50 protein-coding genes (1 of these 50 running past the window's edge) are annotated in these 57,038 nt (G+C 62.5%); 30 read left to right on the top strand and 20 right to left on the bottom strand.

The genetic code is table 11. From position 1 onward, the window contains the following. A protein-coding gene (locus BMY68_RS18255; RefSeq protein WP_085530070.1) for a beta strand repeat-containing protein crosses the window boundary here: on the bottom strand, positions 1 to 4,265 show its 5' portion. 1,717 nt of this gene lie to the left of the window's left edge; the window shows 4,265 of its 5,982 coding nt (coding positions 1-4,265); its start codon is at positions 4,263 to 4,265; its stop codon lies beyond the left edge, outside the window. 783 nt (positions 4,266 to 5,048) lie between these two features. Between BMY68_RS18255 and BMY68_RS18250 the strand changes: the two genes are divergently transcribed. Next, a complete protein-coding gene (locus BMY68_RS18250; protein WP_085530071.1) occupies positions 5,049 to 5,537 on the top strand; it encodes an Hpt domain-containing protein in 489 nt (162 codons plus the stop codon). A 111-nt stretch (positions 5,538 to 5,648) separates the two neighbouring features. Here the strand turns inward: BMY68_RS18250 and BMY68_RS18245 are convergent, their stop codons facing one another. Beyond that, the gene (locus BMY68_RS18245) at positions 5,649 to 6,278 is read right to left on the bottom strand and encodes a response regulator transcription factor (protein WP_085530072.1); all 630 of its coding nucleotides are present in this window, start codon (positions 6,276 to 6,278) and stop codon (positions 5,649 to 5,651) included. 519 nt (positions 6,279 to 6,797) lie between these two features. Here BMY68_RS18245 and BMY68_RS18240 point away from each other — a divergent pair. The 9 genes from BMY68_RS18240 (at position 6,798) to BMY68_RS18200 (ending at position 19,380) form a co-directional block, all read left to right on the top strand. Then, entirely contained in the window at positions 6,798 to 7,361 is a 564-nt protein-coding gene (locus tag BMY68_RS18240) for a fimbrial protein (RefSeq protein WP_085530073.1), read from the top strand. A 24-nt stretch (positions 7,362 to 7,385) separates the two neighbouring features. Then, positions 7,386 to 8,153: a fimbrial biogenesis chaperone gene (locus tag BMY68_RS18235; protein ID WP_085530074.1), complete on the top strand. Its 768-nt coding sequence runs from the start codon at positions 7,386 to 7,388 to the stop codon at positions 8,151 to 8,153. 170 nt (positions 8,154 to 8,323) lie between these two features. Beyond that, entirely contained in the window at positions 8,324 to 10,894 is a 2,571-nt protein-coding gene (locus BMY68_RS18230) for a fimbria/pilus outer membrane usher protein (protein WP_085530075.1), read from the top strand. Continuing rightward, complete coding sequence (locus BMY68_RS18225) at positions 10,894 to 11,673, top strand: fimbrial biogenesis chaperone (RefSeq protein WP_085530076.1); 780 nt, start codon at positions 10,894 to 10,896, stop codon at positions 11,671 to 11,673. Before BMY68_RS18230 ends, BMY68_RS18225 begins: the two co-directional genes overlap by 1 nt. Positions 11,674 to 11,752: 79 nt before the next feature. Continuing rightward, positions 11,753 to 13,438: a ShlB/FhaC/HecB family hemolysin secretion/activation protein gene (locus BMY68_RS18220; RefSeq protein WP_085530077.1), complete on the top strand. Its 1,686-nt coding sequence runs from the start codon at positions 11,753 to 11,755 to the stop codon at positions 13,436 to 13,438. A gap of 74 nt (positions 13,439 to 13,512) precedes the next feature. Continuing rightward, on the top strand, positions 13,513 to 16,539 hold the full coding sequence (locus BMY68_RS18215; RefSeq protein WP_085530078.1) for a two-partner secretion domain-containing protein: 3,027 nt from the start codon (positions 13,513 to 13,515) through the stop codon (positions 16,537 to 16,539). A gap of 188 nt (positions 16,540 to 16,727) precedes the next feature. Beyond that, complete coding sequence (locus BMY68_RS18210) at positions 16,728 to 17,900, top strand: fimbrial protein (RefSeq protein ID WP_085530079.1); 1,173 nt, start codon at positions 16,728 to 16,730, stop codon at positions 17,898 to 17,900. A gap of 94 nt (positions 17,901 to 17,994) precedes the next feature. Further along, positions 17,995 to 18,924, top strand: a complete 930-nt coding sequence (locus BMY68_RS18205) for a LysR substrate-binding domain-containing protein (protein ID WP_007928849.1) — start codon at positions 17,995 to 17,997, stop codon at positions 18,922 to 18,924. Positions 18,925 to 19,017: 93 nt separating this feature from the next. Continuing rightward, positions 19,018 to 19,380 carry a 5-carboxymethyl-2-hydroxymuconate Delta-isomerase gene (locus BMY68_RS18200; protein ID WP_007928850.1) on the top strand — a complete coding sequence of 121 codons (363 nt, stop codon included), beginning with the start codon at positions 19,018 to 19,020 and terminating at the stop codon, positions 19,378 to 19,380. A 24-nt stretch (positions 19,381 to 19,404) separates the two neighbouring features. Here the strand turns inward: BMY68_RS18200 and BMY68_RS18195 are convergent, their stop codons facing one another. From BMY68_RS18195 to BMY68_RS18175, 5 genes are all read right to left on the bottom strand, one after another. Beyond that, positions 19,405 to 20,343, bottom strand: a complete 939-nt coding sequence (locus BMY68_RS18195) for a LysR family transcriptional regulator (protein ID WP_062823335.1) — start codon at positions 20,341 to 20,343, stop codon at positions 19,405 to 19,407. A gap of 184 nt (positions 20,344 to 20,527) precedes the next feature. Next, entirely contained in the window at positions 20,528 to 21,439 is a 912-nt protein-coding gene (locus tag BMY68_RS18190) for a DMT family transporter (RefSeq protein WP_085530080.1), read from the bottom strand. 16 nt (positions 21,440 to 21,455) lie between these two features. Beyond that, positions 21,456 to 22,640 (bottom strand): cyanate transporter, encoded by a 1,185-nt coding sequence (locus tag BMY68_RS18185; protein ID WP_085530081.1) that lies wholly within the window; start codon positions 22,638 to 22,640, stop codon positions 21,456 to 21,458. Positions 22,641 to 22,900: 260 nt separating this feature from the next. Continuing rightward, the gene (gene cynS, locus BMY68_RS18180; RefSeq protein WP_009042607.1) at positions 22,901 to 23,371 is read right to left on the bottom strand and encodes a cyanase; all 471 of its coding nucleotides are present in this window, start codon (positions 23,369 to 23,371) and stop codon (positions 22,901 to 22,903) included. A gap of 73 nt (positions 23,372 to 23,444) precedes the next feature. Next, complete coding sequence (locus tag BMY68_RS18175; protein ID WP_085530082.1) at positions 23,445 to 24,104, bottom strand: carbonic anhydrase; 660 nt, start codon at positions 24,102 to 24,104, stop codon at positions 23,445 to 23,447. Positions 24,105 to 24,227: 123 nt separating this feature from the next. Here BMY68_RS18175 and cynR point away from each other — a divergent pair, with 123 nt between their 5' ends. Continuing rightward, a complete protein-coding gene (cynR, locus tag BMY68_RS18170; RefSeq protein ID WP_085530083.1) occupies positions 24,228 to 25,142 on the top strand; it encodes a transcriptional regulator CynR in 915 nt (304 codons plus the stop codon). Here cynR and BMY68_RS18165 read toward each other — a convergent pair. Further along, a complete protein-coding gene (locus tag BMY68_RS18165) occupies positions 25,115 to 25,897 on the bottom strand; it encodes a transporter substrate-binding domain-containing protein (protein WP_085530084.1) in 783 nt (260 codons plus the stop codon). The genes cynR and BMY68_RS18165 overlap by 28 nt on opposite strands. A gap of 265 nt (positions 25,898 to 26,162) precedes the next feature. Between BMY68_RS18165 and BMY68_RS18160 the strand changes: the two genes are divergently transcribed. From BMY68_RS18160 to BMY68_RS18140, 5 genes are all read left to right on the top strand, one after another. Continuing rightward, positions 26,163 to 27,812 carry a phosphoethanolamine transferase gene (locus tag BMY68_RS18160; protein ID WP_085530085.1) on the top strand — a complete coding sequence of 550 codons (1,650 nt, stop codon included), beginning with the start codon at positions 26,163 to 26,165 and terminating at the stop codon, positions 27,810 to 27,812. 84 nt (positions 27,813 to 27,896) lie between these two features. Next, positions 27,897 to 28,580, top strand: coding sequence for a class I SAM-dependent methyltransferase (locus BMY68_RS18155; RefSeq protein ID WP_009042612.1), 684 nt, complete (start codon positions 27,897 to 27,899; stop codon positions 28,578 to 28,580). A 123-nt stretch (positions 28,581 to 28,703) separates the two neighbouring features. Next, positions 28,704 to 29,837 (top strand): ribonuclease D, encoded by a 1,134-nt coding sequence (rnd, locus tag BMY68_RS18150; protein ID WP_085530086.1) that lies wholly within the window; start codon positions 28,704 to 28,706, stop codon positions 29,835 to 29,837. Next, entirely contained in the window at positions 29,834 to 30,127 is a 294-nt protein-coding gene (locus BMY68_RS18145; protein ID WP_007926915.1) for a YcgL domain-containing protein, read from the top strand. Before rnd ends, BMY68_RS18145 begins: the two co-directional genes overlap by 4 nt. A gap of 127 nt (positions 30,128 to 30,254) precedes the next feature. After that, positions 30,255 to 31,187 carry a D-2-hydroxyacid dehydrogenase gene (locus tag BMY68_RS18140; RefSeq protein ID WP_085530087.1) on the top strand — a complete coding sequence of 311 codons (933 nt, stop codon included), beginning with the start codon at positions 30,255 to 30,257 and terminating at the stop codon, positions 31,185 to 31,187. 129 nt (positions 31,188 to 31,316) lie between these two features. Here BMY68_RS18140 and BMY68_RS18135 read toward each other — a convergent pair whose 3' ends face one another. Next, positions 31,317 to 31,910, bottom strand: a complete 594-nt coding sequence (locus BMY68_RS18135; RefSeq protein WP_007926913.1) for a nitroreductase family protein — start codon at positions 31,908 to 31,910, stop codon at positions 31,317 to 31,319. A 455-nt stretch (positions 31,911 to 32,365) separates the two neighbouring features. Between BMY68_RS18135 and BMY68_RS18130 the strand changes: the two genes are divergently transcribed. Both BMY68_RS18130 and BMY68_RS18125 read left to right on the top strand, forming a co-directional pair. Continuing rightward, on the top strand, positions 32,366 to 32,815 hold the full coding sequence (locus BMY68_RS18130; protein WP_007926912.1) for a YcgN family cysteine cluster protein: 450 nt from the start codon (positions 32,366 to 32,368) through the stop codon (positions 32,813 to 32,815). 46 nt (positions 32,816 to 32,861) lie between these two features. Continuing rightward, complete coding sequence (locus BMY68_RS18125) at positions 32,862 to 34,100, top strand: hypothetical protein (RefSeq protein ID WP_085530088.1); 1,239 nt, start codon at positions 32,862 to 32,864, stop codon at positions 34,098 to 34,100. 125 nt (positions 34,101 to 34,225) lie between these two features. Here the strand turns inward: BMY68_RS18125 and BMY68_RS18120 are convergent, their stop codons facing one another. From BMY68_RS18120 to BMY68_RS18105, 4 genes are all read right to left on the bottom strand, one after another. Next, complete coding sequence (locus BMY68_RS18120) at positions 34,226 to 34,603, bottom strand: YgaP family membrane protein (RefSeq protein WP_007926910.1); 378 nt, start codon at positions 34,601 to 34,603, stop codon at positions 34,226 to 34,228. 88 nt (positions 34,604 to 34,691) lie between these two features. Further along, a complete protein-coding gene (locus BMY68_RS18115; RefSeq protein WP_007926908.1) occupies positions 34,692 to 35,159 on the bottom strand; it encodes an RNA methyltransferase in 468 nt (155 codons plus the stop codon). 165 nt (positions 35,160 to 35,324) lie between these two features. Then, positions 35,325 to 35,690 carry a YajD family HNH nuclease gene (locus tag BMY68_RS18110; protein ID WP_009042617.1) on the bottom strand — a complete coding sequence of 122 codons (366 nt, stop codon included), beginning with the start codon at positions 35,688 to 35,690 and terminating at the stop codon, positions 35,325 to 35,327. 49 nt (positions 35,691 to 35,739) lie between these two features. Further along, entirely contained in the window at positions 35,740 to 36,426 is a 687-nt protein-coding gene (locus BMY68_RS18105) for a spermidine synthase (protein ID WP_085530089.1), read from the bottom strand. Between the two features lie 75 nt (positions 36,427 to 36,501). Here BMY68_RS18105 and BMY68_RS18100 point away from each other — a divergent pair, with 75 nt between their 5' ends. After that, positions 36,502 to 36,807, top strand: a complete 306-nt coding sequence (locus BMY68_RS18100; protein WP_009042619.1) for a hypothetical protein — start codon at positions 36,502 to 36,504, stop codon at positions 36,805 to 36,807. Here BMY68_RS18100 and BMY68_RS18095 read toward each other — a convergent pair. Together BMY68_RS18095 and BMY68_RS18090 are read right to left on the bottom strand one after the other, a co-directional pair. Beyond that, positions 36,804 to 37,277, bottom strand: a complete 474-nt coding sequence (locus BMY68_RS18095) for a cyclic nucleotide-binding domain-containing protein (protein ID WP_007926904.1) — start codon at positions 37,275 to 37,277, stop codon at positions 36,804 to 36,806. The genes BMY68_RS18100 and BMY68_RS18095 overlap by 4 nt on opposite strands. Before the next feature lie 103 nt (positions 37,278 to 37,380). After that, positions 37,381 to 39,435, bottom strand: coding sequence for a S9 family peptidase (locus BMY68_RS18090; protein ID WP_085530090.1), 2,055 nt, complete (start codon positions 39,433 to 39,435; stop codon positions 37,381 to 37,383). Positions 39,436 to 39,536: 101 nt separating this feature from the next. Here BMY68_RS18090 and BMY68_RS18085 point away from each other — a divergent pair, with 101 nt between their 5' ends. Genes BMY68_RS18085 through BMY68_RS18075 form a run of 3 tightly spaced genes read left to right on the top strand, consistent with a single transcriptional unit; the run spans position 39,537 to position 41,387 of the window. Further along, complete coding sequence (locus tag BMY68_RS18085) at positions 39,537 to 40,031, top strand: hypothetical protein (protein WP_007926901.1); 495 nt, start codon at positions 39,537 to 39,539, stop codon at positions 40,029 to 40,031. A gap of 25 nt (positions 40,032 to 40,056) precedes the next feature. Further along, positions 40,057 to 40,833, top strand: a complete 777-nt coding sequence (locus tag BMY68_RS18080; RefSeq protein WP_007926899.1) for a class II glutamine amidotransferase — start codon at positions 40,057 to 40,059, stop codon at positions 40,831 to 40,833. An 11-nt stretch (positions 40,834 to 40,844) separates the two neighbouring features. Next, positions 40,845 to 41,387, top strand: a complete 543-nt coding sequence (locus BMY68_RS18075; protein ID WP_009042623.1) for a DUF2937 family protein — start codon at positions 40,845 to 40,847, stop codon at positions 41,385 to 41,387. Positions 41,388 to 41,682: 295 nt separating this feature from the next. Here the strand turns inward: BMY68_RS18075 and BMY68_RS18070 are convergent, their stop codons facing one another. Next, entirely contained in the window at positions 41,683 to 42,597 is a 915-nt protein-coding gene (locus tag BMY68_RS18070) for a LysR family transcriptional regulator (protein ID WP_085530091.1), read from the bottom strand. A gap of 140 nt (positions 42,598 to 42,737) precedes the next feature. On the opposite strand from BMY68_RS18070, the gene BMY68_RS18065 reads away from it, so the two are divergent. From BMY68_RS18065 to BMY68_RS18050, 4 genes are all read left to right on the top strand, one after another. Further along, the gene (locus BMY68_RS18065; protein ID WP_009042625.1) at positions 42,738 to 44,024 is read left to right on the top strand and encodes an MFS transporter; all 1,287 of its coding nucleotides are present in this window, start codon (positions 42,738 to 42,740) and stop codon (positions 44,022 to 44,024) included. 68 nt (positions 44,025 to 44,092) lie between these two features. Next, entirely contained in the window at positions 44,093 to 44,842 is a 750-nt protein-coding gene (locus BMY68_RS18060) for a 5-oxoprolinase subunit PxpA (protein WP_085530092.1), read from the top strand. Next, positions 44,839 to 45,546, top strand: coding sequence for a 5-oxoprolinase subunit PxpB (gene pxpB, locus BMY68_RS18055; protein ID WP_085530093.1), 708 nt, complete (start codon positions 44,839 to 44,841; stop codon positions 45,544 to 45,546). The genes BMY68_RS18060 and pxpB overlap by 4 nt, the downstream gene beginning before the upstream one ends. Next, a complete protein-coding gene (locus BMY68_RS18050; protein ID WP_085530094.1) occupies positions 45,543 to 46,460 on the top strand; it encodes a 5-oxoprolinase subunit C family protein in 918 nt (305 codons plus the stop codon). The genes pxpB and BMY68_RS18050 overlap by 4 nt, the downstream gene beginning before the upstream one ends. Positions 46,461 to 46,588: 128 nt before the next feature. Here BMY68_RS18050 and BMY68_RS18045 read toward each other — a convergent pair whose 3' ends face one another. From BMY68_RS18045 to BMY68_RS18035, 3 genes are all read right to left on the bottom strand, one after another. Beyond that, on the bottom strand, positions 46,589 to 47,767 hold the full coding sequence (locus BMY68_RS18045) for a vWA domain-containing protein (protein WP_009042629.1): 1,179 nt from the start codon (positions 47,765 to 47,767) through the stop codon (positions 46,589 to 46,591). 12 nt (positions 47,768 to 47,779) lie between these two features. Then, a complete protein-coding gene (locus BMY68_RS18040) occupies positions 47,780 to 48,625 on the bottom strand; it encodes an AAA family ATPase (protein WP_007926885.1) in 846 nt (281 codons plus the stop codon). A gap of 143 nt (positions 48,626 to 48,768) precedes the next feature. Further along, positions 48,769 to 49,842 (bottom strand): DUF748 domain-containing protein, encoded by a 1,074-nt coding sequence (locus BMY68_RS18035; protein WP_037005128.1) that lies wholly within the window; start codon positions 49,840 to 49,842, stop codon positions 48,769 to 48,771. Between the two features lie 133 nt (positions 49,843 to 49,975). Here BMY68_RS18035 and cysK point away from each other — a divergent pair, with 133 nt between their 5' ends. From cysK to BMY68_RS18015, 4 genes are all read left to right on the top strand, one after another. Further along, positions 49,976 to 50,950: a cysteine synthase A gene (gene cysK, locus BMY68_RS18030; RefSeq protein ID WP_007926882.1), complete on the top strand. Its 975-nt coding sequence runs from the start codon at positions 49,976 to 49,978 to the stop codon at positions 50,948 to 50,950. Between the two features lie 275 nt (positions 50,951 to 51,225). Next, the gene (locus BMY68_RS18025) at positions 51,226 to 52,164 is read left to right on the top strand and encodes an aspartyl/asparaginyl beta-hydroxylase domain-containing protein (protein WP_085530095.1); all 939 of its coding nucleotides are present in this window, start codon (positions 51,226 to 51,228) and stop codon (positions 52,162 to 52,164) included. Positions 52,165 to 52,510: 346 nt separating this feature from the next. Beyond that, entirely contained in the window at positions 52,511 to 53,374 is an 864-nt protein-coding gene (locus BMY68_RS18020) for a DMT family transporter (RefSeq protein WP_085530096.1), read from the top strand. 233 nt (positions 53,375 to 53,607) lie between these two features. Continuing rightward, entirely contained in the window at positions 53,608 to 53,994 is a 387-nt protein-coding gene (locus BMY68_RS18015) for a hypothetical protein (RefSeq protein ID WP_085530097.1), read from the top strand. Positions 53,995 to 54,173: 179 nt separating this feature from the next. Here BMY68_RS18015 and BMY68_RS18010 read toward each other — a convergent pair. After that, positions 54,174 to 57,038, bottom strand: a 2,865-nt coding sequence (locus BMY68_RS18010; RefSeq protein WP_139214890.1) for an autotransporter outer membrane beta-barrel domain-containing protein, incomplete at its 5' end; no start/stop codon positions are given.

Here is a 57,038-nt window from a genome sequence, read left to right as displayed (position 1 = left end):
TCGGTTCCAGCATTGAGCACCCACCCCGCAGGAACTCCGCTGATGGCCACCGTTACGGGGCCGTTAATCTCGGCCAGTGGAATGTCGAGGGCCAGATTGATGGGCTCGCCGGCAACGCCTGCCGGAAGGTTTGCACTGCTCCCGGCAGCCCCGGGATTACCCGCCAGGTCGGTGTAGCTGTTCGCGGCAACGTCGACTTTTATGCTGCCGCCCAGCGTTCTGGTCAGCGTCGCGGTGTAGGTGTCGCCGTCAACCTGGGTAAAGTTGCTGAAGGTTCCGCGGGGCGTTCCGCTCGTCGTAGTCACCGAGACATCCGAGAGGTTGAAACCGCTCACTGTCTCACTGAACTGGAATGTGACCGTCGACGTCGAGCCAATCGAACTGCCTAAGGCCGTCCCTGTCACTGTCACCGTTGGCGGCACGCTATCGACAGGCGTCTCGACTACGTTCTGCACGTTTACCGTAATGGTCTGCGTGTCGGTTCCGCCATTGCCGTCGGCCACCTGAACGTCCACAACGTAGGCGTTGTCGCCGTCGGTGCCACCGACATCCTGGGCATTCTCGTAATCGGGCGCCGAATTGAATGTCAGCACTCCGCTCGAACTGATCGAGAATTTGCCGAAGTCCGTCCCGGCCGTATTCAGGATCGAGTAGCTCAGCGTCTGCGTTGGCAGATCAGCATCGGTCGCCATCACCGTCGTGACCGCTGTGGTGTTCTCCGCCACGTTGACCGAAGCCGTCGTACCACCGCCGTTGGAGGTGATCACCGGGCTGCTGTCGTTGATGCCCGTCACGGTTACGGCGATCGCCTGGTCGTCAAACAGCGTGCCGTCCGACGCCCGCACAATCACGTCATAGACATTGTTCGTTCCCGAATCCGCCGGTGCTTCAAAGTTGGGTGCAGAGATAAAGCTCAGCGCACCTGTGCCTGAAACGATCGAGAACTTCGCGGCATCCGCTCCGCCGACGATGCTGTAGCTCAGCGTTTGTGCGGGTAGATCAACATCGGTTGCCGCCACTGTCGTGACCGCTGCGGTGTTCTCCGCGACGCTGATCGAAGCCGTCGTACCACCGCCGTTGGAGGTGATAGTCGGCAAATCATTGCTGCCGGCGATATGCACCGTGACCGAAGTGAGGGTGCCGTCGGCACTGCTCACCGCGAAGGTATCGGTGTAGGTGGTGCCGGCTGCGAACTCGTTGTGGGCTGAGTCGGCGACGTAGGTCCAGGCACCGTTGGTGCCGATGGAGAATTGGCCGTAGCTGCCGGCGGTGTTGGTTTGCGCGACGAAGGTCGCGGCGCTGTCGACGTCGCTGATGGTCAGGGTGCCGGTGGTGGAGATATCGATGGCTGCATTGGTCTCGGTGAGGTTGGCGATGTCGGCGGACAGCACGGCCGCATCATTGGTGCCGAGGATATGCACGATGATCGAAGTGAGGGTGCCGTCGGCACTGCTCACCGAGAAGGTATCGGTGTAGGTCGTGCCGGCGGCGAACTCGTTGTGGGCGGAGTTGGCGACGTAGGTCCAGGCACCGTTGGTGCCGATGGAGAATTGGCCGTAGCTGCCGGCGGTGTTGGTTTGCGCGACGAAGGTCGCGGCGCTGTCGACGTCGCTGATGGTCAGGGTGCCGGTGGTGGAGATATCGATGGCTGCATTGGTCTCGGTGAGGTTGGCGATGTCGGCGGACAGCACGGCCGCATCATTGGTGCCGAGGATATGCACGATGACCGAAGTGAGGGTGCCGTCGGCACTGCTCACCGCGAAGGTATCGGTGTAGGTGGTGCCGGCAGCGAACTCGTTGTGGGCGGAGTTGGCGGTGTAGGTCCAGGCACCGTTGGTGCCGATGGAGAATTGGCCGTAGCTGCCGGCGGTGTCGATTTGCGCCTGGAAGCTTTCAGGGCTGTCGATATCGCTGACGGTCAGGCTGCCGCCGGTGGTCAGCGGAGCATTGGTTTCGCTCAGAGTGACGCTGGCCGAGGACAGCACGGCGGCGTCATTGGTACCGGTGACAGTGACAGTCACCAGTTGGGTATCCACACCGCCCAAGCCATCGCTGACCTGCACGCTGAACACTTCGTCATGACTCTCGCCCGCCTTCAGCGACTGCACGGCACTGGCAACGCCATCGGTGCCGTTGGCCAGGGTGTAGGTCCATTGGCCGGTGCTGTCCACGGCAATCGAGCCGTAGGCTCCAGTGTTTGCCCCAGCGATGCTCCAGGTGGCCGTGGCAGCGTGATCGATGTCGGTAGAGCTGAATTGGCCACTGACGCTGAGGGTGGTGTCTTCCTGCACGGCGCCGACATCGTTGCTGGTGGCGAAGCTGAGCACGGGCGCGTCGTTGCGGCCGGTGACAGTAACGGTCACCAGCTGGGTGTCGACGCCGCCCAAGCCATCGCTGACCTGTACGCTGAACACTTCGTCATGACTCTCGCCCGCCTTCAGCGATTGCACGGCACTGGCAACGCCATCACTACCGTTGGCCAGGGTGTAGGTCCACTGGCCGGTGCCATCCACGGCGATCGAGCCGAAGGCGCCGGTATTTGCCCCGACAATGCTCCAGGTGGCCGTGGCAGCATGATCGATATCGGTCGAGCTGAATTGGCCGCTGACGCTGAGGGTGGTGTCTTCCTGCACAGCACCGAGATCATTGCCCGTTGCGAAACTGAGTACCGGCGCGTCATTGCTGCCGGTAATGGTGATGCTGACCGTCTGCGTCGCCGAGGCCGCGTTTGCCGCGCCGCTGTCATCGGTGGCAACCACCGTGTACGAGAAGGTGATGGTTTCACCGGCGCCGAGGAAGTCGAGGTTCTGGCTGCTGCTGTAGTCCCAGCTGTTCTGATCGACCGAGAAGCCGGCGATCAGTGCCGAAGCCACGCCCGCATTGAGCGTGCCGCCACTCCAGGCGATGTCGCCGTTGGCAGTGTGCGACACGGTCACCGTGTCGGTCTTGTCCACATCAGCAAAGCTCAGGGCGCCGCTGTCGCTCAGTGTGGCAGTGCCGTTGCCTTCGTTCATCGCTCCGGTGGTGTCGGCAACCGTCAGGGTTGGTTGGTCGTTGGTACCGGTGATAGTAATGGTCACGGTCTGCACCGCGCCGTCGCCGATCGCCACGTCGTAGGTCTGGGTGACGGTCTGGCCTTCGCCCAGGAATTGCAGGGCGGCATTGTCTACCGCGAAGTGCCAGCCCTGCGAGCCGCTGCCCGTGCCAGTGCTGTCGCTCAGTGGGTCTGTAGTGAAGCTGCCCAGGTAGCCGGAAGCGCCCGGCGTGACGGTAACGTTGTGGGTGTCGATCAGATCGGCGTCGGTAAAGGTGATGCTGCCGCTGGCAGCGTAGTCGCCGCTGTCTTCCTTGGCATCTCCGGTCTGCATGCCGCTGGTGATCTGCACCTGGTCGTTGGTGCCCGTGATGGTGATGGTCACATTCTGCGTCGTCGATGAGCCATGCCCATCACTGATGGTGACCACATAAGTTTCGCTAGCCGTCTGGCCCTGGGCCAGGGACTGGGCTGCCGCGTTATCCAGGGTGTAGGTCCAGTTAACGGTGCCGTTGGCCGTATCGGCGGCTTCAGCCACAGAGGCGAGGACGAAGTTGCCCAGCGCTGTGGCATTACCTTGCGCCGCCACGAACGAGGCGGTATGCGTGTCGCTCAGATCGACATCGCTAAACGCAATGGTGCCTGTCGCGCTGTGCGAGTCGGCCGGGCTCGGCGTCGTGGCTGCATCTTCGGTTACCGTGCCGGCCTGTGCGCCGAGGCTCATCGTCACGCTGTCATTCGCACCTGCAAACTGCACCTGCGCGGTGGCCCAGCTGAGCGTGCCATTGCCGAGACGAATCGCATACGTAAAGCTGTCTGTCAGGGATGCTCCGGCAGCAAGCGCCTGAAGTTGCGCCTTGAAAGCAGTCGATAAAGTCGCGGCGTCGTAGCCGACTTTTCCATCCGACGTAATCCAGATTTTTGCACCATTGAAGCTGGTGTCGGAACTCGTCGCCTCAACTCTGCTCGTGTCCTGGATCAGGAGATCGGCCGGAGCGTAAACCTTGGTGGCAGTAGAAAGGCTGGTCGCGTTATCGAGTGACCAGAGTGTCTTTGCGTTGCCACCCAGGTCATTGGACATGACGTCCAGATACACGACCCCCAGCAGGTCTTCAGTGATGGTTGCGCTGCTCGTGCCAATGACGCCGGTAGTGAAAATGTCGTCCTGCGCCTGCGGCGTATTGGAAAACGAAGTTGCGGTGTCGCCGCTGGTCGTTGTGGTGGTAGCCATGTCTTTCTCCCGAGAATGTTTTTTTTAGAATCGTCAGGTCCTGCTGACAGGACGAAGTCCCGTGCTTGTACCGCTCAGGGTGTCAAGGAGCGGTACGAGGTGATCCCGGACATCGTCGGCCGTCTGGGCCTGCCGGAAGAGGGACGCAGGTGGCGCGCAGGTGAAGAAGTTCGCCGTACTTGAGGAGCGAATCGCAGGAGCGGTCGGGCGAACATGAGCCCAAGCCTGGAGCTGCGCTGCGCGTGGAGCGCAATAGCCTGAGAGCACCCATATGAACGGGACTCCTGAAGTAATGGCTGGATGAAACCGGGTCGTTCTGACTCAGGGATACGGCCTTTCCTGATATCAGTTGGATAGTTGTTTAGTTGTGGGGTCAGGCCTTGTAAAGGTGTTAACCGGGAGTAACAGCACGAAGTGCCAATATTCCGACGGATGGGTGTTTTGGTGTCAATATTATGTCGATATGTTTTTGGCGAAATGGTCGCTGGCACCCAGCCCTGGTGCGGCTCAATGAGCTGAAACCCTTACCCGGCAAGGGCTGGCTACGTGATTCCAGTGCTGGACCGCCGAAAATTGCCGCGTCAGCTGTTAAACAAGTCCGCCAGAGCATTTTTTTGTCGGGCTTTTTTTCATGCTGCCCTGTCTGGGGAGTGGTGCCCCTGAACAACGTTGCCTGTCCAGCGGTTTGAGAAATGTCTGATATTCGCCTCAAGGAGTTTTGCCTAGCCTGACCTGTATTCAGTGAACGGGCCGCGGCATATCAGGTGAGGCAGGGAGGCAGATATGAATAGGCAGGACGTACAGGCCGGTGCAACGCCGGAGGCAGCAGGCTTCAGCACAGGCATAAGCGCGGGTGAGGAGGTGTTTCACGCTATCCGGGTAGGTTCCGCGGTGTCGTTGCTAGAGGTGCTTGGCAGGCTCATGGACCTTGCTGGCGACAATGAGCAAGTCGCGCGACGGCTCATCGATGAGGTAAGGACCTACCAGATCAAAGATCTCGAGCTGTTGCGGGCGTACTGCGAACAAAACGATCGGCAAGCCATTGCCAGGCTGTGCCACAAGATGGCGGGTGCAGCTTGTGTGTTGAAGTACCAGCCGCTGATTTCCAGCTGCCAGCAGTTGAGGGACGTCAGTGTCGCAGGGACCTGGCCGGTGCTGTTGGAAAGGGCGCAGCTGGTCGAGCAGGCGTTGCTCAACCTCAAGGACATCTGTCTTGTAGCCATACAGGATGATGGGCCAATCAATCTGAGAGAACTGCCTCGTGAGCGCTGATTCCTCTGCTGCTCAAAAAGGGAGTCGTGCTCGATGTCCCGTCGTAAAACCGATAAGACGCTGATTCTGGAGAGGACAGATGTCCATGTGCTGCTGGGTTTCGCAAGAGGCCTATATGATTCCTTTCTGCCTGGCTATTTCAATCAGGGCCAGAAGGTTGGTGGTATTGAATTTCTTCAAGAGTCTTACTTTGTAAGTACTGACCGTTTTGTGACTGATAAGCAGAGTCGCTGCAATCTCCCTGTTGTTAAGGCCCTGCGCCAATAATCTTAATGTGGTGATTTCCCTATTGGTCAGCTGAGAGGCGGCAATGCTTTGCATCTGGTTGGTATGAATGCTTTCCTGCAACAGGAGCAGAGAGCTTTCAGGAAAATAGGTATGCCCTGATAACAGTGCCTTTACTGCATCTCCCACCTCATCCAGCGCTTCGTCCTTGCAGATGAAGCCTGCTGCGCCCCCATGCAAACAACGTACGGCAAAATTTTTTGAGTCGCTGGAAGTCAATATCAGCGTTTTTACCAGGAAGTTATTTGCCTTGAAGTGACTGAGTACCGATAACCCGTCCAGTTGCGGTAGATCGAGGTCAAGTATCACCAGGTCCGGTTTATGTGTGCGAACAACTTGAATGGCATCGACGCCATTGTCTGCCTCGGCGGCGATATGGTGGCCGTTACGCTCAAGTATGACTTTCAATGCGACTCTGACCAAGGGGTGGTCGTCGACTATTACTATGGATCCCATAGTGTGCTCTCTCTATATTGATTATGTGTGCAGGTTTTATATTTTTACTCTCTATATTCAATTCTGCTCATTGAGGTTGGGCCTTTTGTCGGCGCTCACCGCGCAGGCCGGCGGGGTGGACTCCTTTCATTTTTATCGAGTGGCTAGTTAGTCTGGCTCAGGATACTTCTGATGCGAGTACTTGGCAGAGTTCAGCCGAACGCAACGCGTTGAAGAAGTACACACTCTTGCCCCATAAGTAAAGATGAAATCAATGGGTGGCTTGTTAGGATATTTCTGATGGGTTAATCGGCCGTCTCTCAGTTCAAATTCGAAGGTTGATCGGTAAGCTATGACTTCCTTTGGGTGTCCCCCCGTGGGGCAGCAAGGGGGCTGCTATTAGTTGTCGATCAATCAACTTAGAATTTGAATGAGAGGCTTGGGCTGCCATGGCAGGCGTGATTTGCTCATGGCTGAGCCGGGAGGGCGATCAAAATAGATTGCACTTCTTTTGCCGATCAACGTGAACAAGGAAATCACATGAAACGAACATCTTTACTATCCCTGGCAACTTCCAGCTTGATGCTTGCCGCACTTGTTCCTTCGTTATCTCATGCCACTGATGGCGTGGTTAACTTCTCTGGCAGCATCACTGACGTGACTTGCAATATCAATGGTAAGGCACCGGGTGAAAACAACATCACCAACGTGGAGCTGGGGCGCATTTCTCCTTCGATCTTCAAGGCCATTGGCGATGCTTCTCCGTTCGAGAAGTTTGCGTTGGTGCTGTCCGGCGCGCAATGTGCCGATGGAACCAAGGTTGTCGTTGATTTTGACCAGGTGGGCAACGTCGACTCGGTGACCGGGAACCTCAAGCTGATCGGTACCGCGCCTGCTACCGGCGTGCAGATCCAAGTGTACAACGATAATGTCGCAGCTGGTACGAAAGTCCCATTCGGTCAGCCGGAAGCCACGCCACAGGTCGCCACCGTTGCAGGCAACACGGCAACCCTGAAGTTCAAGGCGAACTATGTTGCGACCGCGGCTAGCGTTGGCGCGGGTTCGGGTAACTCCTTCGTTCGATATACCCTGTCGTATAAGTAAAGACTAGCGTCCGAGGAGCACGTCATGACGCCGAAAACGCGTATTTTTTCTTCTTTCGTTCTCGGCGTCATGTTCTTGGGCGTATGTTCTGGAATCGTGCAGGCGTCGGTAGTCATTCAGGGTACTCGGCTGGTTTATCCGTCGGATGCTCGTGAAGTTACTATAAAAATGAACAATACCGGCAACTCTGCTTCATTAGCCCAAAGCTGGATTGATGATGGTGACTCAACTAAAGGCCCCGAGGAGATAAAGGTTCCATTTTTGCTGTCCCCCGCGGTAATTCGTCTGGATCCGGATAGTTCAGCTTCCCTGCGTGTTTCCTATACGGGTGAAAAACTTGCGGAAGACCGGGAGTCCTTGTTCTGGCTCAATGTGCTGGAAACGCCTCCGCGAAAGGAAGTCGATGAAAATGTCTTGCAGTTTACATTCAGAACCCGAATCAAAGTGTTCTTTAGACCCAAGGGTTTGAAGTCGGATGTGGACTTGGTGGCGAACAAGCTTGATTGGCAATTCAAGCAAGCCAGTCATCCGGATGGAAAAGGCAAGGTCGAGCATCGCCAGGGGATTCAGGTAAGCAATCCGACGGCGTATTACGTTTCTTTCGGCAAGATCGAGGTTGCTCTGGATGAGCGACGGATTGCCGTTAAAGATGAAATGATCGCGCCTTTCAGTAGTAGGTTTTTCCCATTGTCCGAACAGGTTCCTCAGACTTATCGCAAAGCCTCTGTTCATTATGAGGTCATTAATGACTTCGGTGGGCGGCGCGTACTTGAAAAACCGTTGTCACTGTAACTTTCTCACCCTGCAGTTTTTGTCATCTCTAATGACCTGGCTGCATGCCGGTATCGAATATGTTGAGCGTCCAGCGTAGTTATCTGGTTGTTTTTGCCTGTGCGTTAGTTTCGTACGGTTTGAGTCCAGGTCGGTTTTTTCTATGTCTTGTTTCTACGGCGGCTATTGTCATGGCGACTGAGACATGGGCTGGAACTTCCACTGCCGAGTCCGCGGGGCAGGGCGTGGTATTCGATTCGCAGATGTTGTTTCAGACCGAAGGTGCCCCCATCGATACCAGCCGCTTTGAGCGCCAGGGCTTTCTCATTCCGGGCAATTACCGCATCGACCTGTTGGTCAATGGCCAGTGGCGTGCCACGCAGAATATCGAGTTTCGCGACACTCATGGGCCGCAAGGCGGCCAGCCTTGTTATGAACGTTCGTTGCTGGTCCGCGCCGGTATCGATCTGGACAAGGCGGCTTCGGCGCAACCTTCCTCCGAAAGCATGCCGGAGGGCGCCTATTGCGCCGACCTGGCTCGTTACGTTCCGGGTCTCACCACGAAGATCGATCTCAAGGAGCTGACGATCGATCTTTCGGTCCCGCAATATTTCCTGCAGAAGAACCTGTCGAAAACCTACGTCGATCCGGCCAACTGGGATCATGGCGTTTCCGCGGGGCTGCTCAACTACAACACTAACCTGTTCAGCGTGCAAAACAGCGGCCGCACCATGACCAATGGTTATGCCGGGCTGAACATGGGGCTCAATGCCGGCTCGGTGCGCTTGCGGCATAACGGCACCCTGACCTGGTCGCCGCAATCGGGCAGCCATTATCAGCGCGGGCAAATTTATGCCCAGACCGAGCTGCCGGCCTGGCGTTCGCAACTGTTGGTGGGGGAGAGCGCCACCGATGCCGATCTGTTCGACTCGGTATCGTTCCGTGGGGTACAGCTGTCCAGCGACGACCGGATGCTCCCCGATACCGAACGCTTTTACGCGCCGGTGGTGCGCGGTACGGCCAGCTCGAACGCCAAGGTGTCGGTTTATCAGCGCGGTTATCTGATCTCCGAAACCTCGGTGGCGCCTGGACCGTTCGAGATCAGCGATCTGCAGGCCGCCAGCTTCGGTGGAGACCTGAGCGTCACCGTGACCGAGGCTAACGGGAAGAGCAGCAGCTTCACCGTGCCCTTCGCCACGACTGTTCAGTTACTGCGCCCTGGAAACTCCCGATATAGCTTCACCGCCGGCCAGATCATCGATCCTGGGCTGCGTGGCAGTAACCAGTATGTGCTGCAAGGGACAGCCCAGCACGGTCTGGATAACGACATTACCGGATACATCGGCAGTGCTGTCACGGGCAGTTATATGTCGGTACTGATGGGGAGCGCGCTCAATACCGATGTGGGGGGCTTTGCCTTCGATGTGACCCAGGCCAAAACCAACGTGCCCAGAAGGGGCCGTCTGAAGGGGACGAGCCTGCGTCTGTCCTATAGCAAGAACCTGCCCAATAGCGGTACCAACTTCTCGTTACTGGCTTATCGCTACTCGACCCGTGGTTATTTAGGACTGCATGACGCGGTTGCGTTGCAGGACTTCGTCGAGAGCGGCGAACGGGTGGAAGCCTTCTCCCGAATGCGTGACCGGCTGGATGTGAATATCAGTCAGCAGTTGAAGGCCACTGGCGGGAATTTCTATGTCACTGGTTCGGCGCTCAATTACTGGAGCAGACAAGGCAAGGCCCTGAGCTTTTCCACGGGTTACAGCAATCAGTGGCGGGGCAATAGCTATTCCTTCGCCGTACAGCGCACGCTGGGACAGAACCGGTATTCAGGGCGTCGGGCAGTCAGTAGCAATACGACCTTGAGTTTGACCCTTACGATCCCGCTGGGCCGTGAGACCCGGGGCGCAACGGTGCTCAATAACTTCGTCAGTCACGACCAGAGCACCGGAACTCATCTGACCAGCGGTGTTTCCGGGACAGTGGACGAGGCGGGCAAAGCCTCCTATGCCGTGTCCGTTTCCCGTGATGACAAGCAACGGGAAACCAGCCACAACGGTAGTCTCAATTATTCCTTGCCCCAGGTGGCCTTGAGTTCCAGTTTTTCCCAGGGCAGCGATTACCGCCAGGGCTCCATCGGCGCGTCCGGCGGCATGATCCTGCACCCCGGCGGCCTGACGTTTGCCCAGACCCTGAGCGAGACCAGCGGCCTGGTCTACGCGCCTCATGCCAAGGGCGCCGGGGTCGGCTACAGCGGTGCGCGGGTGAATGGCAGCGGTTACGCGGTAGTGCCCAGCCTGACGCCTTTCCAGCTCAACACCGTGGATATCGACCCGAAGGGCATGCCCGACGACGTCGAGCTGCAGGTGAGTTCGCGCAACACCGCACCGGTGGCGGGGGCCGTGGTGATGCTGTCGTACCCGACCCGCAAGGCGCGCGCTTTCCTGATCAACAGCCTGCAACCCAATGGCGCGCTCCTGCCGTTTGCCGCGATCGCCACCGACGCCGAGAGCGGGGTGGAAATGGGCGCGGTCGGCCAGGGCAGCCGCCTGGTGCTGCGCAGCGAAAAGGACCAGGGCTCGATCCGCGTCGAATGGGGTGACCAGCCTGGGCAGCAATGCCTGATCGACTACCGCTTGCCCAAGCGCGATGCAGCGTCTGCCAAGGCGGTTGAGGCGAAGGGCTATGAGGTGTTCGACCTGCCATGCCGACCGCTGCCTCCCGACACTGCCGGGGCTCCTGCTCCGGAGAGGAACGGCTGATGCGACAAGCAGGCGGCTTGTGCTGCCCCTCGGCCATGGCTCGGTGGATCTGTGGGAGCCTGATGGCTGCCTGGTTGCTGATGTCGCTTTGCGTCGACGCCCAGGCGGCGCTGGCCATTACCGGTACGCGTTTCATCTACCCGGCCAATACCCCGGCGGTGACGGTCAGGGTCGGCAACACCGGCGATGCGCCCATCCTCCTGCAAGCCTGGCTGGACCGGGGAGATACACGCACCGACCCGAGCCGTCTGACGGTGCCGTTCGTACTGTCGCCGCCTATTTCACGGCTGGACCCACAACAGCGCAGTGCCCTGGTGGTGCGTTACACCGGCGAACCCTTGCCCGGCGATCGCGAGTCGGTGTTCTGGATCAATTTCCTTGAAGTGCCGCCGGTGACGACCAGCGACAGCAATGTGCTGCGCCTGGCCTATCGCATGCGCATGAAGCTGCTGTACCGCCCTTCGGGCCTTGCCGGCAAGGCGGACGAGGCAATCGGGCAAGTGGTCTGGAGCCTCGACAAGACCCCCGGAGTGGACGGGCAGATGGCGTTGCTGGCCACCAGCCGGGCGCCTTACTACGTATCCATCCCGCAGTTGGAACTGGGCAGCGGAGCTCAATCGATCAGTTGGCAGGGGATCACGCTCGAGCCTTTCGGCACGACACGTATCGCCCTGCCCGCAACAAAAAAGGCAGCCGTCGCCAATGCGACGGTCGTTCGTTACCAGGTGGCGATAGACAGCGGGGAGACGCTGAGTGGAAGTGCGCGGTTACAACAGTAGTTTTGCGATGGACAGATTCGCGGCGAGTGCGTCGTCATGCGGTTACGGTCGAGCGCCCGAGGGTGCGCGACCGGTAGGCATGAGGCTGGGGCGGCGCGGGTCGTGTTTCGTCCTGGCGGCGCTGCTGCCCATGGCGGTGCCCGATATTGCCCTGGCCTTGCAGGTGCCTAACGCCGGCCAGGCGATGCGTGACATCGAGTCGGTCCAGCCGGCGCAGCCTGCTCCTTCGGAGCTGGAGTTGGATCTGCCCAAGGCCGAGACACCCGCCGCGCCGGCAGCCCCGGACACCTCCGGAATCCGGCTGCAGGTCAAGACGTTTGCCATCGAGGGCAACCAGGTTTTCACCACCGAGCGCTTGCAGGCACTGCTGGCCGACCTGCACGACAAGGAGTTGGACCTGGCCGGTTTGCGTGGAGCTGCGCAGCGGATTACCGACTACTACCAGAAGCAGGGTTATGTATTGGCCCGCGCTTTCCTGCCGCCCCAGGACATTGAAAACGGCCTGGTGCGGATCGCTGTGGTGGAGGGGCGTTACGGGCGTATCGAAGTGCAGAACCGTTCGCGCGCCCTGGATCAGGTGGTGCGGGCGCCGCTGTCGTCGTTGAACAGCGGCGAGGCGGTATACGACGCGGACCTGGAGCGTAGCCTCTTGCTGTTGAGCGACCTGCCCGGGGTCCAGGCTCGCGGCACCTTGCGTCCTGGCCAGGAGTACGGGACCACCGACCTGGTGATCGATACCGAGCCCGGGCCGTTGCTGAACGGCACCCTGGAGGCGGACAACTTCGGTGGTTACTACACCGGTGAATACCGCCTGGGCGGCAGTCTCAACCTCAACAACCCCTTGCGCCTCGGCGACCAGCTCAGCCTGCGGGCGATGCGCAGCGACGAATCGCAGCGCTATTACCGTGCGGCCTACCAGTTACCGGTCGGGCCCTGGTCGACCCGCATCGGCGGTGCGTACTCGGAAATGAGCTACCGCCTGTACAGGGACTTCGAGGTCCTCGACTACCACGGTACCGCCAGCTTCCGCAGTTTTTTCGTCGCCCAGCCGCTGGTGCGCAGCCGCACCTTCGACCTCACTGCGCAACTGCAATACGAAGACAAACGGCTACGCGACGATATCGACCTGTTCGAATTCAGTAACCGAAAGCGGATCGGCCTGTGGACCCTGAGCCTCAGCGGCAACAGCCAGGACCGTTTTTTCCGGGGAGGCCAGAACTTCTTCGATCTGTCCTACGGCAGCGGCCGGTTGCGTTTTGGCGACCGTGAGGAAGAGGTTCGCGATGGCCGTACCGCGGGCAGCTCGGGCGGGTTCGCCAAGCTCAATCTCAACGCCGCGCGCCTGCAGCGCCTGAGCGACCGTTTCCAGCTCTATACCAGGCTGAGTGCGCAATGGGCCAACAGCAACCTGGACAACTCGGAAAAGCTCGGCCTTGGCGGTCCCTACGGTGTGCGTGGCTATTCATTGGGCGCCGGCAGCGGTGACCAGGGCTGGCAGGCCAGTGCCGAGCTGCGCTACGCCCTGGCCCCGCGCTGGCAGCTCAGCGCCTTCGCCGACAACGGCACGGTCAAGGTCGATCGCCAACCCTGGACCTCCGAAAACAATACCCGTCGGATCACGTCGACCGGCATCGGCACCAGTTGGATGGGGCCTTCGCAGCAAGTCAACCTGACGCTCGCCTGGCCGCTGCATGACAACGGCAAGACCCGGGACAAGCCGGAGCGCCGCCCCCAGGTCTGGATGAACGCGACGCAATATTTCTAGTACCTGCTCGTAGCAGGAGTGGTGTCGTTCTGCAAATGGTTTGCAGAACGTTCTTTAGTGAAGAGGGCGTTACCGTGAACAAAATGTATGCACTGGTTTGGAACCAGGCCTTGGCATGCTGGAATGTGGCTCATGAAGGGGCACGTCGCCGGCGCAAGTCGGGTGCACGCAAGGGGATGGTCGTGGCGGCTGTCAGCCTGCTGGGAGCGGGCGCCATGTCCTCGGCATTCGCCCTGCCGACAGGAGGAGCGGTGGTCGGTGGTAGCGGCGATATCCTGACCTTCAACAATGGCAAGGAAATGTCGATCAACCAGAGAAGTGACAAGCTGATCACCAACTGGAACGACTTCAGCGTCAAAAAGGGTGAGAAGGTCTCCTTCCACCAGCCCACTAAAAGCTCGGTTGCCCTGAACCGTGTGGTCGGAACCAATGCCAGTGATATCCAGGGCCAGATCAATGCCAACGGCCAGGTGTTTCTGGTCAACCCCAATGGCGTAGTGTTCGGCCAGGGTGCCCAGGTCAACGTGGGGGGGCTGGTGGCTTCGACCCGGGACATTGCCAATAAAGACTTCGAGGCCGGCAACTACACGTTCTCGGGCAACTCGCCGGCGGAGATCATCAACAACGGCGACATCATTGCCGACCAGGGCGGCAGCGTGGCGCTGCTGGGGACCAACGTTCGCAACAATGGGGTGATCCAGGCGCAAATGGGTCGGATCGCGCTGGGCGCGGGTGACAAGTTCACTGTGAATTTCGACGGCAACAACCTGCTCAACCTGCAAGTCGACGGCGCGGCCGTGGATGCCCTGGTGAAAAACGGCGGCCTGCTCAAGGCCGACGGCGGGCAGGTGCTGATGACCGCCAAGAGTGCCGGCGACATGTTGCAGACCGTGGTCAATAACCAGGGCACCATCGAGGCCAACACCCTGCGTGGCACGGCCGGCAAGATCACCCTCGACGGTGGTGATGTGGGCAAGGTGGTGGTGGCAGGCACTATGACCGCCAGTGCTCTCGGCACTGTGGGTAACGGCGGCTTGATCGAGACCAAAGGCGCGAACACCGAGGTGCAACTGGCGAGCCGGGTCAATACCCAGGCCAGCAACGGCCAGACGGGCGACTGGAAGATCACGTCGAACACCGTCAAGGTCAGCCCGACCGCGGCATCGGGAAGCGATACGGCCTACACCGATACCCTGTCGAGCAACCTGGCGACCACCAATATCGAATTGGCTAGCAGTTCCGGCGATGTGGTGGTGGGTGGTCCTGTCACCTGGAACAGCGGCAATCGTCTGAAGCTGTCTTCCAAGGGCGATATTGAGCTCAATGGCGGGTTGACCGCCACCGGCGCCAATGCCCGGGTGGAAATGAACGCCGAGAAAAGGGTCCGGCTCAATGGCAACGTGACCCTCAGTGGGGCCAACGGTAGCTTCGGGCTGAACCATGGAGACGGCTATGCCCTGGGGCAGAGCGCAACAGTGACCCTGTCCGGCACGGGGGCGGCGTTCGATTCCAATGGCTCGCAATATGGCGTCATCCAGAACACCACGCAGTTGCAGGCGGTCAACAACAACCTCAATGGCCTGTATGTCCTGGGGACCAATATCAAGGGTTACGGCGCCTTCAGATCCATTGGCGGCAATAGTGCTTTCTCTGGTGTCTTCGATGGCCTGGGCAATACCATTAGCGGTTTTACGGTGACCAATACCGGGCCTATGGTTGGGCTGTTCGCCGGCAACTCGGGCAGAATCAGTAACCTGAAACTGGCTAACATGACCGTCAATGGCACTACCTCCGGAGCGGGCTTCAGCTATATCGGCGGCCTGGTGGGAATGAACACCGGGACCCTGGCCAACGTCAGCGCCACTGGCCTGCGTATCAGCGCCAGCGCGGCGAATACCAACGCCGTGGGCGGCCTGGTCGGCCTCAACGCAGGTGGCGCTATCGATCACGCGTCGGTGGGGCCTACCTCCTACGTGACTGGCAACAGCTACACGTCGTCGATCGGTGGGCTTGTCGGTGAAAACATGACTGGCCCGGCCGGTGCCGGAAGCATCACCAACAGCACGACTAACGTCAATGTTTCGGGTTACATGCAGCGCAATACCTCAGGTGGCGTGGGCGGGCTGGTGGGTAGCAACAGGGGCGGCTATATCGCGGACTCTTCGAGCAGTGGCACCATCAACAGCAGCTACGGCGGCCTGAACATTGGCGGTCTGGTCGGCTACAACCAGAACGGCACGCTCGAGCGCTCGAGCTCCTCGGCATCGGTGCGGGGTAACGCCACTAGCAACATCGGTGGCCTGGTCGGGTTCAACACCAATAGTGCGATCAGGGAGTCCAGCGCCAGCGGCGCGGTGAACGGCTACGGCAGTGCCTCGCTAGGTGGTCTGATCGGCTACAACCAGAACAGCACCCTGAACGACGTCAAGGCCTCCGGTGCGGTCTATGACAACTCGGGCGCCAATGTGGGCGGCCTGGTCGGCCAGAATTATTATGGCCAGATCGACACCGCCGAGGCACTGGGCAATGTCACCGCGGGTGCCAACAGTAGAACTGGCGGCCTGGTTGGCAATAACTATGGCGGTACCTTGAGTCACGTTGTGGCCCGCGGCAAGGTCATGGCAGGCACCAACAGTCATGTCGGCGGGTTGATTGGCAGCAACGACGGTGACCTGAGTTCGGTCGAGGCCAGTGGTGAAGTCAGGGGCGGGACCAACAGCTTCGTGGGTGGCCTGGTAGGCACCAACGGTCGCACTCTGGGCGCCGTTATCGATACCGCCACGGCCAAGGGGCCGGTCTTTGGTGACCAACGCAGCAGTGTCGGTGGGCTGGTGGGGCAGAACCTTGGCCAGATCCGGAACTCCCTGGCCCTGGGCACGGTGAGTGGCGGTTACTACGCCAACCTGGGCGGCCTGGTTGGATTGAACATAGGCAACGTTCGTCAATCGGTGGCCACTGGCAAGATCAACTTCAATCCTCGTATCGGCCAGATCTATGGCGGCCTGGTGGGCATCAACTACGGCGAGATGCGGTTCAACTCGGTATCGGGTGAAGCGGCCCAGGTACCTCTGGCCGGCCTCAACTACGGGGTCATTCAGTAACCATCGGCACGACCCGCTGATACCCAGGTATCAGCGGTTGCCGATACGCCATGTCGCAGCATGGCGTATCGGCTTTTTCAGGATTCATTACCTCTTTCCGGATGCCCCGCGACGCGGGGCGTCCATGCACAGCCAAGTCCGGTCGCCCAACACGGCTGTGCTCAAGCAGAACATGGAGAATGGCCCCCATGACCCACCCATTGGCACTCAGACTTGGCTGCCGCAGGCGTCGGCTGCACCCTATCGTCCAGACAGCGGCCTATGTGTTCTCGGGCTTGATCGGCGCGACGGCCCAGGCCGCCTTGGTGGAAAGCCAGGCGATCGACTGCTCGTTCAGTAACGGTGCCGGCCGGCCCTGGGTGGAAGTGACGCCATTGACCAGCGCCACGCCGGTAGGCTCCGTCCTGTGGCAACGACCGGTGGCCCTGATCACCAACTACCGATATGGCGGGGCTACGGGTAACAAGGCCCACGAGCTGGTCTCTGCCGGATACTGGACCGCGGGTACGCCGCTGCCCGACGCTATCGCGCCAACCAACATCGATGGCATCGGTTTCAAGATCGCGGTGAGTTCTTCGGACGGCGTCCTCAGGAATATCACCCAGACTCCCAAACCCATCGCGTTGGAAAAGAACCAGGTTATCTATGACCCTAGCGCAGGCCAGAACCAGCGTTCGCTAATGGTGACCAACTATCTGCAATCGCTGATCCTCACGGTGCCCCCCAGCCAGTTGCCCAGCGGCGAACTGGTGATCAACCGTGTCGCCGGCAGCTCGGGCCTGATGCTGTATGCGGTCGACCTGCTCAAGGATGTGGCCAGCCTGGGAGGGGAGGTCACCATTCCGAACGACAACATGCCCATCGGCATCTGCCGCAAACCCTACTCGTTGATGGGCCCCGACATCATCAATATGGGCGGGGGCGGTGGGATCACCGTTCCCAACACCTGTGTGGTGGAGTCGTACAGGACCATCCCGGTGAAGCTCGGACGTTTCTCCCTGGCCAATTTTCCCAAGGTGGGTTCCACCTCGTCGCCGGTACCGTTTCGTATCGAGCTGAGCCAGTGCGCATTGAATGCCAGGCCGCAGATCACCTTCACCGACAAAGTTGCCACTCACACCGACCCGTCGGTGCTCAACCTGACGGCTTCGCCCAACAGCGCCAAGGGCTTCGGCATCATCATGATCAACGACCTGAACCAGCAGCGGATCAAGTACGACGGCACCCGCTACGACATGCAACGGGTGGGCGACAGCGCGATCATCCCGCTGCGGGCCGGCTACATCCGCACCGGCAGCGATGCCGAGGTCAAGGTCGGCGATGCCGATGGCGCGGCGGAGTTCACCTTTACCTTCCCCTGAGTCATTCAGGGTTGAACCAAGCCCCTTCAATGGCGATAGACGCCGTTGCGGGGCCTTTCTACACTGGGCTCCGACCTGGGGATGGAGCACGCGGATGAATCGCAACGAACTGCGCAAGGCCGATATCAACCTGATGGTGGTGTTCGAAACCCTGATGCTCGAGCGCAATGTGACCCGGGCGGCGGAGAAGCTGTTTCTTGGCCAGCCGACCATCAGTTCGGCGCTCAATCGCTTGCGCGCGATCTTCAACGATCCGCTGTTCATTCGCGTGGGCCACAGGATGGAGCCAACCGCCCGCGCCGAGGAGTTGATCCAGCACCTGTCGCCAGCGCTGGATGCCTTGTCCTCGGCCTTGAGCCTGACCCACGATTTCGATCCCGCCAGCAGCACCATGACCTTTCGCATCGGCCTGTCCGACGACGTCGAGTTCGGCCTGTTGCCGCCGCTGCTGCGAACCTTGCGCCAGGAAGCGCCGAAGGTGGTGTTCGTGGTGCAGCACGCGGACTACTGGCGGATCCCGGACTTGCTGGCCGCCGGCGACATCACCGTGGGCATCAGCCAGACCCGCGGGCTGCCGGCCAATGCCAAGCGCAAGCTGCTGCGGCATATCCAGCCCAGCGTGCTGCGCGCCGATGCCAGCGACACGCCACTGACCCTCGACGAATACTGTTCCCGTCCGCATGTGCTGGTGTCGCACACGGCCAATGTCAGCGGCTTTGCCGATGAATGGCTGGCCGAGATCGGCCGACAGCGCCATGTGGTGTTGTCGGTGCCGCAGTACAGTTCGCTGCCGGCCTTGCTGGCGGGGACCGACATGATCGCCAGCCTGCCGGACTACACGGCGGCGGCCATGGCGGCGTCGGGGCAGTTGTTCCAGGAGCCGTTTCCGTTCAAGACCCCGACCCTGGACCTGTCCATGGTCTGGCTCAGCCATGTCGACACCGACCCGGCCGAACGCTGGCTGCGTTCGCGGCTGGAGGCGTTCATGAGCGACCGCGACCTGGCGCCGCTCAAGGCGCGTTGAATCTCTTATCCCTTGGTAGAGGACTCAGGCAGGCGGTCGCGGGGCGTGTAGTATGGAGCGCCTTTTCACCCCCACCTTTCAGGGAGCTCTGCCATGCCTCATCTGCATATGGAATACACCGCCAACCTGCCGCAACTGGATGCCGACAAGGCCTTGCTGCGGTTCAACAACGCGTTGGTGGCGTCCGGGCAGTTCGCTGAATACGACATCAAGAGCCGCGCGCGCAAGGTCGAGACGTTTCGCGTCGGCACCGGCCTCGGCGAGCGGGCGTTCGTGCATGTGAAGCTGTCGTTGCTCAGCGGGCGTTCGCCAGAGATCAAGAAGCAGCTTTCGCAAAGCCTGCTGGCGGTGCTGCAGGAACTCTGTGAATGGCCGGCTGGCGTCGAGTTGCAACTGGCGGTGGAGATCCTGGATATCGACCGCGAGTCCTACGGCAAGCTCAGCATCGGTCACTGAGCCGGAATGCCGCAGGGCCTGAATCTACAATAGGCCCTGCTGCGCGCAGACCTTGACCACCTGCTCGCGGAACCAGGTGTTGGCGCTGTCCTGGTCGGTGTGGGCGCTCCATTGCATGTCCAGGGTAAAGCCCGGCAGGCCGTTGGGCGCTTCGCAATGGCTGAACACCGCGTCGTTGGTCAGCAGTGCCTGGATGCGCCGCGGCAGGGTCAGGATGAAGTCGGTGCCGGTGATCATTTTCAGCGCCGCGCTATAGCTGTTGGAGCGCGCGACGATCTGCCGCCGGTGGGCCTGGCGGGCCAGCCAGCCATCGACCATGTTGGTGGTCGAGGTCCAGGGCGTGGGGTAGACGTGCCGCCGCTCAACGAACGACTGCAGGCTGAAACGCGGCTCCAGCGGCGGTGTCGCGCGCTTGTCGAAGACACACACCAGGTCATCCTCGAGCAGCACCTGCGACTTGAGGTCGGGGTGGTTGTGGTGAAAGTTCGGACCGAAGCAGATCACCAGGTCCAGGCTGCCGTCGCGCAGTTCCTCGGCGGGGATATCGGTTTCCAGCTTGTGCACATTGACCGACACCGGCAGGTCGGCGAAGTCGAAGCCCTTGAGCAGGCGCGGCAGGATCAGCAGTTCGAAGTATTCCGGCGCGCAGATGTTGAAGGTGACGGCCTGGCGGGTCGGGTCGAAAGCCTGGACCCCGGAATGGCACAGGTTGATGCTCTCGAGAATCTTCAGCACATGGCTGTACATGGTGGTGGCTTTGTAGGTCGGACGCATGCCGGTGCGGGTATTGATGAACAGCTCGTCCTCGAAGCCGGTGCGCAGTTTTTTCAGGCAGTAGCTGACGGTCGACTGACTCACGCACAGGGTTTCCGAGACCCCGGTCACGCTGCTTTGCTCGTACACGGCGACGAACACCATCAGGTCCTGCATATCGAGCTTTCTAAGCAAGTTACTGTTCAGCATCAGTTCCGTCTCGTTGAGCACCTCGCGCGGTCGTGCGCAAACCTGCCTGATGCTAACGGAACGATCGTCCTAATTGAATCCTTGCCCCGGGGTTTCACGGATAGCGAAGGGACAATTAATTCCGAGAACACGACCTGTGCAGTATGGCGCGGCGCGTAGCGGCTTGTCCCTTGGTGTTGCGTCTTCAACCGGGCACCGGGACTGGCCGGCGGCTACCGAGGATCAGGGCGAGCATGCCCAGGCCCACCAGCAGCGCGCCGAGCAGCTCGCCCGGCAAGGGATGCCGGCCCAGCCCGAACCAGTGGAAGAGGGTGATGAACAGGGTGCTCAGGTAGATGTAGGAAATGACCGTGGCCGGTGCGATCACCCCGATGGCCCGGTGGAGCAGCCAAAAAGTCGCCAGGGTGGCGAACAAGGCCAGGTACAGCAGCCACAGGCCGTCGTCGAGGGTCAACAGCATGGCGCTGCGCCAGCCACCGCCCGGGAGGCAGAAGGCGAACAGGAACAGCGCGCCGAACAGCATGTTCCAGAAGGTCATGGCGGCCGGGCTGCGATCTTTCAGACTGGTGGCTTTGAGCCGTTGGCTCAGCGGCGAATAACCGGCCATGGCCAGGCAACCGACCCCATACACGCCGACCGCGTAGAGCGACGGCATGCCCTCGGGGCCCGAGCCCCTGAAGGTCAGCAGCATGGCCCCGGCGGCCGCCAGCAGCATCGGCAACAGGCGGTTTTTCCCAGGGTTGTCGCTCAGCAGGAGGCCCTCGAACAGCAGGGTCAGCAGCGGCACCAGGGCGAACAGGATGCCGGTATTGACCGCCGAGGTATGCCGCAGCGCCTCGAACAGCGAAGCGAAATAGATCGCCAGCAGCAACCCAAGCATGGCATGCGCCCGCAGCCCGGCGCGGCTGATCCGGAACGTGCCGTTGAGCCACAGCGCGGGCACGAACATCAAGGCCGACAGCAGCAGGCGCAGGCCCGTCAGCAACAGCGGGTCGACGGCCTGGCTGACCCGGGCCGCGGCGAAAAAAGAAGCGGCGATCAGCACCGCCCACAGCAGCATGCCGAGATGGGCGTTGAGCAAGCTGGCGGGCTTCATCGGAGCGTTCCCCGGGTCATTGGAAGTGGCGGTGGTAGTGCCGCGGATCGAAGCGCAGGACCATCAGGATCATCAGCGCCATGACCGCGGTCAGCGACCACCAGGCCCATTCGAAACTGCCCAGGCGGTCGCGGATGATCCCGGCGAGCAGCGGCGACAGGCCGGCAATCAGGTAGCCGATGCCTTGCACGAAGGCCGTCAGGCCACCGGCGCGCCGCGGATTGTCCAGGTGGTCGAGGGACACGATCAGGCTCATGGGAAACAATCCGCCGATACCCAGGCCGAGCAGGCACGGCCAGAGCAGGCTCAAGTGCCGGGGGCTGAGGATCAGCCCGCAGAAGCCGGCGATGATCAGCGCCAGCAAGGCCACCAGCACCTGGCGGCGGTCCTGGTTGCGGTTGGCGATGGCCGGCGTCACCAGGCCCGAGACCACCTCCATGGCGGTGAGAAATCCCAGCAGCAGGCCGGCGTCTTGTTCGCTCCAACCCTGCTCCACGTAGTAGGGGGCCAGCCACGCCAGGACGCAGGTGTAGGACGCCGTGCCCAGGCCGAAGAAGACCGCCAGCAGCCAGGCGCGACGGTTGCCGGCAAAAGATTCGTGGTGCGTCGCGGCGTCCGGCAGCTTGGGCATGGCCGCCCGTTGCGCGCACCAGAACAGCAGCGCCAGGCCCGCCAGCGCTGCCCAGATCGCCAGGCTCAGTCGCCAGCTGCCGGTGCGGGTCATCACTAGCGGGGCAAAGGAGGCCGCGACCGCCGCTCCCCCCATGATCGAGGTGACGTACAGGCCCATGAACAGCGAGACATTGTCGGGAAAGCGCGACTTGATCAGTGCCGGCATCAGCGATTGGATCAGAGCGATGCCGAGGCCGGCGAGTACGGCGCTGAGGATCAGTTCGGCGGCCGAATCGAGGAACAGCCGCGACAGGGTGGCCAGGCCAATGACCAGCAGTGAAAGCACCACGCTGCGGTGGTCGCCCAGGCGCTGGCCGATGCGCACGCCGAAGAACATCGCCAGGCCCATGGCCATGACCGGCAGCATGGTCAGCAGCGCGGCGCCGCTGAAACTCAGGGCGATATCGCCACGAATCCCGGACAGCAAGGGGCCGACGGCGGCCATCGACGGCCGCAGGTTCAAGGCCACCAGCGTCACGCTGAGCATCAGCCAGAACACGGGGCGGGTTGTCGCGCGAACGTTTTCCATAACCAGACCTTGAACAATTCAGGCGCTGATTAGGCGGGGAGGGGCGTGGCCGGGGCAAATCAGAAAGTGTGCAGGACTATCTAGAAATCAAATAACACCTGTAGCCGCTGCCGCAGGCTGCGCTGGGCTGCGAAGCAGCCCCCAAACCTGCGCCCGCGGTCTGCCGGAAGCACCACGTTGCCCGGGCCAGTCCTGCGGCCTGGATCGCAGCCTGCGGCAGCGGCTACAGGGGCCCGCGACGGTGCGCGGGCCTCGGGCGATCAGAACGGCTTGGTCGGCAGGTACTTGCCATCCAGGGTGATCACCGCGCGGGAACCGCCCTCCGGGTCTTCGACTTTCTTGATGTCGAGCTTGAAGTTGATGGCGCTGATGATGCCGTCGCCGAACTGCTCGTGGACCAGCGCCTTGAGGGTCGAACCGTAGACCTGGAGCATTTCATAGAAGCGGTACACGGTCGGGTCGGTGGGGATGCCGCCGGGGATGCTGCCGCGCGACGGGATGCTTTGCAGCAGGCGGCTGGCGTCCTGGTCCAGGTCGAGCTTGCTGCAGACCAGGTCGGCGGCGGCGGCCGGCAAGGCATGCTGGCCGAGCAGGGCGGCGGTGACGAAGGCCAGGCTCAGGCCGGTGCCGTCGGTGAGCTGTTGCCACGACAGGTTCTTGCGCGCCTTGGCATCGATGATGGTGTCGGCCAGGGCCAGGCGTGGGGCTTGGGCGAATTGGGATTGCAGCATGTCGAGTTCCTCGTTGGGATGGTGAAACGGTTGTTGAACGAGTCGTTGAAAAAGGCTTGTGAAAAGAGAGCGTTCAAGCCGCGTGTCGCGGTTTGCCGACCAAGGCGCAGGCGTCGGGGTGTTCGGCCAGGGACACGAAGCCCTGGCTCGGGCCATCCAGCGCGGCAATGGCGCCGCTGGCAATGTCATAGACCCAGCCATGCAGGTTCAGCCGGCCCTGTTCCAGGGCCAGGGCGACCGCGGGATGGGTCTTCAGGTTAGCCAACTGGGCGATCACGTTTTCCCGCACCAGGGCATCCAGGCGGGCTGCGTCCGAGGCATGGCTGCGGGCGGCATTGACCACCTTGGCCGACTCGGCATGGCGCAGCCAGTTGGCCACGGCCGGCAGATGGTCCAGGCATTTGCAGGTGGAGATGGCGGTCATGGCGCCGCAGTCCGAATGCCCGCAGATCACGATGTCGCTGACCCCGAGCACGGCCACCGCGTACTCCACGGTGGCTGACACACCGCCCGGTTCCGGCCCGTAGGAGGGCACGATATTGCCGGCGTTGCGGATCACGAACAGATCGCCCGGTTCCTGCTGGGTCAGCAGTTCCGGTACTACCCGGCTGTCGGAGCAGGTGACGAACAGGGTGCCGGGGTTCTGGGTGGTGGCCAGTTGCTTGAACAGCTCGCTGCGTTTCGGAAAGGCTTCGCGCTGGAACTTGAGAAAGCCGTCGATGATGTGCTGCATGGTGGTTCTCCTTGCATCGCTGATGGCGCAAGGATGGAAAATTTCAGCTATAGCGTCCAAGACCGGCTTGTTATGCTGGCCATAAGTACTGCCTATAGTTGGCGGTCCTGGCCTGGAGACACCATGCTGCTACGTCATATCCGTTACCTGCTGGCCGTCGCCGAGCACGGCAACTTCACCCGCGCCGCCGAAGCCTTGCACGTGTCCCAGCCGACGCTGTCGCAACAGATCAGGCAACTGGAGGACAGCCTCGGCGCGCCGCTGTTCGACCGCTCGGGGCGCACCGTGCGCCTGACCGACGCCGGCGAGGCCTATGTGCGTTATGCGCGGCTGGCCCTGCAGGACCTGGAGGCGGCCAGGCGCGCCATGCATGACGTGCAGGATCTGCGGCGCGGCTCGTTGCGCCTGGGCATGACCCCGACCTTCATCACTTACCTGGCGGGGCCGCTGCTGACCCGTTTCAACCAGCGGTATCCGGGGATCGCCCTGAGCCTCGAAGAGATGACCCAGGACCGACTGGAAGCGGCCCTGGCCGAAGACCGCCTGGACCTGGGCATTGCCTTTGCCGGGCAGCACCTGCCGGACATCGACAGCCAGCTGTTGTTCGAGGAGAGCCTGAGCCTGATGGTCAGCCGCGAGCAGCAGCCCGAGCTACCGCGGGAACTGACGGCGGCTGCGCTTGCGCGGCAGCCGCTGGTGCTGCTCAGCGGCGATTTCGCCACCCGCCAGCATATCGACCGTTATTGCCGCGAGCAGGGCATGACGCAGCGCATCGCCATCGAAGCCAACTCCATCGGCGCTATTGTCGAAATCGTCCGCCGTGGGCAACTGGCGACCATCCTGCCGCTGGCCATTACCCAGGAGCAGCCGGGCTTGAGGCCGGTGATCCTGCAACCGCCCCTGGCGCCCCGCAGCGTGGCGCTGCTGGGGCGCAAGGGCGCCTATCGCAGCGCCGCGTGCCAGGCTTTTCGCGAGCTGCTGACGGCTGCTTGTCGCGAGCGGCTGACAGCTCAGGGCGTGGGCGCCGCCAGCCACTGATTGACCACGCCGCTGTAGAAACCGGTGGCCTTGCTCAGGTGCAGCCACTGGTCGACGTAGCTTTTCCAGGCGACGTCGTCCCGTGGCAACAGGAAGGCTTTTTCACTGTATTGCAGGTACTGCTCGGGGTTCACCGCGCACAGCCCCGGCTTGAGTTTCTGCTGGAAGCGCGCTTCGGAAGCGTCGGTGATCATCACGTCGGCCTTGTTCTCCAGCAGTTGCTCGAAGATGGTCACGTTGTCGGCGAACAGGGTCAGGCTGGCCTTGGGCAGGTGGGCCCGGGCGAAGACTTCGTTGGTGCCTCCCGGCGGTTCGATCAGGCGCACCGAAGGCTGGTTGATCTGCTCGACGGTCTGGTAGCGCTGCTTGTCGGCGCAACGTACCAGGGGGATTTTCCCGTCGACGCCCAGGGTGTCGCTGAAGAAGGCTTTCTTCTGTCGCTCCAGGGACACGGAAATACCGCCCACGGCGATGTCGCACTGGTTTGCCAGGAAGTCCGGCATCAGGGTTTTCCAGGTGGTCTTCACCCACTTCACCTCGACCCCCAGGCTTTGCGCCAGGGACTGCGCCATCGAAATATCGATGCCTTCGTAGGCACCGTCTGTGCGCAGGTAGGTGTAGGGCTTGTAGTCGCCGGTGGTGCAGACGTTCAGGTGGCCGCGTTCGATGACCTGGTCCAGGTGCGAGGTGCTTGGCGCGGCAAAGGCCGGGGCGCTGAGGGTCAGCAGCGAGCAGAGCAGAAGGCGTGCTTTCATGCGGTCGATCCTTGATGACGAGGGAGTGGCCGAGGGCGGCTCATTATTTGCGCCGGGCTCGAACGGGGCAAGGCGCATCGCTTGCCAGGGCGCTGCGGATTGTTTTCGCCGAAAAAGTTTTGGCAAAGGGCCATGCCAACTATTTGTTGGCTTCTTTTTCACGAAACGTTGATGGTCGGCTACCTAAAGTTCGTGCTGTCGTGGGCAGTCATTGAATAACGGGCATGTTGACGACGCACTTCTTTCAAGGAACACGCCGATCATCATGCTGAACATCAAGCCCCTGCGTCCCGAATGGGTGACGTTGATTGCCTGCGCCTTTTTATTGCTTGGCTGCAACTTTGTGCTCTGGCAGCACCTGTTTAGCATTACCGCCTCGGACGCCCGTGGTATCGCCATGCGCGTGGCTTTCGGGGTGATGATCTTCTGTGCCTTCAACCTTATCCTGACTTGGCTGGCATTTCGCCGGGTACTTAAGCCGGTGCTGGTTTTATTGTTTATGGTCAGTGCCGGCGTGGCTTATTTCATGAGCCAGTACGGAGTGCTGATAGATGCCGGAATGTTTCGCAACTTTGCCGAAACCAATGCAACGGAAGTGCGTGACTTACTTTCCCTGAAGTTGCTTGTTTATATTCTGTTGCTGGGTGTATTGCCTTCCTGGTTATTGTGGAAAACCCCGATCAATTATCGTCGCTGGCACCGCGAGTTATTGAGCAAGTTGCTGGTTTCCGTTATGTGCGCGGCGGCCATTGGCGGGGTCGCCCTGGCCAACTATCAGGGGCTGGCCTCGTTGTTTCGCAATCACCATGAATTGCGCCTGATGATAGTGCCGAGCAACTACGTGGGCGCTTCCTTCGGTTATCTGCGTGAACAAGCGGTCTCGGCGCGCCAGCCCTTCGTCACGATCGGTGAAGATGCCCAGCGCAATCCGACCTGGCAAAACCACGTGCGCAAGTCGCTGACGGTGCTGGTGGTCGGCGAAAGTGCCCGGGCCGAGAACTTCGGCGTGCTGGGCTACGAGCGCGACACCACGCCGAAACTCAGCCAGGAAAACGGCCTGATCGCCTTTACCGATGTGTCGTCCTGCGGCACCGAGACCGCGGTCTCGGTGCCCTGCATGTTCTCCAACATGGGGCGCAAGAACTACGACGCCAGCAAGGCGAAGAACGAGGAAGGGCTGCTGGATGTGCTCAAGCGCGCCGGGCTCGAGGTGATCTGGCGGGACAACCAGTCCGGATGCAAGGGCACCTGCGACCGGGTGACCCTCGATGACGTCAGCAAACTCAAGGACCCGGCGCTCTGTGCCAACAGCGAATGCCGCGACGAGATCCTGCTCCAGGGCCTGCAGCACTTCATCGATACCCTGGACAAGGACACCGTGCTGGTCCTGCACCAGATGGGTAGCCACGGGCCGGAATACTTCAAGCGCTACCCCAAGCAATACGAGCGCTTCACCCCGGTGTGCCAGAGCAACGCCCTGAACAATTGCAGCCGCGAGAGCATCGTCAACGGCTACGACAATACGCTGCTGTACACCGACCACGTGCTGGCGACCCTGATCGACCTGTTGCGCAGCAACCAGGACAAGGTCGATACCGCCATGCTCTACCTGTCGGACCACGGCGAGTCCCTGGGCGAATACAACCTGTTCCTGCATGGCACGCCCTACATGCTCGCGCCGTCGCAGCAGAAACACGTGGCGATGCTGGCCTGGTTCTCGGACAGCTATCAGAAGGCGTTCTCGGTGGACACCCATTGCCTGCAACTGAGCCGGGAAAAACCGCTGAGCCAGGACAACCTGTTCCACTCGATGCTCGGTCTGCTGGAGGTCGACAGCCGGGTCTACCAGCCCGACCTGGATCTGTTCGCCGGCTGCCGGGGCAGCGTGGTCGACGGCGTGCTGGCGCGGCAATGAAGCCGTGATCGGCGTTCGACCTTTTTTTCACGATCGGGGCGGTAACCTGTTTTTCATCCAAGACTTACAAGAGCCAGCAGATCCATGTCCGCGCACCCTCCATCCCCCCTCGAGCTCGAGTTCGCCAGGCGTTATGACCAGGCGCACGCGCGCGTCTGTGGCGACGAGCGCCCGCTCGGGCTGGGGCGGCGCCTGTCGTTGTGGCGCGACGAGTGGCTGGTTCGCCGCGCGTTGAAGGTGGCGGGCGAGCCGGGGCTGATTCTCGATCTTGCGTGCGGCGCGGGGCGTTTCTGGCCGGTGCTGGGCGAGCACAGTAATCGGGTGATCCTGGCGGCGGACCCGTCCCAGGACATGCTCAACCACGCCCAGACCCACCACCCGGCGAGCCTGCTCAGGCGGGTCAGGACTTTCCAGAGTTCGTCGTTCAGCATCGGCCTGTCGGCCAACGCGGTGGACTGCATCGTCTGCCTGCAACTGTTCCCCCATGTCGCCAGCAGCGAGGCGCGCCTGGCGTTGCTGGGCGAATTCCATCGGGTCAGTCGCGACTCGGTGATCCTCGCGGTGCGCATCGACAGTCGCTTGAAAGTCATGCGCGACCGGCTGGAGGGCAACGACACCCTGCAATTGCAGCGTGCTCCACGCATGGACGTCAGCCGGGCGCGGGTCGAGGCCGAGTTCAAGGACGCGGGGTTCGAAGTGCTCAGCCACCAGGATTTCATTCCCGGCTGTGCCGCCTGGCGGGTTTACGTTCTGCGCAAACAGGGGTAGCCGACGGCGTTCGGACTATTCTTGTGGCCCGGGCGCCGATTTCGCGCAGGCTCTTGTCGAGTGAATGCTCAGAAATCGCCAAGGGCGATATATACTGCGCGCCATTCTTCAAGGGAGAGCCGTGTGGCCATCGATATTCACTGGATTCGCGACAACGATAGCCTCGGTCAATTCTGCACCGAGTGGCAGAAGCTGCCATTCGTCGCCCTCGACACCGAATTCATGCGGGTCGACACCTTCTATCCGATCGCCGGCCTGTTGCAGGTCGGCGATGGCCAGCGCGCTTACCTCATCGACCCCTTGACCATCGACGACTGGCAGCCGCTGGCGGCCTTGCTGGAGAACAGCGCGGTGGTCAAGGTGGTGCACGCCTGCAGCGAGGACCTCGAAGTCCTGCTGCGCCTGACCGGCAGCCTGCCGACACCGTTGTTCGACACGCAACTGGCGGCCGCCTACCTGAACCTGGGTTTCTCCATGGGCTACTCGCGGCTGGTCCAGGAAGTGCTGGGCATCGAGTTGCCCAAGGGCGAGACCCGCTCCGACTGGCTGCAGCGTCCGCTGTCGGAAACCCAGGTCAGCTACGCCGCCGAAGACGCCGTGCACCTGGCCGAGGTGTTCACCCGGCTGCGGCCGAAACTGTCCGAGGACAAATACAACTGGGTGCTGGAAGACGGCGCCGAGCTGGTGGCCAACCTGCGCCGCGAAGTCGATCCCTATGAGGTCTACCGCGAGGCCAAGCTGGCCTGGAAACTGTCCCGCGCGCAACTGGCGGTGCTGCGTGAACTCTGCGCCTGGCGCGAGCGTGAGGCACGGGCACGGGATCTGCCGCGCAACCGGATCGTGCGCGAGCACTCGCTGTGGCCGTTGGCCAAGAGCCAGCCGGACAACCTCGGCGCCCTGGCGAAAATCGAAGACATGCACCCGCGCACCGTGCGTCAGGACGGCGAGTTCCTGCTGGGCCTGATCAAGCGTGCCGCCAGCGTCGCTCCCGACCAGTGGCCGCCGGCCGTCCCCGAGCCGTTGCCGATGGAAGCCTCGCCCCTGCTCAAGCGCCTGCGCGCCGTGGGCCAGGCCGAAGCCGAGCGCCTGGGTATCGCCCCGGAACTGATGCTGCGCAAGAAAACCCTGGAAAGCCTGCTCAAGAGCGGCTTCCCCAACGGACCCTACCAATTGCCCGATTCGCTGCGTGGCTGGCGCCGCGAATTGATGGGCCAGGCGCTGCTCGACAGCCTGGCCACCGCCGGAGAACAGCCATGAAACGTATCTGCTCGATCTACAAAAGCCCGCGCAAGAACGAGATGTACCTCTACGTGCTCAAGAGCGATGCCCTGGAGCGCGTGCCGGAAAACCTGCTGGCGGCGTTCGGCAAGCCGCAGCATGCCTTCGACCTGGTGCTGAGCCCGGAGCGCAAACTGTCGCGCGAGGACATCCACCAGGTGCTGGAAAACCTTGAGAAGCAGGGTTACCACCTGCAGATGCCACCGGCCGAGGACGAGTACATCGAGCACTTGCCCGAAGAGCTGCTGCGCCGTAATGATCCGGTCTGACGGACACCTGTAGAGGCCCTGTCCGGGGCATCGTTGAAAATGGAACTGATTCTATCTGGCGGCTGCCGCGATCGATGGAGCGATACTCCGTCGGTGGCTGCCTGCACCGTTTTGTAAGGTTTGAACCATGCGCGTTCTGATTGCCGAACACGATCACGCTATTTATGCCCGTTTGTTGCGTCAGCTGGCACCTGACCTGGAAGTGCTCACCAGCGGCGATTCCGCCGAATTGTCGAAGCTGGCCGCGGACTGCCCGGTCTGGCTCGGCCAGCCGGACCTGCTGGCCACCCTGTTGCGCCAGGGCCACCAGCCGCAGTGGCTGCAATCGACCTGGGCCGGCATCACGCCGCTGCTCGCCGACGGCCTGCCACGCCATTACCGGCTGACCCGCGCCGTGGGGATCTTCGGCCAGGTCATGGCCGAATACGTGCTCACCTACATGCTCGGCCACGAGCGCGAAGTCCTCGCGCGCCTGGTCAGCCAGGTCGAGCGCAAGTGGGATAGCCGCACGGGCCAGAGCCTGGCCGGGCGCAAGGTGCTGATCGTCGGCGCGGGCGATATCGGCCAGAGCGTGGCACAGTTCCTGCTGCCATTCGGCGTCGAGCTGTACGGCATCGCCAGCGAAGCCCGGGAGCAGGCGCCGTTTATTGAAGTGGCGGCGTTGGCGGATCTGGGACGCCTGGTGGGCGAGGTGGATTATGTGGTCAATCTGCTGCCCAACACCCCGCACACCCATGACCTGTACGACGCGGCGCTGTTCAAGCGTTTCAAGCCGACCGGCCTGTTCATCAACGTCGGTCGCGGGGTCGCGGTGGTCGATGCGGACCTGGTGGAAGCCTTGAAGGAAGGGCATCTGGCGGGGGCGGTGATCGACGTCTGCCGTCAGGAACCGTTGCCGCAGCGCCATCCGTTCTGGACCGCCTGGGGCCTGCTGCTGACCGGCCACAGCTCGGCGCCGACCTCGCCGACCCTGATGGCGCAGTTGTTCATCGACAACCTGCGGGCCTATCAGGCCGACACGGCGTTGCGTGGCGAAGTGGATTTCACCCGCGGTTACTGAAGAAGTATCGCGGGCTCTGTAGCCGCTGCCGCAGGCTGCGATCGGCTCCGAAGGAGACGTGCTCTTGAGGGCCTCGGAAGGCCCTTCGGGCCTTATCGCAGCCTGCGGCAGCGGCTACAGGTTGCTGGTTTACAGGCTGAAATCGCCTTCGGCCGCGGTTTCGCTCAGCGGGCGACGCGGGCTTGGCTCTTCGCGGGCCTGCAGGTATTCGGCGAGGCTCGCCTTGTCGCCCAGCTTGCCGACGGCCACGGCGGCATGCAGGGCATAACCTTCTGGAATCTTCAGCTCCTTGCGGGTCAGCTCCTGGTCGAACCCGGCCATGCCGTGGGTGTGCCAGCCGCTGATGCTGGCTTGCAGCGCCAGGTGGCCCCAGGCCGAACCGGTGTCGAAGGTGTGCCACAGGGCTGGGGTTTCCTCGCTGGCGCCAGGCGCGGTGAAGGTGGTTTTCGAGATCACGATCACCAATGCCGAGGCGTGCTGCGCCCAGCCACGGTTGAACTCGTTGAGCAGGCCGAGGAAACGTTCCCAGTTCGGCGTGTCGCGGCGCGCATACAGGAAGCGCCACGGCTGCGAGTTGTAGGCCGACGGCGCCCAGCGCGCGGCTTCGAAGAAGCTCAGCAGGGTTTCCTCGGGAATGGCCTCGCCGGTGAAGGCGCGCGGCGACCAGCGCTCGGTGAACTGCGGGTGGATGGCGTACTCGGCAACGCGGGGATTGGCGCTCATGACAGAGATTCCTGGCTACGTTTGAGAATGAAAGGTGGATAAACCGGCGAGCGCAGTTGAACTGGGCAATGGGGTTTTTCCTGACCCTGGGCGATTCACCGGTGCGACGCGGTCGAGCGTTAGGAGCTGAACGAAAAGTGGCTGCGCGCTGGGCGCCTTCGGCGCTACGCAGGTCATGCTGCGTTAAAAATAGGCTCGGAATGCTCATGTAGGTCCCTACAGTCGAACGCGACCCCGACCGTTCCTCGCCTGTTTTTGCCTTGCCTGACCTTCGCTCGCCGACTTTTCGTACAGCTCCTTGGCACGCGGACATAGGGCTTTGCGACAGGCAAAGCTACTGCGCGGCATGCGGCCTGACAAGTAGTGCCTTACCGACAGTCGCCAGCGCTTGGCCCGCGGGGCCTTGGGCACTAGACTGGCGGCCTTTTCCCTGTCCGATACCGATTACCTGAGCCATGGCCGCCAAAGTTGAACCCTTCTGGATCCGCAAAACCCTCGAACAACTCGATCAGGAGGAGTGGGAGTCGTTGTGCGACGGTTGTGGCCTGTGCTGCCTGCAGAAGCTCGAGGATGAAGAAGACAACAGCGTCTACTACACCCGCATCGCCTGCAAACTGCTGGACCTGAAGACCTGCCAGTGCAGCGACTACGCCAACCGCCGCGCCTCGGTGCCGGACTGTATCCAGCTCACCCCGGGCAAGGCCGATGAGTTCAAATGGCTGCCGCCGACCTGCGGTTATCGCCTGGTCAGCGAGGGCAAGGATCTGCCGCTCTGGCACCATCTGGTGTGCGGTGACCGCGACGCGGTGCACCATGAGCGTATTTCCCAATCCGGGCGGATGCTCGCTGAAGGCAGCGTGGCCGAAGAGGACTGGGAAGATCATCTGATTTTCCGCGCCGGCTGAAGGTACGCCGCGCTCGCGTTCAAGGTTGTTTCACGAAGGAGTGTGTATGGCTGTGGGGGCAAGGCTGGCGCTGGCCGGTTGGCTGCTGGTGCTCAGTGCGCCGGGGTGGGCGGCGAAAAAAGTCGATCTGGATTACCACGTGCGCCTGTTGCCGCAGAGCGACCAGGCCGAGGTGCGCCTGACCCTGGCGGACGGCGCGGCGGTGCGCAGCCTGGATTTCGACCTGGGCACGCATGGCGATTACAGCGACTTCAAGGCCGACGGCCAATGGCAGTCCGGCGCGGCCAAGCCTCCCGCGGTACAGCGCGGCGTATGGCGCCCGGCCGGCGGCAAGGCCAGCCTGAGCTACCGGGTGCGCATCAGCCACAGCCTGAAGAAAGACAGTTTCGACAGCCGCATGACCCCGCATTGGGCCTTGTTGCGTGGCGATACGCTGGTGCCGGCGGCGAAGCTCGACCAGCAGGACGGCATCGAACTGGTGTCGCGCCTGGAATTCGAGTTGCCCGCGGGCTGGAAAAGCGTGGAAACCGCCTGGCCGCGGATCGGCAAGAACCGTTTCCGTATCGATAACCCCGCGCGCCTGTTCGACCGGCCCACCGGCTGGATGCTGGCCGGTGCCCTGGGCAGTCGTCGCACGCGGCTGGGGGAGACCGAAGTCACGGTGGCCTCGCCACAGGGGCAGGGCATGCGGCGCATGGATGTACTGACCCTGCTGACCTTCGTCTGGCCGCAGATCCAGGCGACCTTTCCCCGCCATCCAACCAAGTTGCTGATCGTCGGCGCGGCCGACCCGATGTGGCGCGGCAGCCTGGCCGGGCACGATTCGCTGTTCTTGCACAGCCGCCTGCCGCTGGTCAGCGAGAGCGGCACCAGCCCGCTGCTGCGCGAAGTGATCCAGGTCTTTGCCCGGATCAATGACAGCGAGCGCAGCGACTGGATCGGCGAGGGCCTGGCGGAGTACTACGCCATCGAATTGATGCGCCGCGCCGGCGGCATGAGCGACGAGCGTTACCAGGCCCTGGAAACTCGGTTGGCCAAGAGCGGCCACGGCGTCAACAGCCTGCGTGGCGAACAGGTGGACGCGCCGGTGGTGGCCAGGGCGGTGCTGCTGTTGCAGGAACTGGATCGGGAGATCCGCCTGAAGACCCGCAACAAGCGTTCGCTGGATGACGTGACCCGGGCGGTGATGCGTCTGGAGCGTGTCAGCACCAAAGAGTTCATCCAGCTCAGCGAGAGCGTGCTGGACGGCTCGTCGAAGGTGCTCGACAGCGATTTGTTGCGCTAGTGGAGTCGACCGCTTTGCGGTCATCGCGAGCGAGCTCGCTCCTACAGGTTTTGCGCAATCCCCTGTAGGAGCGAGCTTGCTCGCGATAGCGCCGGTTCATTCAACGCGGCGTTCGAGGCCGCCGATCAAACCCCGGCCTTGGGCGATTTCAACGAATCGTTGCCGGTTACGGTCGCGGTACGGGTGGCCGCCTCGGCATTGGCCTTGAGGGTTTTCAGCTCCGCGCCGGCACGCTCGATCTTCGCCCGTACGTTATTCATATCCTGGCGGCTCTTCTCCAGCAGGCTTTTCGCCGAGCTGTGGCCGGTGATGCCACGGGCCAGGGCGACCCCGCCGATGGCCACCTGGATCAGGCCGAACACACCGCCACGGCGCAGGCCCTTGCCGACCATGACCACGCCGCCGGCCAGCGAGCCGATGCGCTCCCAGCCTTGTACGTTCTGCTCCGCCGGGCTCTGGAAAGGGGTGGTTGCGATGGGTTCCAGTTGTTTGCTGTCGCTCATGATCTGTCTCCAGGAGGGATGGATATAAAGCTGACTGCGCTGGCGCGGCGCTTGTTCCATCGAATGTGCGGCGAACTTGAAGCAGTGCTCAGAACTTGGGGCCGGAGCGGGTGTTGTTGCCCTTGGCCAGGCGGTCGTAGAGCACCACGTTGACGGTGGCGGCGAGGTTCATGCAGCCGGTGGTCGGGATGTAGACCACGTCTTCGCACCAGTCGCGGATGTCCTTGTCCAGGGAGCCGTCTTCCGGGCCGAAGATGTACAGCGCGCGATCCGGGTGAGTGTATTCCGGCAGTGAGCGGGCGCCTTCCACCAGTTCCACCGCCACCGGCACGCAGCCCAGGGGCAGGATCTTCTTCAGGTCGTCGATACCGATCAGCGGGATGTCCTGGTGGACCTTCTTGGTGTCGGTGACGAAGTCGCGGGCCCGTTCATAGCGCTTGCCGGTGTAGAACACCGACGCGACGCCATAGCAACCGGCGGCGCGCATCACCGAACCGACGTTCTCCGGCGACTTGGGGTTATACAAACCAATGCAGCTGTACCTTTTGTTTGCCACGAGCGGGGTGCCTTCGAGAAAAATCGCGATTATACGGGGATTGTCGGCCGGCGGTTGGATCCGGCAAATGCATCGCGGGCAAGCGGCGCATCTGCAGGATCAGTATCTGCCGGTGCGCCGCTTGCCCGCGAGAGGCCGGTCCAGTTGGACCGGAGAGGACGAAGGTTACTCTTCGTCTTTCTTCATCAACCCCGCCAGCGCGGCGAAGGGGTTGTGGGTGGCCTTGGCGACTTTCGGCGTGCTCAGGGAGCCTTCGCCGAAGTACTGCTGGTCGGTGTAGCGCGAGTGTTCGTTGTCGTGGCAGTACAGGCACAGCAGTTCCCAGTTGGAACCGTCCTGTGGGTTGTTGTCGTGGTTGTGGTCGCGGTGGTGCACGGTCAGCTCGCTCAGGCGCTTGCCGGAGAACTCGCGGGCGCAGCGTCCACAGACGTGCGGGTACATCTTCAGGGCCTTGTCGCGGTAGCCCATCTCGCGGTCGCGCTGGGCGTCGGCGAGGATGCGGTCGAGCTTGGAAGTGTTGGTCGAACTCATGGGTTCACCTTTAGGCAAAGACTAATGACGGTAATGAGCCCAGTTTAGCTCAGGCCTTGAGCTTCTCGGCAATCCAGATGGTGTGGCGGGTGCCCTTGTTGCCGTGGGCGAAGACTTGCACTTCCTCGGCCTTGAAACCGGCCTTGCGCAGCTTGTCAGAGTATTGCTTGTCGGCGCTGGCCGACCACACGGCCAGCACGCCCTTGGGCCGCAGAGCCCGGGCGCAGGCTGCCAGCCCGGCGGTGGAGTACAGCCAGCTGTTGGCCTTCTGGGTCAGGCCTTCGGGGCCGTTGTCGACGTCGAGCATGATCGCGTCGAACCCCTGGGGTTCGGCCTGCAGCACCTTGGCCACGTCTTCCAGGCGGATCACCGTGCGCGGGTCGAGCAACGGCCGGCCGGATTTCTCCCCCAGCGGTCCGCGGTTCCATTCGACCACCCCCGGCACCAGCTCGGCGACCACCACTTCGGCGCCCTTGCCCAGGTGCTTGAGGGCCGAGGCGAGGGTGAAGCCCATGCCCAGGCCGCCGATCAGCACCCGCGAATTCGGCCGTCCGGCGACCTTGCGGCAGGGCATTTCCGCCAGGGCGTCTTCGGAGCCGTGCATGCGCGTGTTCATCAATTGCCCGCCGTCGCCGCCCTGGATCTTGATGACAAAATCCTCGCCGTATTCGAACAGGCACAAGGCACCGCCATTTTCGGGAATCGGGGTGGTGTCCAGCAGAACGAAACGTTTCATGAGGGTCTCAATGAGGAAGGCAAACCGCCCCGGTTGGGAGTAGCCTGAGGGCTGACAATAGCGATGGAGCCATTGATGAAGCGCACTATTCTAACGGTCATTGCCCGCGCAGCGCTCTTGCTAAGTGCGGCGCTCGCGATGAGCGCCGTGCACGCCGAGGAACTGCAGGCGGTGCCCGTGACTCCGGCCCCCGCCGCCGGCTCGCCCGGCACCGCGACCCCGACCCCTTATCCGCAGGTCACGCCCCCCAGCACCCCCAAGGCCACGGCCCATGGCGGTGCGCCATTGCTGCCGCCGATCGACATGCCCAAGCCGCCGAAGGACCAGACCTTGCCAGGGTTGCAGCAGAACGAAACGAAAACCAGGACCCCGGGTAGCTAGACCTGTTGCGACAGCAGTTGCCCGTCGGCCATGCGCAGGCGCCTGGACAGTGACACGGCGAGGGCGCGGATGATCTTGGCGGCGATCTTCGGCGCGTCGTTGAGCATTTTCTCCAGCGAGTCCTTGCCCAGGTTGAGCAACCGGCAATCGCTGGCGGCCACGCAACTGGCCGAACGCCGCTCGCCATCGAGCACCGCCATCTCACCAAAGGCCCGACCGCTGCGCAGGGTGGCGATGGTCACGCGCACGCCTTCGCTGTTGGTCTTCTGCACCGCCACCTGGCCGGAATGGATGATGCACATGAAGCTGCCGGCATCGCCTTCGCGGAAGATCTCCTGGCCCTGGGCGATGCTGCTGATGCTGAAGTAACCGGCGGCGGCATTGAAGTCGGCCGGCAAGAGCTGATCGAACAATCCGCAGTCCATCAGCCAGTCGCGGATTTCATTGTTCAACAAGGTAGGTTCTGGCATGTCGTCACGGTCTTTTTCTTGTGTCTGTTGCGGTTCCGGGCAGGTGCAGTATGGCCTGGGGCCGGCGCTCCGGTGTTAAGACAGGAGCGCCGGCCGGAGTTCCTCAGGCAATGCCCAGAATCTTGAAAACAAATGCATATTCGAGTGCTACGTCACGCAATCCCTGGTAACGCCCGCTCATGCCGCCGTGGCCGGCGCCGAGCTCGGTCTTGAGCAGCAGCAGGTGGTCGTCGGTCTTGGTGGCGCGCAACCGGGCCACCCACTTGGCCGCCTCCCAGTACTGCACGCGGCTGTCGTTGTAGCCGGCGATCACCAGGGTCGCCGGATAGGCCTTGGCCTCGACATTCTCATAAGGCGCGTAGGCCTTGATCCGCGCGTAGACCTCGGGCTCCTCCGGGTTGCCCCATTCGTCGTACTCGGTGACGGTCAGCGGTAGCTCGGGGTCGAGCATGGTGTTGAGCACATCGACGAACGGCACCTCGGCGATCGCCGCCTTGAACAGTTCCGGGCGCTGGTTGAGCACCGCGCCGATCAACAGTCCGCCGGCGCTGCCGCCGCTGATGGCCAGTTGCTCGGAAGTGGTCAGGCCCTGGGCGATCAGGTGTTCGGCGCAGGCGATGAAGTCGCTGAAGGTGTTCTGCTTGTGTTCCTGCTTGCCGGCGCGGTACCAGGCTTCGCCCAGCTCGCCGCCGCCACGCACGTGGGCAATGGCGAAGGCCACGCCGCGCTCCAGCAGGCTCAGGCGCGCATGGGAGAACCACGGGTCGAGGCTTTCGCCGTAGGCGCCGTAGCCGTAGAGGTACAGCGGTGCCGGCCGGCCCAGGGCTTCGCGCTTGATCACCAGGCTGATCGGCACCTGGGTGCCGTCGACCGCGGTCGCCCACAGGCGCTGGCTGACATAGGCATCCGGGTCGAACACGCCCAGCACCGGGGTTTCCTTGAGCACTTTCTGTGCGCCGCCGGCCAGTTCCAGCTGGCGGATCTGCGCCGGACGGTTCAGCGCTTCGTAGCGCAGGCGGATGCGTTGGCTGACGAATTCCAGGCTGTTCTGCACATGCAGGCTGTAGGCCGCATCCGGCAGTTGCACGCGATAGGCCGGCAGGCCCTCGGGATGCACCTCGATGATCGGCAGGCCGCCTTCGCGCAGGCTCAGGGTCATGGCCGAGCTGTTCAGGCTCAGGCCTTCGAGCATCACGCTATTGCTGTGGGCGATCAGGTTCTGCCAGTCGGCCTGGCTGGGCACCGTGCCCAGGTCCGGCGCCTGGTAGAGGGCGAAGTTGATGCCGTCGCAGTTGCTGCGGATAAACCAGGTCCACTGGCCGTCGAGCAAGCCGTGATCGACGTCGTATTCATGGTGCTCGACCCGCGGCGCCAGGCAGGTGAAGGCCTGCTGCGGCTGCGCCGCGTCGAGTACCCAGACCTCGCTGGTGGTCTTGCTGCCCAGGGACAGCAGCAGCTGTTTCTCCGAGCTTGAGCGGTAGCAATGCAGGAAAAAGCGCCCGTCCGGCTCATGGAACACCTCTTCGGCGGCGGTGCCGTCCAGGCGATAGCGGAACAACTTGTGCGGGCGGTGGGTATCGTCCAGCTCGCCGAAGAACAGGGTCAGGCTGTCATTGGCCCAGGTCATGCTGCCGTCGCAATCGGCGAACGCCAGTTCGCTGACCTTGCCGCTGGACAGCTCCTTGACGAACAGGGTGTAGACCTCTTCGCCGCTGGTATCGAGGCTGTAGGCCAGGCGCTGGTGGTCGGGGCTGATGCTGAAGGCACCGAGGGAGAAAAAACCACCCTTGGCCAGCTCGTTGGGGTCCAGCAGCAATTGTTCCTGGCTTTCGTCGACGCTCAGGCTGTCGTCGGCCGGGCGCGGGCAGCGGTAGTGCCGGGCGTATTCGTCGCCGGCGGTGGTGCGGGTGTAATACAGGTACGGACCCCAGGGGGAGGGCAGGGACAGGTCGGTCTCGAGGATCCGGCCCTTGATTTCCTGGAACAGGGTTTCACGCAGCGCCGCCTGGTCGGCGAGGGCGGCTTCCTGGTAGCTGTTTTCGGCCTTCAGGTAATCGAGCACGGCATCGGTGTCGCGTTCCTGGAGCCAGGCGTACGGGTCCGGACCTTCGGCCTTGCGGGCGATCGGGGCGCTGGTGACGTGGGCGGATACGGGCATGAAGGGCTCTCGGGGCGGTGACAATTAAGGGCGCTGCAGACAGCGGTGCAGCCTGGCATGCGAAAAGCCGTTATCATAAGCGCCTCTTTGCCTGCCTTGCCATGGACACCATGACCGAGAACGACTATCTGATCGCTTGGGGGCTCTACGCCTTCGCCGCCTTGGGCTGCCTGCTGGTGTGGATGCGCCTGACCCGCTGGATGTGGCGCTGGCTGCGCGAGCCGCTGCGAGTGCTGGTGGCGGTGCTGCTGTTCAGCCCGACCGTGGTCGACCCGGCCAAGGAAATGTTCGCCCCGGCCGTGGCCATCACCGCCCTGGACATGCTGTTCAAGGTCGGCAACAACGCCTGGCGCGCGGTTTCCGACCTGTTCATGTACGGCGTGATCGCCTTCGGCATCTACCTGGTGTTCGTCCTGATCCGCTGGCCGATCGAGCGCGCCTCCAAGGCCCGCCAGGAACAGGCCGAAGCCGCCAAGGCCGCGGCCCGTGCCGAAGAGCCGGACGACCAGCCTTTCGGCGGTGCCGGCGACGATCGCTACGGCCGCCCGCCAGTGCCCAGCAACCCCCAGCGTTCGCGGATCGAGCCGCGTCTGTAACACGCATTGAAGCGAGAGTCCGAGCATGTGTGAGTTATTGGGCATGAGCGCCAATGTACCGACCGATATCGTGTTCAGCTTTACCGGGCTGATGCAGCGCGGCGGACGCACCGGCCCGCATCGCGACGGCTGGGGCATCGCTTTCTACGAGGGCCGCGGCCTGCGCCTGTTCCAGGACCCGGCGGCGAGCAGCGAGTCGGAAGTGGCCAATCTGGTTCAGCGCTACCCGATCAAGAGCGAAGTGGTGATCGGCCACATTCGCCAGGCCAACGTCGGCAAGGTCTGCCTGTCCAACACCCATCCGTTCGTGCGCGAGCTGTGGGGGCGCAACTGGTGTTTCGCCCACAACGGCCAGCTGGCGGACTTCCAGCCCCCCACCAGCTTCTATCGTCCGGTGGGCGATACCGACAGCGAAGCGGCTTTCTGCGACCTGCTCAACCGGGTGCGCGAAGCCTTTCCCGAGCCAGTGGAAGTCGAGGAACTGCTGCCGTCGCTGGTGGCCGCCTGCGCCGAATATCGCGGCAAGGGCGTGTTCAACTGCCTGCTCAGCGACGGCGACTGGCTGTTCTGCTATTGCTCGACCAAGCTGGCGCAGATCACCCGCCGCGCGCCCTTTGGCCCGGCCCGCCTGAAGGACGTCGATGTGATCGTCGACTTCCAGGCGGAAACCACGCCCAACGACGTGGTGACGGTGATCGCCACCGAACCTTTGACCGAAAACGAAACCTGGACTCGCTACGAGCCAGGCCAATGGAGCCTGTGGCGGCGCGGTGAATGCGTCCTGCACGGCCAGACCGAATAAGGACATCCCCTATGTTGCTCAGTTATCTGCGGCTGGTGCTGTTTGCGGCGGGCCTGTTGATCGGTGTACAGGTTCCGGGTTTCATCAGCGATTACGCCAAGCGTGTCGAGGCTCACCTGATCGAGGCCCAGGCCGGCCTGCAAGGGTTCCAGGGCACCGCCAACCAGTTCTTCAAGGGCGATCTGCAAGCGCTGGTCGCCCACTATCGGGCCAGCGACGATCCGGTGTTTCGCAGCGACGCCGACAGCCTGGGCAATCTGCTGGTTCGCCAGCGCGCCCTGGACAAGCAGTTCCAGGCCATGCAGGGCCCGTGGTACATCCGCCTGCTGCAAGTGGTGCTGGCCGCCGACCCGGATATCCGCCAGGAAACCTGGAACGGCTACAGCTACCAGATCCTGCTGACCCCGCAAGCGATGATCTGGGCCATGAGCGGCGCCTTGCTGCTGTCGTTCGGCCTGGAATGCCTGTATCGCCTGATCGACTGGGTGGTGCTTGGCGGCAAGCGCCTGCGCCAGAGCCGGCCGATCGAAGAGCGTGACTTGAAGGGCTTGTGATATAGCCGCTGCCGCAGGCTGCGATCGACGGCGCAGCCGTCGTAAACCAGCCGACGCGTTTTTCCAGGCAGATCGCGGATGCAGGTTGTGCGGCAACTGCGTTGCCGTTCGCAGCCTCGCAGGCTCGGCAGCGGCTCACGGACGCCGCGATCCCTGTAGCCGCTGCCGCAGGCTGCGATCGGTTGCGCAGCAACCGCAAAGATGGCTGGCTGACAAACGCTCATCGAGCCGATTCACGCAGGCTGCGCCCGCGATCGCAGCCTGCGGCAGCGGCTACAAAGGCCTTCGCGGTAGATCAGCCCGCCAGCACGATATAGTCCGGCCCCACCTTGCGCGCATAACTTTCCAGCACTTGCTGGCACAGCACCACCACCTCTTCCACCAGTTCGACCCCCACCCGCCATGACACCACCACCTGCAGGTTCGGCGGGCGCTGGTCGATGGCCAGCAGGGTCAGTTCGCCGCGCGCCAGTTCCTCGCTGACCAGCACCGGCGGCAAGGCGCCGATGCCGAAACCGTCGCGCAGCAGGCGGGTAATGGCCGACACCGAGTTCACGCAGTTGAGCCGTGGCGCGGTCACCCCGTTGGCCTGCATCAGGCTCAGCACTTCCTGGTGCGGCAGAGAGTTCTTCGAGTAGGTGATGATGCGTTCCCGGGCCAGCTCGGCCAGGTTGGCGTACTCGCGGTTGTAGATCGAGTGGCTGGCGACTATCCAGCCCATGGGGTGGCTGGCCAGTTCCAGGCTGCGAATGGATTCCTGGCGCAGCAGGTCGGTTTGCAGGACCAGGTCGAGAAAGCCTTTTTGCAACTGGTCGCAGAGGTTCAGCGAGGTGTCGGCCACCAGCTCGATTTCCACCTGGGGATAGCTGTCCATCATCCGCGCCACCAGGGGGCTGAGCCAGGTGTGGATCACCGTGTCCATGACGCCGATGCGAATCCGCCCGACCTTGCTCGAACGGGTCTCGATCGACTGTTTGAGCGCCTGCATGGTGTCCATCATCTGCTCGGCATAGTCGAGCACCTTGAGGCCTTCCGGGGTCAGGCTCACGCCGCGCGAGTCGCGCAGGAACAGCTTCACCCCGAGTTCGCCCTCGAGCACGGCGATACGGCTGGAGATCGACGCCTGGGTGGTGAAGAGTTTGTCGGCGGTCAGGCGAAAGCTTTTCAGGCGCGCCACCCAGACAAAGGTTTCGAGAAACTTGAGGTTCATGCGATCAACTTTTCTTATGTCTGGAGGCGGTTTTTATTAGTTGGACGGGGCAGGGCGCGGGCGCCAAAAATCGCTGCGTCTCACGATAAGCGTCGTCGGGGCCCAGAACAATACCAATAAAACCAAGGTGGAGATTTGCCATGAGTGCGCCCGACACGCTCGCCGCCAGCAAGGCCAAAGGCCGCGCCGGCCCCTTCGACTGGTACCGCGACATCAACCAGCAGGAACGCCGCACGTTCTGGAGCTGCAAGGCCGGTTACGGCCTGGATGGCATGGACACCCAGATGCTCAGCTTCGTCATCCCGACCCTGATTGCGCTGTGGGGCATCAGCTCCGCCGAGGCCGGCCTGATCCACACCAGCACCTTGCTGGCTTCCGCCCTGGGCGGCTGGATCGCCGGCATCCTGTCCGATCGCATCGGCCGGGTGCGCACCCTGCAACTGACCGTGCTCTGGTTCGCCTTCTTCACCTTCCTCTGTGGCCTGGCGCAGAACTACGAGCAACTGCTGATCGCCCGAACCCTGATGGGCTTCGGTTTCGGCGGCGAGTGGACCGCCGGCGCGGTACTGATCGGCGAAGTGATCCGCGCGGAAAACCGCGGCAAGGCAGTGGGCATGGTGCAGTCCGGCTGGGCCCTGGGCTGGGGCATCACGGCACTGCTCTATGCGCTGATGTATTCCCTGCTGCCGCCGGAAGACGCCTGGCGCGCCTTGTTCCTGCTGGGCATCCTGCCGGCGATCTTCGTGATTTTCGTCCGCCGCCTGGTCAAGGACCCTGAGGTCTACCGGCAAACCCGGGCCCGGGAAGTACCCGACAACCCCTCGCGCTTCTACGAGATTTTCGCCCCCGGCATTCTCAGCACCACCCTGCGCGCGTCGCTGCTCGCGGCCGGCGCCCAGGGCGGCTACTACGCCATCACGTTCTGGCTGCCGACTTTTCTCAAGACCGAGCGCGGCTTGAGCGTGCTGAGCACCGGCGGCTACCTGGCGATGGTGATCTTCGGCTCTTACGTGGGCTATGTGATCAGCGCCTATCTGACCGATATTCTCGGGCGCAAGAAGAACTTCGTCCTGTTCGCCGCCGGTTCCTTCACCATCGTCCTGCTCTACACGCAAATGCCGGTGAGCAACGCGGTGATGCTGTGGCTGGGTTTTCCCCTGGGCTTCTTCGCCTCAGGGATCTTCAGCGGCATGGGCGCCTTCCTGACGGAGCTGTTCCCCACGCGGATCCGCGGTTCGGGCCAGGGCTTCTGCTACAACAGCGGCCGGGCGCTGGCGGCCCTGTTCCCGCTGCTGATCGGGCTGCTCAGCCAGCACATCCCGCTGGGCGCGGCCATCGGTACCTTCGCCGCGGTGTCCTACGGCATTGTGGTCCTGGCGGCCCTGAGCCTGCCGGAAACCCGTGGCAAACAACTCGAAGCGCGCTAACTGATAATCTGTGGGCATCCCGCGCGATCCCCGCAGCCAACATGACAAACGCTACAGGAGCACTGACCGTGAGCCGCCTGTTATTGAATTGCGACATCGGCGAAAGCTTTGGCAACTGGACCATGGGCCTGGATGCCGAGGTGATGCCATTCATCGATTGCGCCAACATCGCCTGCGGTTTCCACGCCGGCGACCCGAGCATCATGCGCAAGACCGTCAGCCTGGCCCTGGCCAATGGCGTGCGCATCGGTGCGCATCCGGCGTACCAGGACCTGGCTGGCTTCGGCCGCCGCTCCATGGCCTACGGCGCCCAGGAACTGCAGGACCTGCTGCACTACCAGATCGGTGCCCTCGACGGCATCTGCCGGGCCCAGGGCACTCGGGTGAGCTACGTCAAACCCCATGGCGCCATGTACAACGACATGATGGCCAACCCGGCGCAGTTGCGCGCGGTGATCCAGGCGGTGGCCGCCTACGACAAGACGCTGCCGCTGATGTTGATGGCCACCCGTGACAACGGCGCGGCCCAGGCCCTGGGCGACGAGTTCGGCGTGACCCTGTGGTTCGAAGCCTTCGCCGACCGTGCCTACGACAATGCCGGTCACCTGGTTTCGCGGCAACTGCCGGGGGCGGTGCATCACGACCCGGAAAAGATCATCGCCCAGGCGCTGACCATCGCCCGCGGCGACGCGCTGCTGGCCAGCGACGGCAGCGCCTTGCACCTGCAGGCCAATACCCTGTGTGTGCACGGCGACAACGCCAGTTCGGTGGCCGCCGTGCAGCGTATCCGCGCGGCCCTTCAGCAGTTGCCAGCATGAAAATACGCCTTGAAGTGGTGGCCATCGACTGCCTGATGGTGCGCCTGTTCGATGCCATCGCCGAGGCCAACATGCCGTGGATGCTCGCCGCCAGCGAGCGCCTGCGGACGGCCTTCGGCGGGCAGTTGATCGATCTGGTGCCGTCCTATACCACGCTGATGGTGCACTACGACCTGACTGCCCTGAGCCCGTCCCAGGCGCGGGAACTGATCGATCTGGCCCTGACCGACCTTACGCCCGACTCGCGCACCGGCGGCCAGCGCCATGTGCTGCCGGTCTGGTACGACCTCAGCGTCGGCCCGGAGCTGAGCCTGTTGTCGCGGCGCAGCGGCCTGTCGGTGAACGAGGTGATCCGTTGCCACAGCGAGCGTGAATACCAGGTGTTCGCCCTGGGTTTCGCCCCGGGGTTCGCCTTTATGGGGCTGGTGGACGAAGTGCTGGCCGCGCCGCGCCTGGATACCCCGCGCAAGCGGGTGGCGGCGGGCAGCGTCGGCATTGCCGAACGGCAGACCGCGGCTTATCCGGTGGTGTCGCCGGGGGGCTGGAACCTGATCGGGCGCACACCGAGCCGCCTGTTCGATCGCGAGCGCGATGGCTACAGCCTGATGCAACCGGGCGACAGCGTGCGTTTTGCCGCGGTGGACCACGCCGAATTCGTCCGCCTGGGCGGTGACGACACGCCACTTCTGGAGGCACTGGCATGAGCCGCCTGACGATCGAAGCCAGCACGCCTTTGTGCCTGTTGCAGGATGCCGGTCGCTTTGGCGTGCGGCACCTGGGCGTGACCCAGGGCGGCGCGCTGGACTGGGTGTCGATGTCCTGGGCCAACTGGCTGCTGGGCAACGCCCTGGATGTGCCGGTGATCGAAATCACCCTGGGCGGTTTCAGCGTGGTCGCCGAGGAGTTGTGCCTGCTGGCACTGGCGGGCGCCGACCTGGGGGCCTGTATCGACGGGCGTCCGCTCAGCCCGGGGCGCAGTTTTATCCTGCAAAAGGGCCAGCGGTTGCGTTTCACCCAGCCGTACCTGGGGGCGCGGGCCTACCTGGCGGCACCCGGCGGTTTCAATGCGCCCAAGGTGCTGGGCAGTTGCGCCAGCGTGGTCCGCGAGGAGCTGGGCGGGCTCGACGGCTTCGGCCGGCCACTGGCCGCGGGCGCGCGGCTGGAGTATTGCGGGGCAGGGGCGAACCTCAAGGTGCTGTCGGGCAAGCAACTGCCGGACCTGCAATCGAAGGCGCCGCTGGAGGTGATTCTCGGGGCGCAGATCGGCCAGTTCAGCGGGCAGAGCCTGTTCGATGCCTTCAACAGTGCCTGGACCCTGGACAGCCGCGCCGACCGCATGGGCATGCGCCTGCTGGGGCCGTCACTGCGTTATCAAGGGGCACCGATGATCTCCGAGGGTATTCCCCTGGGGGCGATCCAGGTGCCACCGGACGGCCAGCCGATCGTGCTGCTCAACGACCGGCAGACCATTGGCGGGTATCCACGACTGGGGGCCTTGACGCCCCTGGCGCTGGCGCGGCTGGCGCAATGCCTGCCGGGCAGCGAAGTGCGCCTGACGCCGGTGGTGCAGGAGACAGCGTATCGGCAGCAGATCGAGTTTTTACGGCGGTTTGTCTGAACCGATGTAGCCGCTGCCGCAGGCTGCGATCGGCTGCGAAGCAGACGCGCTCTTGAGTCCGCTTGAAGGCCCTTCGGGCCTTATCGCAGCCTGCGGCAGCGGCTACAGGGATCGCGTTGGACGGGATCCTATTTGGAGAGAAACCGCATCCCTTCTTCCAGGCCGCGCAAGGTCAGCGGGTACATCTGGTCTTCGATCAGCTCGCGCACGATGTTGGTCGAGGCGGTGTAGCCCCAGGTGTCTTTCGGGTAGGGGTTGATCCAGATGAGCTTCTTGTACTTCTCCATGAAGCGCTGCATCCACACATAACCGGCCTCTTCGTTCCAGTGCTCGACGCTGCCGCCGGCCTGGGTGATTTCGTAGGGCGCCATGGCGGCGTCGCCGACGAAGATTACTTTGTAGTCGGCGCCGTACTTGTGCAGCACGTCCTGGGTCGAGGTGCGTTCCGAGCCGCGGCGCAGGTTGTTCTTCCACACCGATTCATAGATGAAATTGTGGAAGTAGTAGTACTCCAGGTGCTTGAACTCGGTCTTGCAGGCCGAGAACAGCTCCTCGCAAATCTTCACGTGGGCATCCATGGAGCCGCCGATATCGAACAGCAACAGCAGCTTGATGCTGTTGCGTCGTTCCGGGCGCATCTGGATGTTCAGCAGGCCGGCGTCGCGGGCGGTGTGATCGATGGTGCCATCGATGTCCAGCTCGTCCGCCGCGCCCTGGCGGGCGAACTTGCGCAGGCGGCGCAGGGCCACCTTGATGTTGCGCGTGCCCAGTTCCACCGAGTCGTCGAGGTTCTTGTACTCGCGCTGGTCCCAGACCTTGACCGCCTTGCCCTGGCGCTTGCCGGCGTCGCCGACGCGGATGCCTTCCGGGTTGAAACCGCCGGAGCCGAAGGGGCTGGTGCCGCCGGTGCCGATCCACTTGTTGCCGCCGGCATGGCGTTCCTTCTGTTCTTCCAAGCGCTTCTTGAACTCTTCGATCAGCTTGTCCAGGCCGCCGAGGGACTGGATCTGCGCCCGTTCCTCATCGGTCAGCGAGCGCTCGAACTCCTTGCGCAGCCAATCCTCGGGGATCAGTGCCTGCAGGTGGTCGTCGAGTTTTTCCAGGCCGTTGAAGTAGGCGCCGAACGCGCGGTCGAACTTGTCGAAGTGCCGTTCGTCCTTCACCAGGATCGCCCGGGACAGGTAATAGAACTCGTCCATGTCGGCGAAGGTCACGCGCTGCTTGAGCGCGTTGATCAGGTCGAGCAGCTCGCGCACCGACACCGGAACCTTGGCGGCACGCATTTCATTGAACAGGTTGAGCAACATGGCATCAGCCTCTTAACGACTGCCGCGACGGCTCATGAATGCCAGGCGTTCGAGCAGTTGTACATCCTGCTCGTTCTTCACCAAGGCGCCGGCCAGCGGCGGGATGGCCTTGGTCGGATCGCGTTCGCGCAGCACCGCTTCGCCGATGTTGTCGGCCATCAGCAGCTTGAGCCAGTCCACCAGCTCGGAGGTCGAAGGCTTTTTCTTCAGGCCCGGCACCTTGCGCACGTCGAAGAACACGTCCAGCGCCTCGCTGACCAGGTCTTTCTTGATGTCGGGGTAGTGCACGTCGACGATTTTCTGCAGGGTGGTGCGGTCGGGGAAGGCGATGTAGTGGAAGAAGCAGCGGCGCAGGAAGGCGTCCGGCAGCTCTTTCTCGTTGTTGGAGGTAATGATGATGATCGGGCGCTGCTTGGCCTTGATGGTCTCGTCGATTTCGTAGACGTAGAACTCCATCTTGTCGAGTTCCTGCAACAGGTCGTTGGGGAACTCGATGTCGGCCTTGTCGATTTCGTCGATCAGCAGGATCACCCGCTCCTCGGATTCGAAGGCCTCCCACAGCTTGCCCTTCTTCAGGTAGTTGCGGATGTCATGCACCTTGTCCACGCCCAGCTGCGAATCGCGCAGGCGGCTCACCGCGTCGTATTCGTACAGGCCCTGGTGAGCCTTGGTGGTGGACTTGATGTGCCAGGTGATCAGCCTGGCACCGAAGGACTCGGCCAGTTGCTCGGCGAGCATGGTCTTGCCGGTGCCCGGTTCGCCCTTGACCAGCAGCGGCCGCTCCAGGGTGATGGCGGCATTGACTGCCAGCTTCAGGTCATCGGTGGCGACGTACGCGCTGGTGCCTTCGAACTTCATCTGCAATTCCTCGAACGGTAACGCCGACGTGCATCGAGCAGGTCGGAAGAATAAAACACGAATGGCCGACTATAGCGCGGCGCCCGGTCGACTGTGAACGCAGACGCCCCATTCAGTCTCTGAATGGGGCGTCACGTGGTGACTCAGTCAGCGGATGGCTTGGGACGCTCATACTGGGCATTGAAGGCCTCGATGAAACCATTGCGTAAAATCTGCAAAAAAGCCTGGAATGCGCTGACATCACGCTGATGTACGCTGCCTTTGAGTTCTACCCGGGTGGCGAACTGGTTTTTCCCCTGGTTTTTCAGCACGGTTTCGCTGACCCCCACCAGGGCTTCCCAGATCGAGCGGAATATCCCTTTGTCCTTGTTCTCGACATCCTGCTGCCAATTGAACACATCGACATCGCGCAATAGCGGCTTGATATAGCCGGTGAGCTGGCCCTTGTTGGCTTCGGCTTCAATCACCAGGTCGCCGTGACCGGCGTTGAAGTCGAATTTGCCATAGGCACCGGCGAAGTCGTTCAAGCGCTTGAGTTCGATATCCCGCACGCGCAGGCGGAACTCGAAGTCCTGGAAGTCGCTCAGCGGGTCGAAGGTGGCATTGGTTTCCAGGGGCGCATGGCCCAGCAGCAGGGCCTTGCCTTCGAGGCGGGCGTCGCGTTTGCCTTGGGTGTCGACCACGTTGGTCAGGTTGTAGGCGCTGGCGTTGACCTGGGTGGCGCTCATGTTCACCGGCGGTTTGGAGTTGAAGTTACGGAAACTGATCTTGCCGTCGCTGACCTGTACTTCGTTGAGGGTGATGGGCAGCAGTTTGTTCAGCTGGGCCCGCCAGTCGGTGCCTTCACCGGTTTGCGAGTTCTTTTTGGTGGCGCCGTCGACGAAGTTGACCTGCGGCCCGACGAATTGCACTTCGGCCACCACCGCATGGTCGTACCACAAGGAGTGCCAGCTCACCGACAGATCGACCAGCGGTGCGTTGACGAACGGCACTGGCACCTTGCCGTCGACCTTGACGATTTTCAGGCCGTTGATCCGGTAGGCACCGCGCCACAGGGCCAGGTCGACATCGGCGATCTGGCCGCGGTAGTCGCCCATGTTGGCGAGGCGGTCATTGAGGTAATCACGCACCAGATAGGGCAGGGCGATGTGCAGGGCAACCAGCAGCACCAGCACCCCGGCGAGGGTCCACAGGGGCCAACTGTAGCGACGTTTCATGAGCATGAGTCTCCAGCCATGTGCCTTATAGCGATTGACTCCCCGGCATCGCAGTCGTTCGTCCCGACTGGACGCTCATGGGTGCGAGGCATACCCTTGAAGACTTCCTTTCACGCTGTACAAGGACCCAGCCATGAGCCGCATTTTCGTTGACAACGCCCATTCCATCGGCAATACGCCGCTGGTGCAGATCAACCGCATCGCGCCCCGCGGCGTCACCATCCTGGCCAAGATCGAAGGACGCAACCCGGGTTATTCGGTGAAGTGCCGGATCGGCGCGAACATGATCTGGGACGCGGAAAGCAGCGGCAAACTCAAGCCGGGCATGACCATCATCGAGCCGACCTCGGGTAACACTGGCATCGGCCTGGCGTTCGTCGCCGCGGCCCGTGGCTATAAGTTGGTCCTGACCATGCCGGCGTCGATGAGCATCGAGCGACGCAAGGTGCTCAAGGCCCTGGGGGCCGAACTGGTGCTGACCGAGCCGGCCAAGGGCATGAAAGGGGCGATCGAGAAGGCCGCGCAAATCCTCGCCAGCGACCCTGACAAATACTTCATGCCGCAGCAGTTCGATAACCCGGCCAACCCGGCGATCCACGAGAAAACCACCGGTCCGGAAATCTGGAATGACACCGATGGCGCGGTGGACGTGCTGGTAGCGGGCGTCGGCACCGGCGGCACCATCACCGGGGTTTCCCGTTACATCAAGAAGACCCAGGGCAAACCTATCCTGTCGGTGGCGGTGGAGCCGAGCGTCTCGCCGGTGATCACCCAGAAGCTGGCCGGCGAAGAGATCAAGCCCAGCCCGCACAAGATCCAGGGCATCGGTGCCGGTTTTGTGCCGAGCAACCTCGACCTGTCGATGGTCGACCGGGTCGAGCTGGCGAGCGACGAGGAATCCAAGGCCATGGCCCTGCGCCTGATGCAGGAGGAGGGGATCCTCTGTGGCATCTCCTGCGGCGCGGCGATGGCGGTGGCGGTGCGCCTGGCGGAAACCCCCGAGATGCAAGGCAAGACCATAGTGGTGGTGCTGCCGGATTCGGGTGAACGTTATCTGTCGAGCATGCTGTTCAGCGACCTGTTCACCGAGCAGGAGAACCAGCAGTAAGGCAGTGGGAAGGTGATCGCCGGCAGGCTCCGCAGAAGCCCGCTTGCCGGCGATCGAAGGTACGGCGGTTGCGGCGTACAGGGCATGTCACATGTGTACTGACCTGCATCAGCTGGCGTTCAGCTGTCGTGTGTTAATCAGCGTTTTATTGCACAACTGTTAACACTGATTGTCGGTTTGTGCGGGTTTTTCCAGGGGCCAGGAGTGTTTATCATGGCCGGCTGCCATGCCGGATGAATGCTGCCCCGCCGGTGATTATTTCAAGGAGATATTGCATGAGCCTTTCGTTTGCCGCCAAGTCCGCGGTGTTGCTGCTATTCATCGGCAGCACTCTCTACGTGCATTTACGCGGCAAGGCTCGACTGCCGGTGCTGCGCCAGTTCGTCAACCATTCGGCGCTGTTCGCTCCTTATAACGCCTTGATGTACCTGTTTTCCGGTGTGCCTTCCAAGCCCTACCTGGACCGCAGCAAGTTCCCCGAGCTGGATGTGCTCAAGGACAACTGGGAAGTGATCCGCGACGAAGCCATGCATTTGTTCGACGAGGGTTACATCCGCGCCGCCGAGAAGAACAACGACGCCGGTTTCGGTTCGTTCTTCAAGAAGGGCTGGAAGCGTTTCTACCTCAAGTGGTACGACAAACCGCTGCCGTCGGCCGAGTTGCTGTGCCCGAAGACCGTTGAACTGGTCAGCCGCATTCCCAACGTCAAGGGCGCGATGTTCGCCCTGCTGCCCGGTGGCAGCCATCTGAACCCGCACCGCGATCCGTTCGCCGGTTCCCTGCGTTATCACCTGGGCCTGTCCACGCCGAACTCCGACGACTGCCGGATTTTCGTCGACGGCCAGGTCTACGCCTGGCGCGATGGCGAAGACGTGATGTTCGATGAAACCTATGTGCACTGGGTCAAAAACGAGACCGACAAGACCCGGGTCATTCTGTTCTGCGACATCGAGCGTCCGTTGAGCAACCCGCTGATGACCCGTGTCAACCGCTGGATCAGTGGCTGGCTGGGGCGTGCCACCGCGCCGCAGAACCTCGACGACGAGCGCGTCGGCGGGATCAACCAGGCTTATGCCTGGAGCAAGCGTTTCAGCGACCGCATCAGTGGCGTGGTCAAGCAATGGAAGCGCCGCAATCCGAAGCTCTACCGCGTCATGCGTCCGGTGCTGGCGGTGGTGGTCCTGACCGCCCTGGGTTACTGGTTGTTCGGATAAGGCGTTGCAATGAATATCGGGCGCTGGTTATAGTCGGCGCCCGGTGTATCAGAAGATTCACCTTCCACTTCAGAAAGATCAGCACATGCCTCATTCCCTCATCAACGCGGTAGTCGATTCAGCGGTCAACGCTGGCGTCGTGCCGTGCGGGAACCCGCAGCCTGTGCAGATCAGTCATTACCCCCCCACCTGTCAGTAGCACGCCGGTGTGCGCCGTCGTATCGCCGCCGGGCGTCGTCGTACGGGGCTGATCGGCAACCTTTGCTGTTGCCCGCGCCCGCCAGAAAAAACTACTGAGTTTCAGCCTCGGCTGAGTTGGCTATTTGCCTGATTACAGGTGCTATTCATGTTGCTCATATCGAAAAAGTCCGCGCTTGCGGCGGCTTCCACGAGCCTGTTCGTCCTGCTCTGGAGCAGTGGGGCGATCTTCTCCAAATGGGGGCTGGCCCATGCCTCGCCCTTTGCCTTTCTGTTGTTCCGTTTTGCCATCGCCCTGTGCGGGCTGGTGCTGTTGATTCCCCTGCTCAAGCTGCGTTTGCCCCGCGGGCGCAAGCCGATGCTGTACGCGGTGGCCACCGGGCTGGTGTTGCTGGGGGCATACCAGATCTTCTACCTGCTGGCCCTGGACCTGAAGGTCACCCCCGGAGTGATGGCCACCATCATGGGAGTACAACCCATCCTTACCGTGGTGATCATGGAGCGTCAGCGCTCCTGGAGCCGGATGTTCGGCCTGGCGCTGGGTTTGGCCGGGTTGATCATGGTGGTGTACCAGGGCATCGGCCTGGCCGGCATGTCGCTGGCCGGGATGCTCTTCGGCCTGCTGGCCCTGGTGAGCATGACCCTGGGCTCGATCATGCAGAAGCGCATCAGCGACAACCCGCTGGGCACCCTGCCGGTGCAGTACCTGGCGGGGCTGTTGCTGTGCGCGCTGTTCGTGCCGTTCCAGCCGTTTCACTTCGAGCACAGCGTCGGCTTTATCGTCCCGGCGCTGTGGATGGGGCTGGTGGTCTCGGTGCTGGCGACCTTGCTGCTGTACCGGCTGATCGCTCGCGGCAATCTGGTGAACGTCACCAGCCTGTTCTACCTGGTGCCGGCGGTGACGGCCGTGATGGACTACCTGTTCTTCGGTAATCGGCTGGCACTGCTGAGCGTGCTCGGCATGCTGTTGATCATCGTCGGGTTGGTGTTTGTGTTCCGCAAAAACAGCTGATTCATAAGGGCCGGGCGCAGCTTTCGACTTGAGCGAGGGCTGCGCCTTTTTTTTGCCTGGGCGCACCCTTCAGATTGGCCAGGGCCGGTCGATAACAATGGTGGCTCATTGCCATTAATTTGCGTTCGCTTTTACCCTATTTATTGATCGCTTGGGAATAAGACAAACCTTAAAAATTAAAGATTTCTTCTACACTGACGACATACTCTTCAGGCCCAATGGAGAAAGTCAGAATGAGTACCAAGCTGGTTTTGGCAGGTGTCGGCATGTTTCTAGGCTTGAGTGGAATCTGTTTCGCAGCCCCTCAAAGCATTCAGGGAACGATCTATTTTCACGGCAGTATCGTCGAGGAGCCTTGCACGCCAAGCTCGACTGCCCAAGGCGGGGCGGCGTTGAATCTTCGCCAGTGCCCGCAGTTTTCCCGCGGTAACGACATTCGTGTACACGGCGTCGGCCCATCGCGCTCGGTGACGGCCATCGGCAAATCGCCGGTCAACGTCAAGCTGGTCACGGACAGCGGCAAGGAAGGGCGCTACTACGATCAGCAATATGCGTTGGTCGATGAGGCGGGCAAATCGGTCAACTCGGGGATGTACCTGATTACCTTGACGTCGCCATAAGTCAGGTATAGGCCAATGCCCGGCGCTAGAGCGCCGGGTATTGAATGACCGTCACGGATGCCCCCCGTTGTTGCTGGAGGCATGCCTTGACGAAAGGCAAAAAAAGACCGGCAAGTGTACCTTGCCGGTCAATCCACAACACGCAGCGGCGGGGCCGCCGCTGCGTGGTCAGGGCGGGGTCAGAAGCGGTAGCTGGCGTTCAGGCTCAGGCCATGTTCGCTGGCGCCGCTGCCCAGTTGCCCGTTGTAGGCGGCGCCCAGGCTCAGCTCGGGAGTCACCCGGGTTTCCACTCCGGCTTCGACCACCGCGCTGTTGCGCGAGTAGGCCGCACCTTCGATACGGAACGCATCGCTGCCGTCGAAACGGTAGGTGTTGGACGGCGTGATGCCGTTCAGGGCGTGTTTCCAGCCGGCGCTGCCGAACACGGTGAGCAACTTGCCGTTGTCCAGTTGCTTGTCGGCGCTGGCGCGCAGACCCAGGGTGGAGAAGGTCTGCTCGTCCGACGCGTGCTTGGCGCGCAGGGCCGCAGGGCCGCCACTTTCCTTGAAGCCTTCGCTCTTGACCTGCACATAGGCCAGGTTGGCGAAGGGTTCCAGCTGTACCGAAGGGCTGAGGTCGAAGCGCCGGCCCAGTTCGCCGAAGGCTTGCAGGGTGTTGGCGTCATGCTTGGACTTCAGGTGGTCGCTGTAGCCGGCGAAGTTCACCGAACGCTTGGCGTCGATCCGGCTCCAGGTGTACGCCATGCCGCCGCGCAGGTCGAAGCCGCTAACCTGTGTTCCGCCATAGACACCCAGGTGGATGTTGTCGTTGTCGCTCGAGGAGTCGCGTGACGAGCTCTTCAGTTCGGTGCGGCTGTAGCCGGTCAGCACGCCGACATGGCCGCGGTCGCCGACCGCGGTATCGACACCAGTCAGGAAACCCTTGGTGTCGCTGCGCAGGTTGGCGGTATTGCTGTCGCCCTTGACTTCGCCCCAGTTGCCCAGCGTGGTGATCCACGGGGTCAGGCCGGAGTGAGTGTCGCTCGCGGTGTCACGGGCCTGGGCGGCAGTCGCCGAGCGCAGGCGGGTGTTCGCCGCGTCGCGAACCAGGCGGCTGTCCTGGACCAGCGCCGAACGGGTGGAGTTGTGGAACTCGCCGGACAGTTGGTCGAAGGCATCGCGAGCCTGGTGGTCATCGGGCAGATAGGCGATGGCCTCGAACAGCTTGTTGTGCACCGGTGGCGTCAGCGCCGGCACGGCCGCGCCTTTCAGGCTTTGTGCCGCGGTGGCCGTGGCACGCTGGTTGGGGGTGAAGGCGGCTTCCTGGAACAGGCGCGTCTGCTGCACATCCAGGTAGGCGTTGTGGCTGTCGTAGTTGTCCACCACGTCATAGAAGGTCGAGACCCAGGTATCGCCCGTCAGCTTGTAGCGCCCGCTCAGGCCTTTCTCGGTCGCCAGCACCAGATAGCGACGGTCCAGCTCGTAGCGTTTGCTGTCGAGTTTGTCCGCCTTGATGATGCTGCCGTCCTCGAGCCGCGCCGCGCCGTTCACCAGCAGCCGGTCGTTGGCCCCGGTGCTCAGCAGTTCGGCGTGGAAGGTCGAACCGTTGTGCTGGTCGAGGTCGCCGGCCAGGGTCAGGGTGCCGATGGAGTTGCCGGGAGCGATGGTCGCGCCTTTGTGCAGGGTGACGTTGCCGACCTGGCCGTTGCCGGCCAGGGTTGCGCCGTCATACACGTCGGTCGAGCCGCCGAGCTTGCCATTGACGGCCAGGATGCCCGAATCGACGTAGCTGCGGCCGTGGAAGGCGGAGCTGTCGCCGCTCAGTTCGGTGCGCCCGGCGCCGCGCTTATAGAGCGTACCGGTGCCGGAAAGGGCGCCGTCGAAGCGGTAGTCGTTGGCACGGTTGAACACCAGGCTGCCAGGTGCGTCGATCTGCACGTCGCCGAGGATCGAGCCGCTGTTGCCGCCGTTCGCGCCGGCACCCAGTTGCAGGGTGCCGTTGCTGATCAGCGTGCCGCCCTGGTAGGTGTTTTCGCCGGTGAGCACGGTGCTGCCCGTGCCGCGCTGCTCGACCGAGCCGCTGCCGTAGATGACGTGGTCGTACTGGTACTGGTTGTTGCGGTCGAACACCACCTGGCCATCGTTGCCGATATCGCTGAGCACTTCACCTTGGCTGCCGTTGAAGGCGCCGATGTGCAGGCTGGCGTTCTGGTCGACCTGCACTTGCCCGGCCATGCGGTTGTTCAGCAGCAGTTCGCCGCCCTTGACATTCAACTGGCCGGTGAAGCCGCTGGAGTCACCGTTGAACACGGTTTGCCCGGCGATGTGATTGACGTGGCCCTGACCTTCGAAGCCGGCATCGAACTGGTAGTTTTGGTCGTTGTGGTTGAACTGGACCAGGCCCTGGCCCTGGCCGAAGACCACGCGCTTGGCTTCCAGGCTGCCCGCGCCCTTGGCGTCGGCGGCCTTGTCGCTGGTCGCTCCCACATAAAGCGCAGCGTTGGAGCTGCTGTCGTTGGCGATCCGCAGGGTGCCACCGCCGACTTTGGCCACGCTCTGGTTGGCGAGTACCAGGCTGGCGTTGCCGCTCTGGCCGACGATCATGTCGCCGAGGGTTTCCCAGAGGCTGCCCGCGCCATCGACGCTGGCGCTGCCATTGGCGCCCTGGTTGGCACCGATGATGCCGTCCAGGCTGGTTACCTGGCCGCCATTCTTGATGTCCAGGGCGCCGTTGCCGGCGCCGCCGACGATCAGGGTCTTGTCGGTGGACAGGGTGCCGTTGTCGACGCTGACCGAACCATTCGAGCCTTTTTGTGCGCCGAGGACGGTGTTGCCAGCGGTCTGCACCTTGGCGCCGTTGGTGAGCGACAGCGAGCCGTTGCCCGACTGGCCCACGATCATGTCACCCAGGCTTTTCCAGAGGCTACCCGCGCCATCGAGGCTGGCGGTGCCATTGGAACCCAGGTCGGCGGCGATGATGCTGTCCTGGCTGTTGACCTGACCGCCGTTCTTGACGTCCAGGACGCCATTGCCGGCGCCGCCGACGATCAGGGTCTTGTCGGTGGA

Origin of the sequence: Pseudomonas sp. NFACC41-3, from assembly GCF_900109505.1 — a bacterium.
Lineage (GTDB): Bacteria > Pseudomonadota > Gammaproteobacteria > Pseudomonadales > Pseudomonadaceae > Aquipseudomonas > Aquipseudomonas chlororaphis.
This window is presented reverse-complemented; position numbering and strand designations above follow the sequence as displayed.

Bases quoted from the DNA above. Each gene is read 5' to 3' on its own strand.
- BMY68_RS18065 (WP_009042625.1), top strand. From the start codon at position 42,738: ATGAGTGCGCCCGACACGCTCGCCGCCAGCAAGGCCAAAGGCCGCGCC.
- BMY68_RS18095 (WP_007926904.1), bottom strand. From the start codon at position 37,277: ATGCCAGAACCTACCTTGTTGAACAATGAAATCCGCGACTGGCTGATG.
- BMY68_RS18190 (WP_085530080.1), bottom strand. From the start codon at position 21,439: ATGAAGCCCGCCAGCTTGCTCAACGCCCATCTCGGCATGCTGCTGTGG.
- BMY68_RS18250 (WP_085530071.1), top strand. From the start codon at position 5,049: ATGAATAGGCAGGACGTACAGGCCGGTGCAACGCCGGAGGCAGCAGGC.
- BMY68_RS18165 (WP_085530084.1), bottom strand. From the start codon at position 25,897: ATGAAAGCACGCCTTCTGCTCTGCTCGCTGCTGACCCTCAGCGCCCCG.
- BMY68_RS18220 (WP_085530077.1), top strand. From the start codon at position 11,753: ATGAGGCTGGGGCGGCGCGGGTCGTGTTTCGTCCTGGCGGCGCTGCTG.
- pxpB (WP_085530093.1), top strand. From the start codon at position 44,839: ATGAAAATACGCCTTGAAGTGGTGGCCATCGACTGCCTGATGGTGCGC.
- BMY68_RS18145 (WP_007926915.1), top strand. From the start codon at position 29,834: ATGAAACGTATCTGCTCGATCTACAAAAGCCCGCGCAAGAACGAGATG.
- BMY68_RS18205 (WP_007928849.1), top strand. From the start codon at position 17,995: ATGAATCGCAACGAACTGCGCAAGGCCGATATCAACCTGATGGTGGTG.
- BMY68_RS18195 (WP_062823335.1), bottom strand. From the start codon at position 20,343: ATGCTGAACAGTAACTTGCTTAGAAAGCTCGATATGCAGGACCTGATG.
- BMY68_RS18160 (WP_085530085.1), top strand. From the start codon at position 26,163: ATGCTGAACATCAAGCCCCTGCGTCCCGAATGGGTGACGTTGATTGCC.
- BMY68_RS18125 (WP_085530088.1), top strand. From the start codon at position 32,862: ATGGCTGTGGGGGCAAGGCTGGCGCTGGCCGGTTGGCTGCTGGTGCTC.
- cysK (WP_007926882.1), top strand. From the start codon at position 49,976: ATGAGCCGCATTTTCGTTGACAACGCCCATTCCATCGGCAATACGCCG.
- BMY68_RS18090 (WP_085530090.1), bottom strand. From the start codon at position 39,435: ATGCCCGTATCCGCCCACGTCACCAGCGCCCCGATCGCCCGCAAGGCC.
- BMY68_RS18175 (WP_085530082.1), bottom strand. From the start codon at position 24,104: ATGCAGCACATCATCGACGGCTTTCTCAAGTTCCAGCGCGAAGCCTTT.
- BMY68_RS18230 (WP_085530075.1), top strand. From the start codon at position 8,324: ATGGCGACTGAGACATGGGCTGGAACTTCCACTGCCGAGTCCGCGGGG.
- BMY68_RS18240 (WP_085530073.1), top strand. From the start codon at position 6,798: ATGAAACGAACATCTTTACTATCCCTGGCAACTTCCAGCTTGATGCTT.
- BMY68_RS18140 (WP_085530087.1), top strand. From the start codon at position 30,255: ATGCGCGTTCTGATTGCCGAACACGATCACGCTATTTATGCCCGTTTG.
- BMY68_RS18085 (WP_007926901.1), top strand. From the start codon at position 39,537: ATGGACACCATGACCGAGAACGACTATCTGATCGCTTGGGGGCTCTAC.
- BMY68_RS18070 (WP_085530091.1), bottom strand. From the start codon at position 42,597: ATGAACCTCAAGTTTCTCGAAACCTTTGTCTGGGTGGCGCGCCTGAAA.
- BMY68_RS18135 (WP_007926913.1), bottom strand. From the start codon at position 31,910: ATGAGCGCCAATCCCCGCGTTGCCGAGTACGCCATCCACCCGCAGTTC.
- cynR (WP_085530083.1), top strand. From the start codon at position 24,228: ATGCTGCTACGTCATATCCGTTACCTGCTGGCCGTCGCCGAGCACGGC.
- BMY68_RS18050 (WP_085530094.1), top strand. From the start codon at position 45,543: ATGAGCCGCCTGACGATCGAAGCCAGCACGCCTTTGTGCCTGTTGCAG.
- BMY68_RS18075 (WP_009042623.1), top strand. From the start codon at position 40,845: ATGTTGCTCAGTTATCTGCGGCTGGTGCTGTTTGCGGCGGGCCTGTTG.
- BMY68_RS18040 (WP_007926885.1), bottom strand. From the start codon at position 48,625: ATGAAGTTCGAAGGCACCAGCGCGTACGTCGCCACCGATGACCTGAAG.
- BMY68_RS18045 (WP_009042629.1), bottom strand. From the start codon at position 47,767: ATGTTGCTCAACCTGTTCAATGAAATGCGTGCCGCCAAGGTTCCGGTG.
- BMY68_RS18185 (WP_085530081.1), bottom strand. From the start codon at position 22,640: ATGGAAAACGTTCGCGCGACAACCCGCCCCGTGTTCTGGCTGATGCTC.
- BMY68_RS18035 (WP_037005128.1), bottom strand. From the start codon at position 49,842: ATGAAACGTCGCTACAGTTGGCCCCTGTGGACCCTCGCCGGGGTGCTG.
- BMY68_RS18130 (WP_007926912.1), top strand. From the start codon at position 32,366: ATGGCCGCCAAAGTTGAACCCTTCTGGATCCGCAAAACCCTCGAACAA.
- BMY68_RS18235 (WP_085530074.1), top strand. From the start codon at position 7,386: ATGACGCCGAAAACGCGTATTTTTTCTTCTTTCGTTCTCGGCGTCATG.
- BMY68_RS18080 (WP_007926899.1), top strand. From the start codon at position 40,057: ATGTGTGAGTTATTGGGCATGAGCGCCAATGTACCGACCGATATCGTG.
- BMY68_RS18200 (WP_007928850.1), top strand. From the start codon at position 19,018: ATGCCTCATCTGCATATGGAATACACCGCCAACCTGCCGCAACTGGAT.
- BMY68_RS18110 (WP_009042617.1), bottom strand. From the start codon at position 35,690: ATGAGTTCGACCAACACTTCCAAGCTCGACCGCATCCTCGCCGACGCC.
- BMY68_RS18105 (WP_085530089.1), bottom strand. From the start codon at position 36,426: ATGAAACGTTTCGTTCTGCTGGACACCACCCCGATTCCCGAAAATGGC.
- BMY68_RS18100 (WP_009042619.1), top strand. From the start codon at position 36,502: ATGAAGCGCACTATTCTAACGGTCATTGCCCGCGCAGCGCTCTTGCTA.
- cynS (WP_009042607.1), bottom strand. From the start codon at position 23,371: ATGCTGCAATCCCAATTCGCCCAAGCCCCACGCCTGGCCCTGGCCGAC.
- BMY68_RS18025 (WP_085530095.1), top strand. From the start codon at position 51,226: ATGAGCCTTTCGTTTGCCGCCAAGTCCGCGGTGTTGCTGCTATTCATC.
- BMY68_RS18020 (WP_085530096.1), top strand. From the start codon at position 52,511: ATGTTGCTCATATCGAAAAAGTCCGCGCTTGCGGCGGCTTCCACGAGC.
- BMY68_RS18015 (WP_085530097.1), top strand. From the start codon at position 53,608: ATGAGTACCAAGCTGGTTTTGGCAGGTGTCGGCATGTTTCTAGGCTTG.
- BMY68_RS18155 (WP_009042612.1), top strand. From the start codon at position 27,897: ATGTCCGCGCACCCTCCATCCCCCCTCGAGCTCGAGTTCGCCAGGCGT.
- BMY68_RS18120 (WP_007926910.1), bottom strand. From the start codon at position 34,603: ATGAGCGACAGCAAACAACTGGAACCCATCGCAACCACCCCTTTCCAG.
- BMY68_RS18245 (WP_085530072.1), bottom strand. From the start codon at position 6,278: ATGGGATCCATAGTAATAGTCGACGACCACCCCTTGGTCAGAGTCGCA.
- BMY68_RS18210 (WP_085530079.1), top strand. From the start codon at position 16,728: ATGACCCACCCATTGGCACTCAGACTTGGCTGCCGCAGGCGTCGGCTG.
- BMY68_RS18225 (WP_085530076.1), top strand. From the start codon at position 10,894: ATGCGACAAGCAGGCGGCTTGTGCTGCCCCTCGGCCATGGCTCGGTGG.